This window comes from Rhodococcus sp. P4_E4 (genome assembly GCF_056401575.1).
Map to the genome: position 1 here is coordinate 56,818 of NZ_JBFUJB010000004.1, position 57,308 is coordinate 114,125.

Here is a 57,308-nt window from a genome sequence, read left to right on the forward strand (position 1 = left end):
GAACCAACGGTTGAAACAGAATTGGTTGCGTGAGCTCGAAGGCCTCGACCCCGACCTCGTGGTCAACACCGGCGACAACTTGTCGCATCAGCGCAGCGTCCCGGCAGTGGTCCAGGCGCTCGGTGATCTGTTGGCTCGGCCGGGTCTGTTCGTCTTCGGCAGCAACGACTACTTCGCTCCGAAACCGAAGAACCCACTGAGCTACATCTTCAACAAGGACAAGCGCATCACCGGGGATCCCCTCCCCTGGGGCGATCTGCGGGCCGCGTTCACCGAACGTGGATGGCTGGACATGACCCACGTGCGCCGCGAGCTCGAAGTGGCCGGAATTCGCATCGCAGCCGCCGGCGTCGACGATCCGCACCTGAAGCGTGATCGCTACGACACCGTCGCCGGAACACCCAATCCCGTCGCCCAGCTCAAGCTTGGTCTGACGCACTCGCCCGAACCTCGAGTTCTCGATCGGTTCGCCGACGACGGTTACGACCTTGTGCTCGCCGGCCACACGCACGGTGGTCAGCTATGCCTTCCGTTCTACGGCGCGTTGGTCACCAACTGCCAGATCGATCGATCCCGGGTCAAGGGGCCGTCGAAGTGGGGCGCGCACACCCAGCTGCACGTCTCCGCGGGCATCGGCACTTCGCCGTGGGCGCCGGCGCGCTTCTGCTGCCGCCCCGAGGCAACTCTGTTGACTCTGGTTCCGGCCACCAGGCGCGAACCGGAGCACGTCTCCGCACACAGTTCCGCAGAGTCTCCAGCGTCGGTTCTACGCAACTGACCTGCGGATTTAATGTCAGTCGACTCGGTAATGTAAGCTAACCGAGGTTCGACACGGGGTGTGGCGCAGCTTGGTAGCGCGCTTCGTTCGGGACGAAGAGGTCGTGGGTTCAAATCCCGCCACCCCGACAGTGAAGAACAGTAATCGAGGCCCTTCCGCTCACGCGGGAGGGCCTCGATTGCGTTGACGATAAGGTGAAGCCGTGGCATCCCAACCAGACTTTGCGCACAACGACATGGCGAGCCGTAGCCGACGCGAGAAAGCCGTCGGCCTGGCCAAGTTCGCCTGGGATCGCGATATCAGTAGCGCAGAGTTGCTCGAGATGCCCGACGATCGACTGCGCAAACTCGCACGTGCGGCCGGCGCCAATCCGCCGAGCACGCGGGAGACCTGGACCATCGCGGCCGGACTGCTCGACGAGAAAGCTGTGTGGGCAGCCGCTAACCCTGACCGTCCCGAAGCTCGGCGTGAGCATCCGGACGAGAAGATCATGTGGGTGAAGAAGCCGATCGAGCCGTGGCTGTGACAGCCGAATTGAGCGCAGCTGTGACAGCCGAGTTCAGCACAGCTGTGACAGCCGAATTCAGCACAGCTGTGACAGCCGAATTGAGCGGAGCTGTGAAGCGGTGATCGGGCAGGTTGATGAGGTGGTCGTCGACTGCTCGTCTCCTATTGCACTGGCGAAATTCTGGGCCGGAATCCTCGGCGGACAACCAGTGGAGCGAAACACCGCGTGGGCGTTTGTCGACCCTCCAGGATGGACCCGCCTCGCGTTCCAGCGCGTACCGGAATCCAAGCTGACGAAGAATCGTCTACACATCGACGTCAGCGTGGATGACGTCGTCGCTGCAACCGAGGCCGCCGAGCGCCTCGGCGCAACTCGGGTCGGTACTGTCCAGCAGGACCCGGCCGGTACCTTTCAGGTGCTGCTGGATCCAGAGGGAAACGAGTGGTGCGTCGTCCGAAGTATCGGAAGGTGATTCACACTCCCGCTACGGTTTCGCGAGCCCAACGGTAGTCAGCCTTCCCACTGGGTGAGCGGAGGATGCTGGGTACCAGCACGATCGACCGGGGGATCTTGTACCCGGCGACGTGGGTGCGGCAGTGTTCCGACAATGATTCCGTCGCAACATCTTCGAACCCCGGCCGAACCTGCACGACAGCGGCAACCTTCTCACCGAATCGTGCGTCGGGCGCGCCCGCTACCAAAGCGTCGAAAACTGCCGGGTGAGTTTTGAGCGCCTGCTCCACTTCTTCGGGGTAGACCTTCTCGCCGCCGGAGTTGATGCACATCGAACCGCGCCCGAGCAGCACGATGGTTCCGTCGGCTTCCATCGTGCCCATGTCCCCGAGTACCGCCAGACGCACCCCGTCGACGACAGGAAAAGTTGCAGCAGTCTTGGCGGGGTCGTCGAAGTAGGCCACGGGGACATGGCCGGCCCTGGCGATGAAACCGGTTGTGCCCGAGCCTGGTTCGATGCGACGAAATTCGTCGTCGACAAGAATCTTGTTGGGGTTTGATCGAATTCGCTTTGAACCGTCCTCACCGAATTCGACGACGCCGTCGTTGCCGGATTCCGAAGCACCGAAGGCATCCTTGATCACCAGTCCCGGTAATCGGGATGTCAGTTCTGCCTTCAGGTTCGGGGAGAACAATGCGCCACCCGACCCGATCAGCTTGAGAGTCGAAAGGTCGTAGCGGCCTTCGCTTGCGGCGATGGCGTCGGCGATCGGCCGAGCAATCGCGTCGCCGACGACGGTAATTCCGGTGATCTTCTCGGCCTCGACCAGTCGCAACACTTCCATCGGATCGAAGCTGCGGGTCAGTACTCGGGGCGCTCCCATGAGGAAAGCCGTGAGCAGTGAATAGATCGCGGCTCCATGCATGAGCGGCGGGATGAGTAGCAGCACAGTCGGATTGGTGTTCGCCACGGCCGCATCCACAACCTCTTCGAGACTCCGACGCGGCGGCCCGCTGAGGTTCGCTCCGGACAGGGCTGCGAAGAAGAAGTCCTCGTGCCGCCACACCACGCCCTTGGGCATTCCGGTTGTACCGCCGGTGTAGATGATGAAATGGTCGTCGTTGCTTCGCGGGGCGAAGTCGCGGGTATCAGTCTGCGCGGCAAGGGCGTTCTCATAGTCGTCGCCGACGATCAGCACGTGGGAGATCTCCGGACACTGCGGAACCACGGCCAATGCCGTCGGCGCGAATTCCTCTTCGACGAGTAATGCCACCATTTGAGAGTTGGTGTAGATGTACAGGAGTTCTGCATCGGTGTAGCGGAAGTTGACGTTGATCGGCACTGCTCTGATCTTCAAGCAAGCCAGGAGCGCTTCGACGTACTCGACGCAGTTGCGCATATGAATACCGACGTGCTGCCCAGGCTCGACGCCGACGGACTGCAGATGATGTGCGAGGCGGTTCGATCGCAGTTCGAGTTCGGCGTAGCTCAACCGCGAATCTTCCAGAATCAAGGGAACCCGATCGGGGATCGCATCGGCAACGGCCTCGAACAGATCGGCAATGTTCAGGGTCATCGAAATCCTCACTACACGCGTCTTCGCTTACCAGTACAGGTCTTTCGCGAAGCTAACACGTTGGTCGCACCCTGTAGTCCGAATTGCGTAGCGGTCCCGCTGAGCGAGACCTGACGCGCTGCTCACCTGGCATCAACGGTGCGGATACCTCTCTGACCAAGCCCGATAGCTGGAAGGTAGGGTAGCCTAATGCATTCACGCACCACTCTCCGGAGCCGCACATCGGTCCGGGTCGCCATGGTTGCCCTGGCGACTGTTTTTGCCGCTACGGCCTGCGGTTCTTCCGACGCCGGCGGCAACGCAAACGGCAACACCGATGTCGCAACCGGCGGCAAGCTGTTCAGCACCGCCGACACGGATACCGCGAAGCTCGGCAGCGATGCTGTGCCCGGCGAGTTCCCACGCACCATCACCCATGCTCTGGGCGAGACCACCCTCGAGGCCAAGCCGACCCGTGTCGTCGTCCTCGACAGCGGCGAACTCGACGAGGTCCTCTCGCTCGGGATCACCCCGGTCGGCATCGCCAGCCCGGAAAGTGCCGCCGGTCAGCCGTCGTACCTGGCTGACAAATTGGTCGGCGTCCCCGATGTCGGCACGACCAACAACCTCAACCTCGAGGCGATCACCGCACTGCAGCCAGATCTGATCCTCGGCAGCAAGCTGCGCCAGGACAAGCTTTACCCGCAGCTCTCGGCAATCGCGCCGACGGTCTTCAGCATCCGCCCCGGCTTCCCGTGGAAGGAGAACTTCCTCCTTGCCGGTGACGCACTCGGCGAGGAGACCAAGGCCGAGCAGGTTCTCAACGACTACCAGACGCACGCGGATCAGGTCCGTGAGTCGATCGACGGTTCGCCGACTATCTCGCTGGTTCGCTTCATGTCCGGGAAGCTGCGCCTGTACGGCAACCTGTCGTTCATCGGCGTCATCTTGAAGGATGTCGGCCTGCCACGCCCGGCGATCCAGGACATCAACGAGTTGGCCGTCGAGGTCAGCCCGGAAACGATCACCGAGGCAGAGGGTGAACGAATCTTCTACTCCAGCTACGGAAATCCCGCAGACACCGGTCAGACCACCGTTGTCGCCGGTCCGCTGTGGGCAAGCATGGACGCAGTCAAGGAAGGCCGCGCCACCGAGGTGAGTGACGAGACCTGGTTCCTGGGCCTCGGCCCGACAGGCGCAGGCCTGGTTCTCGACGACCTGCAGGCCAAGCTCGGCAAGTAGCCGTCACCGACACAAAAAAGCCGCCCGACTCTCCGGAGTCGGGCGGCTTTTTTGTTCAGCGGTTGTCCTGCTCGAGGTGTTCGTTCATCGTCGAGTGCAGGTCGACGAGAAATTCCTCGAATCGACTGAGCAGTTCGGGCGGGTATTTCTCCATCATGGCGTCGAGTCGCACGGCAAGTGGGCCGAAAAACTCGTCCGCGAGGTCCTGCACATGCGCACTGCTGTGCAGCGTGACCACGCGACGGTCTGCATTCTCACGGGTCCGGACGATATGTCCCGCCTTCTCCAGGCGGTTGAGCAACGCGGTGGTTGCGCCCGACGTCAGCGAGATCCGCTCTCCGAGGCGGGCGGGCGAGAGCGGCGCCCCCTTCTCCTCGGCAGCTGTGATTTCCATCAAGGCAGTCGCGTCGGTGGAATGCAGGCCGAGCCACGACGCGAATCGATGACTGAATTCGGTGAACGTCCCACCGTACGCGCGGAATTCGTCCATCAGCCGCTCCCGCTCCACGGAGATGTCGCGCGGTGCTTCCACCCCGTGATCCCACCTTTCCTGTGCCAGACGGCGGCCGGTCGAGCCCAGCGCGCACGTTGACAACTTACCGCCTCAAATATACCTTCACTGTGAAGTTACTTCACAATGGAGGTTTATTCGTGAACATCTCACCCACCACTCGCAAGTGGTTGGGCCTGATCGCCATCGCACTCGGCGTGGCACTGATCGTCGTCGACACCACTATCGTCAACGTCATAGTTCCCTCGATCATCGAAGATCTCGGAATCAACTCCGTTCAGGCTCAATGGATCCAAGAGTCCTACGCAATCGTGTTCGCGGCGCTCCTGCTATTGGTCGGCAGAGTTGCGGACCTGGTCGGCGCCCGTCGCATCTTCATCGCCGGTGTCGTCGTGTTCGGCGCAACGAGCCTACTGGCCGGACTGGCACCGAACGGCGGCCTGCTCATCCTGGCGCGATTCCTGCAGGGCGCCGGCGCGGCCATGATCCTGCCCACCTCACTGTCGCTTCTGAACGCGATGTTCACCGGCAAAGCCCGCGGCCAGGCCTTCGCAGTCTGGGGTTCCACCATCGGTGCTGCTTCCGCCCTCGGCCCACTACTCGGCGGCTGGCTTGCCGAACATGCCTCGTGGCGTTGGGCATTCGGCATCAATATTCCGCTTGCTGCGCTCATTCTGATCGGCGCAGTGCTGTTCATCGCGCCCTCACCCCGCACCGCTGGGCGCATCGACGCCACCGGAGCAGCACTGTCCATCGCCGGCCTTGGCCTGCTCGCCTTCGGCCTCGTCGAGGGACGTACGTATGGGTGGCTGACGACGAAGGAACCCTTCGATCTGTTCGGCCTGTCATGGTCCAGCGGACCGTCGCCGGTTCTGGTGGCGTTGGTTCTCGCCGTTCTGTCGCTCGGTGCGTTCGCCTACCGTCAAACCATGCTCACCCGCAGCGACGATCCGTCGCGGGCGCTGATGGACGTACGACTGTTCTCCATCTCGTCGTTCCGCAACGGCAACATCGCGACGCTGATCATCGGGCTCGGTGAGTTCGGAATCGTTGCGGTGCTTCCTCTCTGGCTTCAGTTCACGCTCGGGTACAGCGCACTCCAGGCAGGGCTCGCGCTGGTTCCCATTGCCATCGGCAGCTTCGTCGCCAGTGGTGCGAGCTTCGGAATGGCGTCGAAGGTCTCGCCGTTGGGCTTGGTCCGTATCGGTTTGGCCCTCGAAGCGCTCGGTCTCGCCGGTCTCGGATTCATCGCGGCGACAGACAGCCCCTGGTGGACTATCGCCGCAGTGCTCTTCTTCTACGGCATCGGTGTCGGTTTTGCGACTGCGCAGGTGACCAACGTCGTGCTCGAGGAGATTCCCGAGCAGAGCGCCGGTCAAGGCTCCGGCATTCAGAGTGCGTTCCGCCAACTCGGATCCGCACTGGGCATCGCTGTCCTCACCACGGTCTTCTTCAGCACTCTCAATTCCACGCTGAACAACGACCTCACCGAATCCGGTGTCGACCAAGCTCAGGCTGATCAGTTGACGCGTGCTGTCACCGACAGCGCGGGCGCCGCCATCGACTCGCTGGCCGGGTCACCGAGCACCGCTTTCGTCGCCGACGCTGCACAGTCTGCAATGACTCACGGGATCACACTCGGCGGATACCTTGCGGCCGGATTTGTCGTGGTCGGCCTGATCGCCACCGCGCTCATCCCGAACAAGCCTGCCCCGTCGACCGAGGAGGAAACAAAGGCAGCAGCCGACGCCTGACGGCCGGATCGGTGCAGTACGGTGCCGGTATGCGATTGCCCTGGTCACGGTCAGCACCGTCACGGTCAGCACGGTCACGTCAGCCTGCAACGGTGCTCAGCGCGGCCGACATCGTGGCCGTCCGTGAGCAAGCACGCGAATTGGTAGTCCCCGGGTTCGCGACGTTCGATGAAATCTGCGAAGCCGCCCGAGACTGTGTCGAGGGCGGTTTCGAGAACGATGAACTCGGCAGACAGATCGACGCAGTAGTGCGTGAGGTCTGGGACCGAAGGCTCGGGGAGCAGACCCAGTGGGCGGGTCCCGGCGACTTCGAGCGCGTATCCGCCGCCTTCGCAGAACTCGAGCGCAACGGCATCGTGGCCCGCATGAACTTCACCTGCTGCATGCAGTGCGGCACTACCGAAATCGACGACGAACGCACGCCGTCCGAACCGGACGAGAACGGGTATCCCTTTGCTCAGTGGGCGTACACGTTCTTCCACATGCAAGATGCGGAGCGTCTCGGCGACGAGCCGTCCGATCTCTACTTGTCCTACAGTGCGTTTCGTCCGGCCCACGATCTCGATCCCGCGCTGGTCTCCGCCGCGTTCGGCGGCGACGAAACCGCCAAGGCACAGATGATCGCGCACACCGATCAGACCGTCGGGCGCCAGGTAGCCGACGCACTCCGAGCCCAGGGACTGAGCGTCGACTGGAACGGTGACAACAATCAGCGCATCCGCATCTCCGACGTGCGCTGGCGCAAACCACTACCGCAGTAGGAGATTCAGCTGGGTGGCAAGACGCGGTCGATGAACGTATTGCTGAAGACGCGGTGCGGGTCGTGTTCGTCCAGAGTGGCGAGAGCGAAGTCCCAGTTCCCGTCGCCACCGGCACGGAAGGTGGCAGGCACTGTGCTGGTGAGGAATTCGTCGTCCTGGTACGCAGCTTGATCGGTGAATGCCCATCCCTTGGACCACTCCGGACGGAAAGTCGCGTAATCGCCGGAGTAGTTCGCGACCATCCACCGTTCCATCTCGCGAAGGAACGCGGGCAATCCCGCGGTGCCGGGAATCGAGACCACGTTCATCCAGATCGCCGTATCCCAGTCCTGACGATCCGCCCGGGGCCGCACCGCTGACAGATCCGGCACGCCGGCGCTGTCGACAAGGACTTCGCCACTGTCATCGACACCACAGAGACGCACTTCGAACGGCATGTTGACGGGATACTGCCCCAGCGACGCGTAGTGCGTCATTCGCTCGTTCAACCAACTCGTCATCTCGTGGACGACTCGGCCGATGTTGGACCGCTTGGTGATCACCGCGCCGCCGCCCGCTACTACGCGCAACGTCGTGTGCCGCAGGTAGAACAGAACATCTTTTGACCAGCCCCACAGATCGTCGGTGTCGGTCAGCGCCAATCCTGCTGCTACAGCTCCGAACTGAGAGGCGCCGAACAGCGGTGTCGCAGCTTGAAGGCCCTGCGCCACCATCCCCAACGGGGTGGTGACTTCTTCGGGAATCGCGTCGGAGAAGAAGTAGTTGTACGGCCCGCTCACCTCTCGGGACTCCGGTGGTTTGACCGGGGTCGGCGTCCAGACCTTGAGCCACGGTGTTTGCGTGAACGGGAACCAGATCGCCTCCACCCGTCCGGATTTCTCGACAAAACTCTCGTAGGTACGCCCTGGCGAACCGGGAGCAGCAAAGAGTTCTTGCCACGGAATGTCGGTGAAACTCTGGCACCGCAGCCGATAATTCTCCCCGGCTTGCAGCGTCACGGAGGTGACGAAGGTTCGGCCCAGGTGAGTCAGGAAAGCCGTGATCTCGTCATCTGATCGGTGAAAAGTCTTCAGCCCGTAGCGATTGCTGCCTTCGTCCCACGCCACCACCGTGATCTCGGTGATCAGGTTGCTCAGCGACCCGTACGACTGGCCAGGGGTAATCGTCTCCCCCACCGCCGGATACGTTGCCCCGTGAGCGCCGATCGCCAGTGCCCCGGCGATGGACAGCTCACCGATCGCCGGAGAGTTGGCCCACCCGAGCCCCTCGCGCTCGAGCGCTGTCAGAATCGCTTCGATACTGGCGCCGGCGCCCGCCGTGACTGTTGCGGGCGTGCCGTGCTGCACCACAACCGAATTCAAGTTCGCCATCGTATCGACCAGCAGAACTCGATCCGAAGGCGCGCCGGGCACCACCGTCAACGGACTCCACCCGTGCATCGTTCCCTTCGCACGAACTGTGTACCCGTTGTCGAACGCCCAGTTGGCGAGGGCGACGACGTCGTCGCTGTGACGCGCCGTCGCCGTCCACACACTCTCGAGCATGATTTCTCGCGACCAGTTCGCGTATGCCTGCTGTGACAACGGAATGTCCGACGGAAATCCGGGCGGTGGCGCGATGGTCGATGCCGAGCCCCAGGGAACAGCTCCCGCCGGTGCCCAGGAAATACCCGCGAGAGCAGCTGCGCCGACACTCGCTGCGAGAAATCCGCGCCGGCTCACACCGTCTTCTCTCGAGCTGTGCTCCGCCTTGCGCTCTGCTTGATGCACCACTGCTCACTCCGTCAGCCGACTCGGTTCATGTCAGGGACGAACGTAGAACAAATATGATTACGATGCCAGTGGTTCCGTAATAAAAGATTTAGATGCTCACTGCACCATCGGAGCGAAGACGGCGTAGATCGCTTCCGGGGCGCCGTCGAAAGCACTGATGATCAACCAGGCAGTCAGGACCGTCAGCGCCGGCCCGATCAGAATCTTCTCGAGGTTCCCACCTGCGCGGATGGACAGAAATGACGGCAGCCGTTGTTCCCACCACCGCTTGCCGCCGAGCGGAATCAGGGGCGCGAGAAACGGCACCCCTTCCTTGGTGATCGCATCGCCGAGACAGTGTGTGGCGCAGCCCAGTGCCACTGCAACACCTAGCCCGGTGGATCCGGCCTCACTCGGATACCACTGCCAGGTGAGAGCCGAGAGCACCAACGCAACGGCGGAGACGGCGAGCCAACCCTTCTCCTTGGCCAATTCACCCGCCAATCCTCGGATCGCCAACCCGAGGCAGAAGAACAGCGTGATGATGATGGCGGGCTTCCCGAACTGAACAACCAGCGCCGAGACCCCGGCCCCAAGACCGGCGGCAAACAGCGCGGTGTGCGTGAGCGTCCGATGTCCACCACGACGCTTGCCGTCCTTCTTGCCTTTGGTGATGCGGTAGAAGGTCACCGAAATTGCGTCGATACCTTTGGCCAGCGCTTTGCTGAGAGGACCGAATGATCGGGAAACCGTCGACTGACCGGTATCGAGGTCGGGAAGCAAGGCGGCTCCCGCGCACACACCGGCAAAGGTCAAGGTTTCAGCGGTGGATGTGGGCCCTCCCCAATCGAGAGGCAACAACTCTGCAACCACCAACCCCACGGCAGCACCGGACATCGCGTGGGTGGGGCCCATGACCATGAAACACAACACCTTTCGAAACGCGCCCCGCATCAGGCCGTACCGCACCCTCTGCAAGACACCACACACATGACGCCGTCGGCGACGGTCTCGGCATGCTCGCCGAGACCGCCCCGAACGTAGCAAGTGCTACCGACAGGGTTGACCAACCTCCGGACCCGGTTGAGTACGGCCGTACCGTTCCAGGTCAAAGCGGTTCATGCGGAGCTTTTTTCGCTCGTCAGCCCGCAGCAACCGCGCATGACAGGGCAACGCCTTCCTCCAGCGGAGCGACGCCTGCCATGTTGAGCACCTCTGCCGGAACACCCTCGATCGCCGGAGCCCATTCGACGGTCGGCAACGCCGGCACCCCTTCACGCGCAATGAATGTCGCGGCGTCGCCAGGGACTTCGATCGTGATTGCGGCTGTGCCCGCCTCCTCGGCGCGCACAACCTTGCCCTCGTCGATGAGCTTCTGCAGCTCCTCGTCGGAAATCGGCGTCGCGGCACCACACGCTACTTCCGGTGCCACACCTGCCTCTGACGGAGCGGTCGCGATCGATCGCACCGCCACCGGCGACCCGTCGGAAATCGGGTTGGAAGCCCAGGCGATTCCCGGCGCCACGGCCATACCGAGGACCGCCACCGACGCCACCACCACACCGGTCCGGCTGGCCCGCTTGCCGTTCACTTTCAATCGCGTCATCGTTGTTCTCCTTGATCGAACGTTTTCGAATTCTCGGCGCGGTCGCATCCGAGAAACCCGAGGTTATGAAGCCAACACTGCAGATCTGTTGTCGGTTTCTTAGGAGTTGATGAGAATGCGGCGGCCCTCGCTCCGAGCGAGGCCCCAGGTCGCAATCCGATGGCACCATGGCTGGAGTGAGTACACGCGAGCGCATCCTGATCGTTGACGACGACGCGAAGGTTCTGAATTCGCTCGAACGTGGACTCCGATTGTCGGGCTTCGACACGGCAACTGCCGTCGACGGACGATCTGCCTTGTCATCGGTGAACAAGCAATGCCCGGCCGCACTCGTTCTCGACGTCAACATGCCCGGCCTCGACGGCGTCGGAGTGGTAACCGCCCTGCGCGCGATCGGCAACGAGGTTCCGATCTGCGTACTCAGCGCCCGAAGTTCCGTGGGTGACCGCATCGCGGGGCTGGAGGCGGGCGCCGACGACTACCTCACCAAGCCCTTCGAATTGGCCGAGCTCGTCGCCAGACTGCGCGCATTGCTACGACGCACGACGCGAGCCACTCCGTCGGTCGACCATCCGATCACGGTGGGACCGCTGACGGTCGATCTCCGTGGCCATCGAGCACACATCGACGGTAGGCGAATCGAACTCACCAAAAGAGAATTCGACCTGTTGTCGGTACTCGCCGAGCATGCCGGTGTCGTACTCAGTCGCGCACAACTCCTGCGACTCGTCTGGGGTTACGACTTCGCGGCCGACACCAATGTCGTCGACGTCTTCGTCACCTACCTACGCAAGAAACTCGAAGTCGACGGGGCGCCCCGCGTGATCCACACGGTGCGCGGAGTGGGCTTCGTCCTGAGGGCCGAACGATGAAGCGGCCGCTGTCACTTCAGACCCGGGTAGCCATCGCGTCGGGCCTGGCCGCCGGAATCGTGATTGCCGCGATCGGAATTGCGTTCGCGGTCTTCCTGCGCGTCAACGGATCCGAACAACTCGAACGCACTCTCGATTCCGTCACCCTGGGCGTCGCAGCGAGTGCGCCGAGCCCCCTGTTCATCGAAACACCAACTGCAACCACAGAACCATTCGTGGTCAGCCCTGGATTCAACGCCACGACCGTCAGCGCCTTGGCTACCACCGATGTTCGCAGTCGGGATGTTCTCGTGCCTGGCGACAGCGGCGCCGCACTGGCCGTCAGCATCCCTGAAGACCCACTGACCCAGGCAATCCGTGAGCAGCAGTTCCAGGTGGCCGCTGCTGCAGTGGTCGCCATCCTTGCCGCGGCCGGGCTCGGCTGGTTCCTCGCAGGCCGCGCCGTCCGGCCTCTACAGCAATTGACCGAGACCACCAGTTCGATCGGCAACAACCTCGACGTCGAAGGACTCTCGCGCCGGGCACCGTCGGTGCGCGGAACGCGCGAAGCCGAAGAACTGTCGGAGGCAATCCACAGCATGCTCAGTCGCATCGAAACCGATAGAAGCCGCACCGAAGAGGCGTTGGAGTCGGCGCGCGATTTCGCTCGCGTCTCCGCCCACGAACTACGCACACCTCTCACGTCGATGCGTACCGATCTCGAAGTTCTCGCAACACTGGATCTCACGGAAAGCCAACGCCGCGAACTGTCCAGCGAGTTGTTGGAGGCGCAGCGCCAGATCGAGCGCACCCTGACCGATCTCGAGACGCTCGCCCTGGGTGAAGTGGCCGATCCGGAGGATTGTGCCGACGTCGATCTCGTGGAGGTTGCCGATCGCGCCGTCGCTGACGCCGGCCGTTTGCACCCTCAGGTCGACGTTCGTTTGAAAGCACCGGAAGAACTTTCGGTTCAGGCCTTTCCCGCGGGCATCCGTCTGGTGTTGACCAACGCCGTCACCAACTCCGTTCGGCACGGCAATGCCGACGAAGTCGAGATCACCGTCCGATCAGGGGCTGCCACCGGTTCGGCGACGGTATACGTCGACGACAACGGCACCGTGATCGCGCCGTCGGAACGCGAAGCGATGTTCGAACGATTTGTTCGTGGTACCGGCGCCGGCGACGCCGGAAGCGGTTTGGGGTTGGCCCTCGTCGCGCAGCAGGCGCGGCTGCACGGCGGTAGCGCGCGACTCGACGCGAGCCCCCTCGGCGGAACTCGATTGATTTTCTCGATCAACCCAATTCGACATGCAGAGCCTCGAGCAGTGGCTTGGCTGCCTCGTCGAAGAATCGGTCTTGGGTATCTCCACCGATCTGTACCAGCGCCACATCGGTGAACCCAGCATCGGTGTACGCCTTGACTGCCTCCACGATGACATCGAGATCAGGACCACACGGAATACTTTCCGCCACATCCTCTTTGCGCACGAACTGAGTCGCACCTGCGAAACTCGCCGGTGTGGGTAGTTCGGAGTTCACAGACCACCCTCCACCGAACCACCGGAACTGCTGATGAGCGCGAGCGATGGCCGTGTCGCGATCAGGATCCCACGAGATCGGAATCTGACCGATGGTCCGGCCTGCTGGCGCCAACCCGTACGCCCGGCCGTGAACGTGCTTCCACTGGTGCACCAGATCCGAATCCGGTTGCACGGCAATCAGGTCATCGGCCATCGGACCGAAACGCTCGACGGACTTGTCGCCGGACATGGCCAGCGCCAGGGGAACCGGGTTCTCCGGGAGATCCCAGATCCGCGCGGACTGAACGTCGAAGTACTCCCCCTTCCAGCTCACCAGATCCCCGGCAAGCAGTGCACGAATGATGCTCACTGCCTCCTGCAGCATGTCGTGCCGGGTGTCGACGGACGGCCACCCCTCGCCGACCACATGCTCGTTAAGGCTCTCGCCACTTCCCAATCCCAGTGTGAAGCGCCCGTCCGCGAGGATCTGGATCGTCGCGGCTTTCTGCGCGACCACGGCAGGGTGGTACCTGACGGTCGGACAAGTCACATACGTCATCAACCCGACTCGCTCGGTGGCATGGGCAACTGCTCCCAGCACCGACCAGGCGTAAGGCGCATGCCCCTGCTCGGTCAGCCACGGCGAGTAATGATCACTCATCACTTCGAAGTCGAAGCCGACTTCTTCGGCCCGAACTGCATGGCGGACCAGTTCTTTCGGGCCGGCCTGTTCGGTCATCAAGGTATAGCCGAATCGTGCCATCACTGATCAACTCCCGGTATCTAGGCCTGAAACGAGTTCGGAAATCACACTGCCGTCGAGGTGGTCGAGAAGGTCGCGGGCGTCGTCGTACACCGTCGCCGCACCCGCGCCTTCGAGTTCGTCGGTCGACATGCCGCCGCTGCGCACTCCCACAGCCACAACGCCCGCCGATGTCGCCGCCTTCATGTCCCAGACGGCGTCTCCGACCATGACCGCATCGCCCGCGTCGACACCTGCCTTCGCGAGCGCGATTTCGATCAGGTGCGGATCAGGCTTGGCCTCGTCGACGGATTCCGAAGAGGTCGCGGCGTAGATCATTTCGTCGATGTCGAGCGTCTGGCGCAACAACTCCAGTTCGTCGTCGGGCGCCGAGGTAGCGAGCACGACGTGCAGTCCGAGCGAGTGAACTCGGCGGATCAATTCGCGCGCTCCCGGCAGTACTCGGAGACGGTCAGCCGACTGCCGGTAGTACTTGGTGTGAAGTTCCTTGGCCCGTGGCCCGCACCCGTCGATGTCTTCGCCGAGCAACGTCTCCAGTAGTTGGTCGCCGTCCATACCGATGCTGCGGTGCACCCGCCACGCGTCAACCGGGCGACCTACCTCGAAGAAGGCTCGCGACCACGCTTCTACATGCAGATAGTTGGAATCGACGAGCGTTCCGTCGATGTCGAAGAGAACTGCACCTGTTGCCATGGGAATTGACTGCCCAACACCTCGGTTCGCGAAACTTGTGCCCCGAGCATTCTCCGCTCGAGAAGCGGATCATGGAGAGTGCGGACAGCAGAAGTGCACGTCGAACAGGGGTGTCGTCATGGAGTCAGTGGTTGTGTTCCTTCTCGCATGCTTCGTCTACTGGTTCGCACTGCTGTAGTTGGGCAGACAAAAACGGACCGCTGCCGGGAAGTGATTTCCCTTGCAGCGGTCCGCATTCGGTAAACCTAGGCGATGCTCATGTCAGCGGGTCACTGACCTGCGCGTACACCTTCTTCGACGCGCTTGCCCAAATCTGCGTCGACGTTCTTCCAGTACTCGAAGACACGCAGTAGAACTTCTTCGCTGACGCCCGCAAGGGCGTGGCCGACGATGTTGCTCACCAGGCGCTCACGAGCTGCGTCGTCGAGAACTTCACGGACCAGCGTTCCGGCCTGCGTGAAGTCGCCGTCCTCGGCGTGCTCGATGTATCCGGCGCGCACTGCCTTGCCGTCGAACGACCACAGGCCTTCGTCACCGGCAACAGACGGATCGGCGTGAGGTCCGCCGTACGAGTTGGGTGCGTACACCGGCGTCGACGGGGAATTGAAGCTGTAACGCATGGCGCCCTCCTTGGAGTAGGAGTTCACCTCGTTCTTCGGCGCGTTGACCGGCAGGTCGGCGTAGTTGGTGCCGATGCGGTAACGATGTGCGTCGGCGTAGGAGAAGACGCGGCCCAGAAGCATCTTGTCCGGGCTGAATCCGATGCCGGGCACCACGTTCGACGGCTCGAAGGATGCCTGCTCGATCTGCGCGAAGAAGTTCTCCGGGTTACGGTTCAGCGTCCACTTGCCGACCTCGATCAGCGGGTAGTCCTTCTGGGACCAGACCTTGGTGAGGTCGAACGGGTTGAAGCGGTAGCCTTCGGCCTCGTCGACCGGCATGATCTGAACCTTGAGGGTCCAGCTCGGGAAATTACCGGCCTCGATGGCGTTGTACAGATCCGCGCGGTGGTAGTCGGGATCGCTACCGGCGAGGCTGTCTGCTTCTGCCTGTGTCAGGAACTCGATGCCCTGATCGGTCTTGAAGTGGTACTTCACCCAGAAGCGTTCACCCGCAGCGTTGACCCACTGGTAGGTGTGCGATCCGAAGCCGTCCATGTTGCGCCAGGTCTTCGGGATACCGCGGTCACCCATCAACCAGGTCACCTGGTGAGCCGTTTCGGGACGCAGAGTCCAGAAGTCCCACTGCATGTCGTGGTCACGAAGACCGGAGCCTGGCAGTCGCTTCTGCGAACGGATGAAGTCGGGGAACTTGATGGCGTCCTTGATGAAGAACACCGGGGTGTTGTTGCCGACGAGGTCGTAGTTTCCCTCTTCGGTGTAGAACTTCATCGCGAAACCGCGCGGATCGCGCCAGGTGTCCGGGCTGCCCTGCTCACCGGCGACGGTGGAGAAGCGGACGAGCGACTCGGTCTTCTTACCCGGCTGCAGGAACGCGGCCTTCGTGTACTTGCTGACGTCGTGTGTGATGACGAGTTCACCGAAAGCGCCGCCGCCCTTGGCGTGGACGATGCGCTCCGGGACACGCTCGCGGTTGAACTGCGCGAGCTTCTCGATCAGGTAGTGGTCGTGAAGGAGCACCGGCCCCTGAATACCCGCGGTCAGCGATTCGTCATCACTTGCGACCGCGATACCGAAATTGTTGGTGGTGGGCTTGGTCATGGCGAAGCCTCCTAGCGTTGTGGGCTGGGCGTCAGAGGAGCGGGGCTGCATCCGAGCCGAACGCATGGGCTGCATGCGAAGGGGCTGGCTCGGAGGTTCTGGACGCATCAATTCGATTCTGCGAGACCGTGTCCGACGCGGTGTCGGATTCGGCAGAATTCTTCAGGCAATCTTCGCAACGGCCCCAGAACACGACCTCGGCTTCGTCGATTTCGAAGCCGTGATTATCGGAAGGTTCGAGGCAGGGAGCTTGGCCGACAACACAATCGACGTCGACGACCTTGCCGCAGCCGCGACAGACGAGGTGATGGTGGTTGTCACCAGTTCTCGTCTCGAACCGTGCGGGTGAACCCGCCGGCTCGATGCGTCGCAGCAATCCTGCGTTCACGCATGCCTTGAGCACGTCGTAAACGGCCTGTGTGGATACCGATCCGAGCTGCTGCCGCACGAGTGCTGCAACAGAATCGGCGTCTGAATGCGGTTGGGCTGTAACCGCATCCAGCACGGCGAGGCGCGGAGCGGTGATCCTCAACCCGACGGCGCGAAGTTGCGCTCGGGGGTCGAAGTCATGCTCTCCGTCTCGCATGTTTCCCAGTATGCCGCTTTTCTGGAATTAGTCAAGAAAAGGATTGCCTAAGTTGAATCGAGACCGGCGTCACACCCGGTGACATCACATCCAATACGTCGCACGCAGCGACTCACCCCAGGACGAACCAGATCGCCTTGACCGTCTGATCTGTCTCGTTGCGCAATCGGTGAGGAACATTCCCGACCAGGTGGATCGCTTCGCCCGACTTGAGCAGCCGACGCATTCCGTCGATGTCGATAGTCAGAGTCCCTTCCAGCACGTACCCGTAGTCGTCACCCGAGTGGGTCTGCGGTGCGTCGCCCGGCGCAGAGTCGGCGCCGGGCTCGTACTCCGTGAGGAGGAACTGGACGTGATGGTTCTCAGGAGTATTCGCCAACCGTTGCCAGCGGACACCCGATCGGAATGTGAGGCAGTCGGAAATGCGCGGCTCGTGGGTCTTCGATTCGGACTCGGATTCACGTTCCGGATCGACGCTGTTGCCGAGCAATACGTCCAACGACAGGTTGAGTTCGGTCGCGATCGCAAAAAGCGTGTTGACCGCCGCCTGACTCTGTCCCAGTTCGAACTGGGACAGGAACGACGGTGATACGCCGAGTCGCCTCGCCAGTTCGCGAACCGGGATTCCCTGTCGCGTGCGTTCGGCACGAACCGTCTTACCTACCGACGTCCCCAAACCGTTGTCCTCCGCCTTCTGTTTGCGCGCCGCCGCCTTGGTCGGCGCCGTCTTCTTCTGGGCCGTCGTCTTTTGGGGAGTCGTCTTGCGCGGTTGCGATTTCTTCGATGCAGCCGCTGTCGACTCAGCCGCCTTACGAGGTGGCTTTGCGCCGGTTGCCGTCATGTCCGAACTCGCTTCCGTAGGTCTCGGGGACCGCCTGTGCGGAGCCCAAGCCTAACGCTCGACGCAGGAGAAACTTCTGAACCTTCCCACTCTCCGTCCGAGGAAGCGACGCAACGGTCTCGACTCTCTCCGGAGCCTTCTGAACAGCAAATCCTTCGGACAGCAGGAAGATCCGCAGGTCTCGAACGCTTGGTGGTTCACCGTGCGGAACGACAAAGGCGCACGCGCGCTCCCCCAGTTCCTCGTCCGGATACCCGACCACTGCCACCTCTGCCACATTCGGATGAGCCTCGAGGACCCACTCGATGTCGGCAGCACTGAATTTCTCCCCTCCCCGGTTGATGATGTCCTTGATCCGCGAAGTGATCCGGATCTGACCTGGCCCGTCCACGGTGGCAACGTCGCCAGTCCGGAAATAGCCGTCCTCGGTAAATGATTCCGCGTTGATCGAGCTGTCGACGTAGCCGACGAACAGTTCCGGACCACGCACCAACAGCTCGTCGTCTTCGCCGAGCCGGAACTCGTTTCCGCCGATCACAGCTCCTTCGTCCTCGGCCTGCAGACCGATGTCACCGAAAGGATCACCCATCACGAGGGTCGGAAGTTCCGTCGATCCGTAGGTACGAACAACCGCTGTCCCCATCACGCGGTGGGCTCGACGTACCAGCTCGGGCGGAATCCCGGCCCCACCACACACGAATCGAGTCAGATGGGATCGTCGATATCCGTCCTCCTCGTAGGCGTCGGCAAGACCGCGGAGAAACGGTGTCGCGCTCACGGTGAACGTGCATTGTTCGCGCTCGATCAACGCAACTGCCTCCGCGGGATTCCAGCGTTGCATCAGAACCGTCGAGCAGGCTGCCGCTGCGGGAAGAACGACCGCATACGACATTCCGGTGATGTGGGGCAACGGCGAAGGCATGAAGATTCGGTCCTGCGAATCCACGCCGCAATGCGCGATCATGCTCGAACTCTCGGCCATCAGGGTCCGATGAGTGTGCAGAACGCCTTTCGGAGCCGAAGTGGTTCCCGACGTGTAGAGAACGAGGGCGACGTCGTCGGGATCCGCGCGGTGGTCGGGCCGGTTCGCCTCCATCCCGAAGTCCAGAAAGTCGTCGAACGTGGTGCGCCGCAACCCACCTTCGCCTCGAGCCTCCACCAGAAGAACCTCTCGGCCCAGATCACGGAGCACAGTCCCGAGTTGCTCGACGTGACGATATCCGCGGTATTCCTGCGGGGCGACGATCACCGACGGCTCAGCTTGCTCGATGATGAAGGACAGCTCGTGTGCGCGGTAAATCGGGACCACCGGCAGGAGAATGCCGCCGGCAAGCCACGTGCCCCAGGCCGCAACCACGGATTCCCACCAGTTCGGCAGCTGAACGAGTACCACTTCTCCAGGCTCGAATCCCGATTTATGCAGTGCGCCTGCAAAGCTCGTTGCAGCGTCCACCAATTCCTGGTAAGTCCACCGCACACTCTCGTCGACAAGGGCCAGTGCTTCGGGATCTCGACGCAGTGCGTCGAGAAGCATCTCGGGCAGCACCCCGCCACCGGTCATTGCCCGCGGACGGGTAGCGCTCAGCACGACATCACCCGCCGAACGGCTGCAACGATGTCGTCAGGTCCGACTTCCCACTCACGTTCGAGCACCGGCGCATAGGGCGCGGGCGCGTACCGTGCTCCCACCCGCACCACCGGCGCGTCCAGAGAATAGAAACCGGAATCCACCGCCATGGCTGCGATCTCGGCTCCGACACCGAAGTCCACCACCGCTTCCTGGGCGACGACCATCCTGTTGGTCCGACCGAAGGATTCGAGAATCGTCTCCCGATCGAGCGGAGCAATCGTTCGTAGATCGATGACCTCCGCATCGATCCCTTCCTCTGTCAACGTCTGCGCCGCAACCAAAGCGTGCATTGCCATACGCGACCACGAGACGATGGTGACGTCCGAACCTGGTCTCGTCACCGCTGCCTTTCCGATCGGAACCCGAAAATCCTTGCTCGGCAACGAACTTTTCTTCTCGTACAGCAGTCGATGCTCGATGAACATGACCGGGTTGTCGTCCTCGATCGCTGCCCGCAACAACCCGTATGCATCCGCGCCCGAACTCGGCATGAGCACAGTCAGTCCCGGTATGTGCGCCAACAGCGCCTCGAGACTCTGCGAATGCTGCCCACCCGACGATCTGCCGGAACCGAACTGCGTCCGCACCACCAACGGCAGACTCACTGCGCCGCCCGTCATGAACCGAAGTTTTGCCGCCTGATTCATCAACTGATCCAGGCACACCCCGAGGAAGTCGAGGTACATCAGTTCCACGACGGGCCTACGGCCCGCCATCGCGGAGCCGACGGCAAGACCCATGATTGCCGATTCGGAGATCGGCGTATCGAGCACTCGACCCGGATACTCCGCGGCCAATCCCCTGGTCAGACCGAAAACATTTCCGCCGGCAACGTCGATGCCAGCAAGAAACACATCCGGATCGGCTGCCAGAGAGTCGTCGAGCGCCGCTTTGATGATCTTGGACTGGGACACCGCCGCACCACCCGCGTCGACACTCACGTCGAGGTGGCCCGGCGGATAGACACGTCGCGGTGAATAGATGTACTCCATCACGCTCGACGCCTCCGGTTGCGGCGACGCCCGCGCGAAACGCTCCGCCTCGTCGACCACCGCCCTCACCCGCTTGTCCACCAGATCGAGGACATCGTCCCCGATGCCTCGCTCCCGGAGTCGGCCCCGCGTCACCGTCAGTGGATCGGCCGCGAGAATGTCTCGGGTCATCTCGTCCTTGTCGCGGTACACCTGCGGATCGCCCTCGTAGTGCCCGTGCACCCGCAGGGTCGTGACCTCGACGAACACCGGACCACTGCCGCCTCGCACCTGCGCGTACACCGGCCGAATACCGTCGGCGACTGCCTCGACGTCGTTGCCTGCCAGCGTGATCGATTCCATTCCGTATCCCGCTGCGCGCGCAGAGATCGGAACCGGATGCTGATCCACCGTCGAGGAGAACTCCGAGAATCCGTTGTTCTCGCACAGGAAAATGATCGGAAGTTTCCACAGCGCAGCCAAGTTCATCGCCTCGTGGAACGCGCCGGTCGCGATCGCCCCGTCACCGAAGAACGCCACCACCAGATCGCCCTCACCGCGATCCTTGGCAGCGAAGGCAGCACCGACGGCGATCGGCAACCCCGCGCCCACGATCCCGTTCGCGCCGAAGATCCCCAGGCGGGGATCGGCGACGTGCATCGAACCACCCCGGCCGTTGTTGGCCCCGGTAACCTTGCCCATCAACTCGGCCATCATCCGATCGGGCTCGAGGCCTTTGGCGAGAACGTGGCCGTGCCCGCGGTGCGTCGAGGTGATGACGTCACTGACCCGCGCATGAGTGAGAGCCCCCACCGCGCATGCCTCTTGACCTATCGAGGTGTGAACGAATCCGGGAATGATGTCGCCCTTGTAGAGCGCCGAGATGCGCTCCTCCATCACACGGATCAACAACATCTTTTCGTAGGCACACAGAACTTCTTCGCCGTTCACGAGCCGGAACACCTCCAATAATGCTGCGCTCGTTACGAATACATGCGCAGTGGGTGAGCAGGACTATACCGACGGATTTTCCTTGCTGTCCAGTGACACTTGACAAAGGCTGTGAGGTGACTCACGATTACGGGGTACTTCGGATCCGCGACGATCCGCTCGGGGCAGTTGACACGAGCGAACCGCGTCGATGCCGTAATACGCACGGCGACAAGACCGTCCGTTTTCTTTCGCACCTACTTCCATTCAGCTTTCACTCGTTACATGAGGAGTCGCGCAATGCGCCGTGAAGATGTCGAATTCTCCAGCGACGGAGTCACCGTCCGCGGTTGGCTGTACCGACCCGACACCGACGAAGACGTACCGGCCGTCGTACTGGCAGGCGGTTGGTGCTACGTCCGTGAGTTGGTCATGCCCTATTACGCCGAGGCCTTCGTAACGGCCGGTATGGCTGCGCTGGTCTTCGACTACCGCAACCTGGGCGTGTCGGACGGTGAACCCCGTCAACACCTGGACCCGAAGCAACAGATTCGTGATTATCAGAACGCGCTCAGCTTTCTCGAGCGCACTCCCGGCATCGACAACGACCGTCTCGGAGCCTGGGGCATCTCCTACTCCGGCGGCCACGTAATGATTCTCGCCGCGACCGATCCTCGGGTGAAGGCCATCGTGTCTCAGATTCCGGTGATCGACGGGTTCCGCAACATGCGTCGGATCCACGGGACCATGGGTTATCGAAAGCTGTGGGACGCGATCCTCGAAGATCGCCGACTCCGCTTCGACGATCCGGATCAGCGACTGCACATCGCTCACGCCAGTGAGAATCCCGAGGAAGAACTGTCTTCCTGGCCGTTCCCCGAGACGAAGACGACCTTCGCAGCTCTTCAAGCCACCGAAGCTCCTCTCTACCAAAACAGTTCGACTATGGAATCCGTCGATCTCCTGCTCGACTACGACGTCAACTATTTCGTGCCCAGGATCCTCGACACACCGTCGATGATGATCGTCGCCGAAGGTGACGACCTCACGTTGTGGGACTTGGAGATCGAGAGTTACAACAGCATCCCGACTCCGAAGAAAGAACTTGTCGTCCTGCCGCACACGTCGCACATGACGCTCTACAGCGACCAGTCCAAGCTCGCAGTGGCGGCCGAACACGCTTCCCGTTGGTTCACAACGCATCTGCTGGCGAAGTAGCGAAATCTCCCGTTTTCCCACATCTCGAGAAGACCTCTCGAGAACCTACTCTTGCGAGACCAAGGATGTGATCATGCCTTCGATCGAATCGAAGATCGTGGACGTCGCGCGGAACGCGACGTTCTCTCATCCACTGACCCGACGTTCCTTCTTCGCCGCAATGGGCGCAGCAGGCATCGCCCTCGGCGCAGTGGCCTGCGGAGCAGGCGGCAGTTCCACCAGTACCGCTGCCGGCGGTGGCGCCGGCGCGGGCAAAGTCCAGGAAAAGACCCTCTGCCAGGTGACAACACTCTCCAACGACTACTTCGTTGCCTTCTCGGACGGCGGCAAGCAGGCGATGGACGCGTTGGGCGTCAGCATGTCCTCGGTGGAGGATCAGGGCAACGTCAACACCGCACTGGGACAGGTAGGCAACGTCCGCGCTTCGGGCGGCAAGTCGATCTTCGGCACTCCCGCCACCGAAGCTCAGGCGGCAGCCGTCACGAAAGCCTGTCAGGCGGCCGGGATTCTGTATGCCAGCTCGTACACGGCACCCGCCTGGTACACACCGGCCGACGCGGACAAGTGGGTCCGTTTCATCACGCCGCCCTCCACCAAGATCGCCGTCGCAACCGCCAAGGCTCTTTTCGACAAGGTCGGCGGCAGCGGAACCATCATTCATGTTCCGGGACAGAAGGGTTCGTCCTCCGACGATCAACGGACAGCTGGCCTGAACGCCGCGGCCAAGGACTACCCGGGAATCAAGATCGTCACCGCCTCGCCCGGCAACTGGACTTCCGAAGACGCGAGAAAGGCATTCACGAACATCCTGCCTTCGGTGCCGGACTTCGTCGGAGTCTTCGCGCAGAACGACAGTCAAGCCGCCGGAGTCATTGCGGCACTGGACGCCGCGAAGATCACGGGCAAGATCGTGGTCGGATTCGACGGTAACAAGCAGAACGTCGAATACATCGCGCAGGGAAAGCAATACCTGACCAGTGCAACGGTCGGCGGACTCACGGCAGGAATTCTCGGTGTCACCATCTTCGATCAGCTCAACGGCGTCGACCTGTCTCTGCCGGAGCGCTTCCTTTCGCAGGGAGCACTCCTGGTGACTCCGGAGATCGCCGACGACGTACTGAAAACTGTGTACGCGCCCACACTTCCGTTCGACTGGGCAAAAATGAGCAAGGCCCTGCATCCTGACGACTGGGACCCGCAGACCGTACTCAACCCGATCGACCCGCGGGAGTACTACGCCGGTGTATCGCAGGACCAGTACACGCTGAACAGCGCCTGGAACTCTGCAGACATCACCGGAGTACGCACCGAGTACGCCTCCGCGTTCCGCTCGGGCCCGTTGCTGCAGTACAAAGATCAACTCGTGGCCTGAGAATGAGTCATACGAAGGTGAGCGACACAGCAACCATCAGCTTGCGCGGGGTCTGCAAGAGCTACGGCCCCGTTCACGCCCTCCAGGACGTTTCACTCGACGTCAGCAGAGGTGATGTTCTCGGCTTGATCGGCGAGAACGGTGCCGGAAAGTCAACGCTGATCGGTGTTTTGACGGGAACGGTACGTCCCGATGCCGGCAGCCTCGACGTAAACGGAACTCACGTCGAACTCGGCGACTCGCGCACTCTCCGCGAACTCGGAATCTCCGTGGTGGTCCAGGAGCAGTCGTTGGTCGATGCACTGCGCGTGTACGAGAACATTTATCTCGGACGTGAGGGCGAGATAGGTGGTTGGGGCCCCGGCCGGCGTCGGAGAATGCGCGACGCCGCCCAATCCCTCCTCGACACACTCGGCATCGAGGGGTTGCGCGCCGATGCCGTCGTCGCCGAATTGACGTACCCACAAAGGCAACTGGTCGAGATTGCGCGCGCCTTCTCGCGGATCACCGACGCCACCGAAGCTCCGGTGATCCTGCTCGACGAGCCGACCAGCGCGTTGACCGAGACCGAGGTGGAAATTCTCTTCGCGTTGATCGAAGGGTGGCGCGATCGGGTGTCGTTCATCTTCGTGTCCCACATCCTGCAGGACGTCTTGCGGATCAGCACACGGCTCCTCGTACTGCGCGACGGGAGGTCCATCGAAACCCTCTCCGCCGACGGCGTCACTGCGGAGCGACTGCACGAGTTGATGGTGGGTAGCGAGCGTAGCGCCGACTACTACCGAGAAGGAGAACAGACCGGAGCGTTGTCTCCGAAGCCTTTGATCGAACTCCGAGATGCAAGCAGCGCAGGCGAGTTCGAGTCGGTCGATCTGGTTGTCCGACCGGGCGAGGTAGTCGGATTGGCCGGAGTCATCGGTTCGGGGAAAGCATCGGTGGCTGCAGCAGTCGCGGGTGCGGAGTCGTTGTCGACGGGTTCGATTCACGTCGACGGTACTGCGCACGAGCACTGGTCGGTTCCCGCCGCCGTGGCAGCCGGAGTCCTGTACGTCCCACCGGAGCGTGCCCAGGACTCCCTGTTCCGCAGCGCGTCCATCAGAAACAACATCTCGATCGGCTTCCTCGATCTCCTCCGCCACCCGTGGACGCGGCTACTGCGTTTACGGACCGAAAGGGAGCGGACGACGCAGTTGGCCCGCGCGCTGCAGGTCAAAGCCCCGTCGTTGTCGACGCCTATCGGGGAACTCAGTGGCGGAAACCAACAGAAGGCGATCTTCGCTCGGTGGCAAGGTCGCGAATGCAAAGTGCTGGTCCTCAGCGATCCGACGCGTGGAATCGACGTCGGAACGCGAGAGGAGATCTACGGTTTGGTCCGATCGATGGCTGCGTCAGGGGTCGGTGTGCTGCTGTGCGCCGAATCCCTCGAAGAAGTGATCGGAATGTCCGACCGAATCGTGGTCATGAAGGACGGGGTCATCAGCGCAGAGTTGGCGGCCCCTGCAGAGCGCAAGCCCGCCGAAGTCGACGTGATCAAGCACATGATGTGAGGAATGCAGTGACCCAGACACTCTCGAAGCAATCGCCGGCCAGCGATGCCGCAGCGCCGTCAGGCGCGCGCGGTCTGCTGAGTCGACTCGATCAGCACCGCAACATAGTTGTTCCGACGGTTGCGGTGCTGATACTGATCATCTATTTCCAGTGGCGCACGGAAAGTTTCATCACTGCGACGTCCGCGCAGAACATTCTCAACCAGATGGCTTTCCTGACCGTGCTTGCGCTCGCCGGCACGTTTGTCATCCTGATCGGCGGTATCGATCTGTCGGTCGCGGCGACGGCCACTCTCGCCGGAATTCTGATCGCCACATGGATCGACAAATTCGGTGGCCCGTTGGCGATAGTCATGGTGATCGTCGCGGGGGCGGTTGTCGGACTGGTCAACGGGTTGATCACGACAATGCTCAAGGTGCCGTCGTTCCTCGTGACGCTGGGAATGATGTCCGTACTCGACGGCATTTCCAATACCGTCTCCAAAGGCGGTCCTGTTTCCTACAATTCGAATCTTCTCCAGAGCCTGGTGAACGAGTCGATGATTCCCAACGTCCCCAACGGGGCACTGATCGCAATCCTGCTGACCATCGGCGCGACGGTCCTTGCCTTCGGTACGTCATTCGGTCGCCACATGTACGCGGTCGGTGGCAACGAGCGCGCCGCAGCCCTCGTCGGTGTCCGCGTACGACGGACCAAACTTGCTGTCTTCGCCGTAGCCGGAGCCGTCGCTGCGATCGCCGGAATCATCTTCACCGGCCAGGCCAGCACCGGAGTCCCGATGGGCGCAGGTCCCAGCCTGCTCAATTCCATCGCGGCCGTGGTTGTCGGCGGCACCGCGCTGTCCGGTGGCGTCGGTGGCCCACATCGCACGATCCTCGGTGCACTCGTGATCGTGTTGCTGAGCGCCGGAATGGACCTGACGTCCGTCGACCCCTACACACAACTCGTCATCAAGGGCATCGTGGTGATTGCCGCAGTTGCACTGACCATCGACCGACGCCGATACGGAGTGATCAAGTGACCACCACAGCACGCACCACCGGAAGGGTTTCGGGCAAGGTCGCGTTCGTCACCGGCGCAGCACGCGGCCAGGGCCGGGCACATGCGATCCGCTTGGCCGAGGAAGGCGCAGACATCATCGCGCTCGACATCTGCTCCGACATCGGAGGTGTTCCGTACTCGCTGGCAAGCGAAGCCGACCTCGCCGAGACCGTCCGGTCGGTCGAGGCCGTCGGCGGGCGAATTCTGGCCGAGGTGGCCGATGTTCGCGACTTCACCGCGGTCAAGGGTGTCCTGGACCGCGGGGTCGTCCAGTTCGGTCATGTCGACATCGTCTGCGCCAACGTCGGTATCAACATCCCCTCACCTACACACGAACTCACCGAAAGCCAATGGGGCACTGTCGTCGACATCGATCTCAGCGGCACGTGGCGAACCGCCAAAGCCGCGATCCCCTACCTCATCGAACAAGGGGGCGGGGGCGCAATCATCCTGACCAGTTCGGCGGCGGGGCTCAAGGGATACGGCAACATCGCGCACTACACAGCCGCGAAACACGGCGTCAACGGATTGATGAAAACTCTCGCGCAGGAACTGGCTCCCCACCGAATCCGCGTGAATACCGTGAACCCCACCCAGGTCGACACTCCGATGATCATGAACGACGCCATGTACAGGTTGTTCTGTCCCGACATCGACGAACCGACTCGTGAGGACTTCGCCCCGCTGTCGCAAGCGATGAATGCGCTACCTATCCCGTGGGTCGAATCCGTCGACGTCAGCAATGCCGTGCTTTTCCTCGCGTCCGACGAAGCCAGGTACATCACCGGCGTCGCACTGCCCGTCGACGCAGGCGTACTCGTCAAATAGCTCTCCGATCACCCACGTACACAACAATTTCAGCAACAGGAGGATCCCCATGACCGGACGATTCGAAGGCAAGGTCGCATTCATCACGGGTGCTGCTCGCGGGCAAGGGCGTAATCACGCATTGCGGCTGGCGCAGGAGGGCGCGAACATCATCGCTCTCGACTCCGTCAAGGACAACGACACCGTGCCGTACCCCTTGGCCACGGAGGACGACGTCCAGGAAACAATCCGCCTCGTCGAAGAAGCAGGCGGCAAGATCATCTTCTCGCACGCCGACGTGCGCAACTTCGACTCGGTCAAGCTGGCCCTCGAAGCCGGGCTCGATCGCTTCGGCCACGTCGACATCGTCATCGCAAACGCGGGCATCCTCTCCTTCGGGAACGCGCACGAATTGGACGAGGAGAAGTGGGGCGAAATGATCGACGTCAACCTCAGCGGCGTGTGGCGCACCGTCAAGGCCGCGATCCCCCACATGATCGAACAGGGCACCGGCGGCGCGATCGTCCTCACCGCCTCCGTTGCCGGTCTGCGCGCGTACACGGGTGTCGGACACTATGTTTCGGCCAAGCACGGCGTCGTGGGATTGATGAAGACCCTCGCCCAGGAACTCGCTCCGCATCGCATTCGCGTCAATACCGTGAACCCGACGCAGGTCGACACCGAGATGGTGCAGAACCAGGCGATGTACAACCAATTCGTTCCCGGCACCGACAATCCGGGTCGCGACGACTTCGCCAAGGCCTCCGGCGACATGATCCTCTACCCGATCCCGTGGGTAGAAAACGACGACGTCACCAACGCCGTCAAATTCCTCGCCTCCGACGAAGCGCGTTACATCACCGGCGTCGCGCTGCCCGTGGACGGCGGCGTCCTGGTCATGTGAGTGCCCGACCAGTTCAGGGGACTCTCGTGAACCGAGTGACGAAGATGCCACCTCAGCTCTGTGGAGCGACGAGCGTCGCAAACACCCACGAATGCCAGGTTCGACGCGCCAAACGCTCGCGAAATCGTGGATCGTACGCGGACGACCTCGTCGACTTCGCAATCCTGTGGCGACCGTGGAACGGTGCCACTGCCGAGGACATCTTCGTCACTTTCGGTCTGTCGCCGCGGACGTATTACAACCGATTGCGATCAGCTCTGAGTGGGCCGGCGGGATCGGATCTGTGTGTGGGACTGAAAAAGGAACTCGCCCATCTCGGCCCTGCCTGAACTCGTCGGCCCTGCTGGAATTCGCTGCACACCCTGTCGGAAACTACTTGGCGATCCCCGGGAACAAATCCGGGGAGACCACCGTTGAACACCCTGTCGGCGTCCGAACAAGCCCCGGGCCCCACCCCTTTTGTCGCTGCGAGCGACCACCCGCCGAGAGGCGCCTGTGGGACGTCGACACCTAACTTTTTACACAACACGAGCAAGGCCGCCCAATCACCGACTGGGCGGCCTTGCTCGTTCTTTCGCAGGTCAACCCCCCCGCTATCGGTGCTTGGCTGCTCCCGTAGTCATTTTTCCGCCCAGAATCACGACGCCGTGATGAGTGCCCGATGCCAACCAGTTCGGCAGTGTCGGCCCCTCTGCCTCGACGCTCACGCGCGCATATCGGAACGACCCCGTCAGTCTGGCCGACGCGATCGCCAGACCTCCACCGGATTCCGGCTGCGCAAATCCCAACGCCCCGGCAATCGGCAGACGCGGCCCGAGCATCCGCGTGTCCGAACGCACCCGCCATCCGTCGCCGGTTGCAGTGAATTTCTGCTGCACGTCTCCGTCGAACTCGGCCAGGACCTTGGGTAGTTGCCAGTGGAACCGTCCGCCGTGCACCGACGGTTCCGAATCCACCGCGATGAAAGGGACCGCCATCCGCGGCATCGGCCCGATCCGTTTCCCTGGCGCATGCAAGACCGGACTGGCGAGGATCTCGCGATACGGGCCGACCGGCGAATCGAGGTAGTCCACCATCATGGCCACCGTCACCGGAATCGTTCGATCGTCGGGCCCGAGTTCCCGCGCCGCCGGCGTACTGCGGTGCCACCACAGTGTTGCGCGAACGGAAGCAGGCCACGGCGGCGGATCGCTCACCGGCCAGTCGACGCGGTCACTTGTCGATTCAGGCACGCTCCACATCGGACACCTTCTCAGCTCGAACGGTCAGGGGAAGCCGCAAAGCACCTGGTGCATGCGTCGGCACCACCGGGTTGGACGGCAACGTCGGATCGATACGTACGTATGGTTCGCCGGTCTTCGGGCGGGCGTCTGCGGCACCTTTGTTCGGCCACATCGCGCACGCTCGTTCCGCCTGCGCAGTGATGGTCAGGGAAGGATTCACGCCGAGATTCGCGCTCACCACCGAACCGTCCATGACGTGCAGGCCGGCATGTCCGTAAGCACGGAGATACGGATCCACGACGCCACTCGCCGCGCTGTCACCGATTGCGCAGCCACCCAGAAAGTGCGCCGTCATCGGGATATTCACGATCTCGGCGATGGAACCGCCCGGGTCGCCGTCGATCTTCTCGGCGACCTTGCGAATAGCTGTATGGCCCTGCGGAATCCAATGGGGAGGTGGATCACCCGGTCCCGGCCTACTGGTGAGGGAACGCCCGAATCGTTTGGTGTTCTTGGAAAGCTTGAGGGAGTTGTCGTCGGTCTGCATCACCAGCGCGATGACGGTTCGCTCGGACCAGTTCCGTACCGACAAGGACCGGAAGAACGCACCTGGGTGCCGTGCCGCGACCGCCAGAGTCTTCAGCACCCGGGGAGTTCGCCCGCCGCCGTCACTCAGGACGGTCTGCAGAAGTCCTATTGCATTGCTGCCCTTGCCGTATCGCACCGGCTCGATGTGCGTGTGATCATCCGGGTGAAAGGACGATGTGATCGCTACGCCCTGCGTGAAGTTCCGTCGACGCGACTTCGACGTTGCGGCCAGTACGGCTTCGGAATTGGTACGTACAACGGTGCCCAGAGTGTCCGACAGGTCAGGCAGTGCACCGGATTCCTTCATCCCGAGCAGCAGTCTCGCCGTTCCATAGGTTCCGGCGGCTACCACCACCTGATCGGCGGTGAACCGAACTTCTCGCCGGCGGACGCCGTCCGTTCGCCTCGCGAGCAGGTGATAACCACCGCTTGCGCTCGGCCGAAGTTCGGTGACGGTCGTGAGCGGATGAACCCTGGCGCCCGCTTGCTCGGCGAGATGGAGGTAGTTCTTGACCAGCGTGTTCTTCGCCCCGACTCGGCACCCGGTCATGCATCCCCCGCATTCGGTGCAGCCGGTGCGTTCGGGCCCTTTTCCGCCGAAGAACGGGTCCGGCACGGAAACTCCTGCCTCCCCGAAGAAAACACCGACGGGGGTGGACGTGAAGGTCTCCCCCACGCCCATCTCTTCGGCTACGTCTTTCATCACCGCATCGGCCGGAGTGAAGGACGGATTGGTGCGAACACCCAACATCCGTTTGGCCTGGTCGTAGTACGGCGCCAGTTCGTCGTGCCAGTCCGTGATGTGCGCCCACTGACGGTCTTCGAAGAACCGCTTGGGTGGCTGATACAACGTGTTGGCGTAGTTCAACGATCCGCCCCCGACGCCGGCTCCCGCCATCACGAGTACGTCCGGAAGAAGGTGGATACGCTGAACCCCATAACATCCGATCCACGGCGCCCACAGGTACTTTCGCATCCGCCAACTGGTTTCGGGCAACTCGTCGTCGGCAAACCGTCGACCGGCTTCGAGCACCCCGACACGGTAGCCCTTCTCCGTCAGGCGAAGAGCGGCGACACTGCCACCGAATCCCGATCCGATTACCACCACGTCGTAGTGCGTCGTGGTCATGCCTGGACGCTTTCGATCTTGCGAGCGGAGTAGTTCTCACGATCGAAATGCTCCAGCAGCGAACGGAATTTGAATGTGAACGTCGGCCACTGCACCGAGTTGCGCCCCTCCGGATCGATGTACCAACTCGAGCATCCGCCCTTGTTCCACACCGTGTGCTGCAACTCGTGCTGAATTCCCTTGTTGTAGTGCACCTGTACCGACTCGTTGACATCAAGAGCGTCCAGTCGCTCACGTTTCATGGTGTTCAACGCGTCGTTGACGTACTCGGCCTGGGACTCGAGCATGTACACGATCGAACTGTGTCCGAGGTTGGTGTTCGGACCGTACATGAGGAACAGATTCGGGAACCCGCTGACCGCAGTGCCCTTGTAGGCATTGGGGCTACCGTTCCAATGCGCGGCCAGCGTTTCGCCACGTTTTCCGGTGATCAGATGCGCCACAGGCGGTTCCGTCGGCGTGAACCCCGTGGCGAAGATGATGGTGTCGACCTTGTGCTCGACTCCGTGCCCGTCGACCACCCCGCCCTCGGTGACCGAGACGAGCCCGCTGTCGACCAGGCTCACGTCCGCGCGGTCGAGGGTGCGCAACCAGTCGTTGGACAGAAGCATGCGCTTGCAACCGATCGTGAAATCGGGAGTCAGTTTCCGGCGCAACTCCGGATCTTTCACCTGTCTGCGCAGATGGAGGCGCGCGGCCGCCTCGAAGGCCGGCAGGACCCACGTCGCATGTGACATCGCGGCACCGAGCAACTCGCGAAAACCGTAAACCGCTCCGCGAACAACTTTCTGCGTAGCGGGAATCCGCGAATAGACGGCCTTCTGCGCCGCAGGCAGGGTGCGATCCATTCGCGGAATCACCCAGGCCGGAGTTCTCTGGAACACGGTGACATGGGCAGCAGGGTCGGCAATTTCGGGAACGAACTGGACTGCCGACGCTCCCGTTCCGATCACTGCTACGCGCTCACCACGCAGGTCGTGTTCGTGGTTCCACGTCGCCGAATGGAAAGTGGTACCGGAGAACTGGTCGAGACCGGGAAAGTCGGGAATCTTTGGAGTCGACAACGCCCCGGTCGCAGCGACCAGCGTCTTGGCCGTCAATGCCCCTCGGGATGTCCGAACACGCCACAGCGCCGCATCCTCGTCCCACACAGCAGCTTCGAGTTCGCAGTTCAGGACTACGCGATCCACGATGCCGGTGTCTGCCGCCACGTTCTTCAGATAGTCGTAGATCTCGGGCTGACGAGCGAAGGTATGACTCCAATCGGCGCTCGGCGCAAAAGAATACGAGTACAGCGCCGTCGGCACGTCACAGGCGCACCCTGGGTAGGTGTTGTCGCGCCAAGTGCCGCCGATGTCAGCTCCGCGCTCGATCAACACGACGTCCGCCGCGCGATTGTCGCGAAGCATTCTGGCTGCCAAGCCCATACCGGCGAATCCGGCACCGACGATCAGCGTTTCGACATGTTCGGGAAGCTTCACTTCTTCTCCACTCGGGATTGCCAGGCCGGCAACAGTCGCGCTCTGAGCGCGTCGTCGGCTTCGGGTGTACGGAAAAGGGCTGAGACTGCAAGACCGCGGACGAGTTCGATGGTGAGTTCGACCGACTCGGAATCGAATCGATCGCCGAACAACTCGGCGCTACCGAACTCGAGTGCCTCACTGACCTTGCGTTCGAGGGGCACCGTCGCCGCATGCAGAACAGGATCGGTTCGCGCCGCGACCCACAATTCGAGCGCAGCGTAGAACAGCGGCCCGGAGAACGCGTCCGCCAGGACCTCGAGACCTCGGCCGCGATCCACTTCAGCGGTGAGGATTTCTTCCAGTCGCTTGTCGACCAGATACTCGACGGCGGCAACGACCAGCGATTCCTTGGTCGGAAAATGATGCAGTTGCGTACCTCGCGAGACGCCTGCGCGACGGGCGATCTCCTGGGTGCTGGTCCGGGCGTAGCCCAGTTCGACAAGCGATTCGACAGCGGCGTCGAGCAGGCGCCCACGCATCGCGGCAGTTCGTTCGGCCTGCGTACGGCTTACTTTCGCATCGGAAGTGGTCTCGGTCACAAGACAACTGTAGAGCCGAAACGTAAAACAGTCCAGGCTGACTTCAAATCTTGATACGTAACATACCGATCAGTCAGCTCTGCCTGATAACGTCCTCGCATCGAGCGGAGGGAAACAATCGCTATGCCAGAGCAAACTGCATTTCCACACCGCCGTGTCGGACTGGTGGAAGACCACGAGTCGGTGGCTATCGGCTTGTCCGTGATGCTGAAGGACGAGCCAGATATCGAGTTGGTGTGCATCGCGACCACTGTGTCCGAGATGCTCGCTCAGAACGTCAGCTTGGATCTGGCAATTCTCGACCTCCGACTGGCCGACGGTTCATCGCCCAAGAGCAACGTCGAGGAACTGCGGGCCGCGGGGCTCGAGACATTGATCTTCACCGGGGCGGAAAACCCGTTCCTCGTTCGCTCGGCTGCCCGTGCCGGTGTACTGGGCGTCGTGCGCAAGTCCGAACCGACTGCCGTCGTGATTGATGCAATACGCGCCGCCGCGTCGGGAAGGCAGGTGGTGACGACGGAGTGGGCTGCCGCAATCGACGGGGATCCAGGTCTCGACGAGGTGGGTCTGAGCCCTCGACAACTCGAGGTCCTCGAACTTTACGCATCCGGAGAGAAGGCAGATCGCGTTGCGCGACTCACCGGTTTGGCGCCGCAGACGGTCAACGATTACCTCCAACGCATCAGGCAGAAATATGCGGCTGCCGGACGGCCGGCCCCCACAAAGACAGATCTGTACAAACGCGCGGTCGAGGACGGGGTGTTACCGATTCCGGAACGCAGGAATCTCGGTAGAAATCTGACCTTGACTAACAATGACCTTCAGTAATGAAAAAGTTCGGTAACGATTGATTTCGCTGAGGCTGCCCCTGGAAATATGGGCAGAGGAATTGATGTCTGGGAAAAATGGCCAACTTCGACTTACATTCACCTGGTAAGAAGACGGCGCTGTCGGGGAGTCTGTCATTCCGCTAGACGAAAGAAAGACGAAACTCATGACCGTCACTGTGGAAAACTGCATGACACAAGACCCTGTCGGACCGCACCTTTCGGAGCGCGAAGTCGAGGTTCTCAGGGAATGGCTACTGAGTGATTCGAAATCACGCGTCGCTCAAAACCTCTACATAAGCGTGGGAACGGTGGGAACCCACCTGTCCCGGATTCGCGAGAAGTATGCCGACGTTGGAAGGAACGCACCGACGAAATGCGAACTACTCGTGCGAGCGATACAAGATCAGATAGTGACGATCGACGAACTCTGATCGACAAAGTTGCTTTCGACAAAACAGCCACTGCTTCTGACGAAATTCTCAGGCTCTTCGGCCGTTTCATCGGCGCAGGCTATGTCTGCTATCTGATATTGCTCGCCCCTGCCATTGCCGAAGCCACTGCGATGTCCGCGTCTTGGTGGACCCCGCTGGCAGTGGTCGCAACTTTCGGTAGTGGACTGGTATTGGGAGCATCGACGTTTCACGCAGACACCCGGTGGGTGAAACGAGCCGCGAGTGCAAATGCGCTCCTCTACGTCGTGGTCATCCTCCTGTGGTGGCCGGCTTGGAATGGTGAGCACGTCACGGATTTCACCTTGTGGATTTCCAATTTCCCCGGCGTCGCCAGCCTTGCGGCAGCTGCGGCTTGGCGACCGGCCGCTGCCGTCGTGCACCTTTTCGTGGCGGCAACACTCGCACAGTTGACCAATCACATAATCCGGACGAGTCCCACGACGCACCTGCTTGTTCCCGACCTCGCCTTCGCCTGGACATTTTGCGCGGTATTCGTCGCAGCGGCCGTCATGGCCTTGCGTACCGGTCGAGTGCTGGATGCAACTATCGCCACCACTCATGCCGCTGCGGCAGGCGCCGCCGCGGCCGAGGCCAAGTCCGTCGAACGCGAGAGATTCGACGCACTCATCCACGACACCGTGATGTCCACCCTGCTCGCTGCTTCGAGAAACGATGCCGATCCCTCGGTCATCGCTCAGGCACGAAGGACTGTCGAGAGGCTTGACGAACTCCGCTCCGGAACCGATCACGAGACGAGTTTCGACTTCGACGGAATCCTCGCTCAGTTGCGTTCAGCCGCTTCGGAAGTGGACGAAAACATCACGTTCGAGACCGCCCTGTCAGTCGGGTCCGATCCGAGCGGATACGCGCCCGACTCGATTCGTGCGATGGCCGGTGCGATGGCCGAGGCGCTGCGCAACAGCGTCAAGCACGCCGGAAGCAGTGCACGGCGTTCGGTCACGGTCACGGCAACCACCACCCACCTCGAAGTAGTCGTCGCGGACGACGGCGTCGGCTTCGATCCGAGCTCCGTCGAGACGCATCGCCTCGGAATCACTGTCAGCATCCGCGGCAGAATGCGCCAACTCGACGGCGGATCGGCAACCATTCGATCGTCACCCGGCCGCGGCACTTCGGTGACTCTGACCCTGAGCTTGCCCGCAGCGGTGATGAGATGACCAGACCGGACGGACGAGATGTCCGCGATCTCCTCGGCATGCACAGCCGTGCTGCTCGATTCATGGCTGCATGCTTCGCGCTCACCTGCGTGATCTCGGTCGCGTACACCTCCTCCGACGTCCGCGCAGTCTGGCCGATGGTCTTGGCAATTATCGTGTGCTCGACTGCGGCTTTCACACTCGTTCTGAGCCGAGGCGACCCGATGCCGCTGGGGCAGAGCGTTCTGGTGTCTCTGACTGGCGCCGTCACGAGTGGCCTTGTGTTGTCAGTGGTTCCAGTGCCCGTCAACGACATGACTCAATTGTGGATGTTCGGGATGTCTACGGCCGTTTTCACCTTCATGTGCGTTCGTGGGCGTACAGCACTCGCGTGGCTCGGGCTTGGGCTCATGGTGTTGGTGACCGCCATCTGGTCCTCCACTACCGGCCAGGGGGCCATGTACGGAGTGTCGTTGACGGTCATCAACGCGGGCCCTGTTCTGATGTCGACCTTCTTCGCGTACACCATCCGTCCTCAAGCCAGGGTTATCTACGAACTTCGGGAGCAGTCCACCCAACGAATTGCCTCTGCATCCGCTAGCGCTGCGATTCTCGAGGAACGCGACGCGCAACTCGACAGGCTCGATCTACTTGCGCGCCCACTCCTCGAACGGGTCGCTTCCGGGATTCCGCTGACAACCGCCGAGCGGCAAGAATGCGAACTCCTCGAGGCGCAACTCCGAGATTCGCTGAGGGCGCCTGGCTTACAACAGACAGATGTCATCGATGCTGTGCATGCCACTCGAAACCGCGGCGTCGAGGTAGTCCTGCTCGACGACCACGGAATGGATGGCGCTGACCCCGCCGTGCGCGACCGAATCCACGCGAGCATCGTCCGGGAACTCACCGCGATCACGCGAGGCAAAGTGACCATTCGGATCCTTCCACCTCGGCGCACCGCTATGGCCACGATGCTGGTCGACACTGAAGACGTTCGACGAATCGAGTTCGATCACAACGGAATGCAGCTGTTACGGCAGGAAGATCAGAGGGAACTCGGCGCCTCGTCCATGTCCGTCGATCCGACTACAGACAGCGCCGTCTATCCCGAATAGCTTTCGAGGAGAGTGAGATTCACCGCGTCGATCACCAGGAGAAATGAATGATCTTCGAACTGCGTCCAGCACATGTTGCACGCGCCCTTGCCGCACTGTGTGCCCTTCCGATTCTGTGGACCTTCGCAGTCGAGGGAATCACCACGACAACGGAATACGACTACAGCACGGGCGAAGTATCCTCATCGAGCGACCTGGGCTCTCAGATCGGAAGCGTAGCGATCTGGATCGTCCTCGCGATCGCATGTGCCGCCGGTGCATGGTATCTGGAGAAACAGCGCATCGGTTGGCCGCCGGCGGCACACGAGCAGCTGGTCAAACTGCAGCTGGCATCACCCAACCGAGAAGAGTAAAGGTCCCTATCGCTTCCGATCGCCGGCGCGGAGAAGATTACTGGGAACCGTATGGCCCACTATCTCCTCTGCAACGGCAGCGGCACGAATGCTCGCATCCAGGTCGATACCTGTCGCAATGCCCATGTCTTCGAGCATGTAGACCAGTTCCTCAGTCGCGATATTGCCACTGGCACCAGGAGCAAACGGGCAACCGCCCAGGCCACCGGTGGACGCATCCAGGTTTCGAACTCCGTGCTGCACAGCCGCCAACGCACTGGCAAGACCAGCGCCACGCGTGTTGTGGAAGTGCACACCCAAGCCGAAGTCACCCACTCTTTCGCCGACAGCGTCGATCAACCGTCCGACGCGTCCCGGTGTGGCAGTGCCGATGGTATCCGCGATCGAGAACTGATCAGCGCCGAACTCTTTGGCCTGCTCCGCAATCCGCAGAACACGGTCCGGATCGGTTGGACCGTCGAACGGACAGTCCCAGGCCGTGGCCACGATGACCTCCACCCGTCCACCAGCCTCGTGGACGATCCGGACGACCTCTCCGATACGTTCGGTCGCTTGCTCCGTCGTCGACCGAGTATTGGCCTCGCTGTGGCTATTCGATGCCGACACCACATATTCGACGGTTTTCATTCCTGCAGCAACGGCCCGTTTCGCTCCACCGATTCCGGCGACCAATGCCGAGAACTCGATGCCTGGCCACTGGTGCAACTCTGCGGCCAACAACTCCGCGTCGGCCAGTGCCGGCACCGCACGCGGTGACACGAACGACGTCGCCTCGATGCGCGAAACACCTGTCGCAGCCAGAGCTTCGACAAGACGAAGTTTCTCCGCCAGCGAGACCGGGTCTTCGATCTGCAACCCATCCCGTGGCCCGACTTCACGAATGCTGACCGCGGGAACACCTGCTTCAGGTACCGACACGTCAGATCACGCCCTTCTTCTTCAGTTCTGTCTGCTCGTCGCCCGAGAGTCCGAGGAGCCCACCCCAGACCGAAGCGTTGTCGTACCCCGGCGACGCTGCTCCCGCGTTGCGAACGGATCCGGGTGTCTCACTGAATGTAGGCACGACGCCCAGGCCGAGGACGTTTTCCCCGATCCGCTCGTCGTAGTGGTCGACGAGCATCCCCCGTTCGATCAGCTGCGGATCCTTGACCACATCTTCAACCGTATTGATCGGCCCGGCAACAACTCCCACTTCGGTGAGGCGTTCCACGAGACTGGTGGGATCTTGGAGCGCAACCCAGGCGCTGATCAATTCGTCGAGCTCGTCCTGATGTTTGCCACGCGCAACATGATTGGAGAATCGGTCGTCTTGCGCTAGTTCCGGTCGACCCATGATGGTGCACAGACGCACGAAGAGCGTGTCCTGATTGGCCGCGATCACCACCCAGTTTCCTTCAGAGGTCTGGTAGATGTTGGACGGTGCGATACCCTCCAACCTCGTTCCCGAGGGCTGCCGGATGATCCCGCCCCGATCGTAGTCCGGGATCGTGGATTCCTGCACCGCCAGACAGGATTCCGTGAGGGCAACGTCGACCACCTGACCACGGCCGGTCCGCTCTCGCGAGAGCAACGCCGCCAGCACTCCCTGAACGGCGAACATCCCACCGAGAGAATCTCCGAGTGAAAGGGCAATACGCGGGGGTGCCTGCCCTGGATAACCGTTCAGATGCCGAAATCCGCTGACTGCTTCGGCAACCGAGGCGTAGCCGGCGCTCTTGGCTTGCGGTCCGCTCTGCCCGTAGCCGGATACCCTGGCCAACACCAACTTCGGATTGCGCGCGCTCAGCACGTCGAATCCCAGACCCCACTTCTCGAGGGTGCCCGGCCGGAAGTTCTCGACCACCACGTCGGCATGTTCGATCAGATTCAGAAACAGGTCGCGGCCCGCGTCGACGCGAAGGTCCAACGTCACACACCGCTTGTTGCGGGCGTGAACCGTCCAGAAGAATCGATGACCGTCCTGCTCTGCCTGACCCCAGGTACGAAGCGGGTCTGGACGGTCCGGTGATTCGATCTTGATCACGTCGGCTCCCATGTCGCCGAGCAATTTCCCGGCGAAGGGCCCGGCGATCAAGGTTCCGAGTTCAATCACCCGATATCCGTCCAGGGGCCCGGTGGGCGCACCTTCCGACACAGCTGCCTCCTCTGGGAACTTTTCTCCCTTTGAAGGCTACGTCACCACCCGGTATCGCAACATCATGTCGTGGTCTTCGTGATCGAGCATGTGGCAGTGCCAGACGTACCCCTGCAAGTCCCCCATGCCAGCTTCTCCGTGCGCCGAGTGATCTGCCATGGAACCTCTCGCGAAAGTTGCATCCGGATCGAAGCCCAACTCGTCGGCCGTCGGAAAGCGCACGATCACGCGGGTGATCGAGTTGGCATCCACGATGACCGTGTCCTTCTCCCCCGTTTCCCACACTTCGGGAGGCCGCAGCGAAGAGGTCACGAATTCCTCCGCCGACGGCGTCCACCGGACCCCCAAGTCAGGCACCGGATACCGCTGCATCAGTGCTGCAGTGTCGAGGCTCTGGCGTCCCACAACGCGGAACGCCACCAGGTGCAGATGAATCGGATGTGGTTCCGTGGTGATGTTGATCAGATTCCATTGCTCGACGGCCCCCTGACGTGGCAGTTCGATATCCGAATCGGTGAACCTCAAATTGTTGAGCGACATAGTGATCGACGGGTAATCCGACGGACGCGACAGCTGCATGATCGTGAGATTTCGCACCACATCCGGGGACGCCGGTTCGGCGGCAACGGAATTCAGCTGCTGCGGGATCGAGCCGGTGAATCCCTTTGCGCTGCCCACGTCGAACCGACAGAACACCGGCATCACCTGCGTGCCGCGTTGAGCCACCGCAAGGGGTACCGGTTCGTCGTTGCGCAATTCCACCGTTGTGCCCGGCTCGAGCATACTGAAGTCGACCAGCAGATCAGCGCGTTCACCCGGACTCAACCGGACGTGATCCGTCGGCGCCGGAGCGGCCAGTAAACCGCCTTCGGACCCGATCACCCAGAACCGCATACGATTTGCGAAATGCAGATTCCACACCGAATAGGTTGCGGCGTTGAGCAGTCGCAATCGATACAGGCCGCGGGCAACCTCCACTTTCGGCCACACGACGCCGTTCACCACGCCAACGTCACCGGGGGTCGCCGGATCCCATGAACCTTGCGGAGTGAGCCACGTGGAACGGACACTCTGCTGACCGTCGGAAGTGAATACCTTGTCCTGCAGAATCATCGGGAGTTCGAACTCACCGGTCGGCAGGCCGAGAGAATTCCCGGCGGCGCCCGTGTCAACGTCGTCACGGAGAAAATACATCCCGACCAATCCGGCGTAGACGTTGAGGCGCGTCATTCCCATGGCGTGATCGTGGTACCAGAGATTGCCGGCGGCACGACCATTCGTGTATTCGTGGACCAAACCTTCGCCCGGACGCTGGATCAACTCCGGATGTCCGTCGAACTGTGGTGCAGTAACTCCTCCGTGCAGGTGAAGCGAGGTGGGGACCTGTGTGCGGTCGAGGTCGCTGACGCCGTGCAGACCCGGATCGACATCCGCGGCAAGCGGATACGCAGAAATGTCATTGGCATATCGGACTGTGACGAGCTGATCGACGTGAGCTTCGATGGTGGGGCCCAGATAATCCATTCCGCCGTAACCCAGCGACGGCGACGACGGTAGGTCCGGATGGAAACGGTGCATCGACGAAGCCGCGCGAAGCTCCAGGTTGCCACCCGAAATGCCCGGCAGAACAGGAAGGGTCTCCCGAAACGGTTCCAGCCGGGGTGACGGAAGTTGGAATGGGCGTAGCGGATCGATGTCAGGGGGTCGAGCTGTCGCTGATCCAGCGGACAATGCACTCAGGCCGGCCAGCAAGCCAAGCCCTTGAACAAACGATCGTCGACGGATCTTGTGTGACTCGTCCACTCACGGCCCCCTCACGCTGACGGCATCCGGAGCGGGTTACCCGTGTGCTCGCACGGTCAAACACCGACCACCTTCTCCAACCAAGGTTTGAGAATGGGCAGAACATGAGCCGGTTGCATTGCCTGCGTGTGATCCAGACCGTCTAGTACCTCGATATCCCACCCTGCCGACCGAGCGGCGTCGAGGTCGAGATCGGCCGGCGCGACCCGTACCCCACCCCATCGGTCACCGTATTCGATGACGTCTTGCGAACCGACGAAACACATTCGCGGACAAAGGATGCGCCCTTGTATTGTTCGATCGTCGAATTCACCAAGTGCGCGGTACAGCGTCACGAACTGCCGGGTCTGCGCTCCGGTCAACGCAATGTCTATGGAGTTCCAATCGAACTCGTCTGATGATGCCGTGGGTTGTGATGTGCGCTGGGGCGGTTCACTCGTCATGCGGTGTGTAGCTTCGGTAACCTGGAGCATCGCCTTGTACGGCCCATCCACCGGCGGGAAACCACCCATGACCAGTGCGGTCAGACGATCGGTGCGCAGCGCCAACTGCAATCCGCGCAGAGCCAGCCAGGAGTATCCGTAGTAGGCGAACTGGTCGATCCCAGCCGAATTCGCCACAGCCAGAATGTCGGACGTGATGTTGTCGGGAGTGAGCGTGTCCGGAGCGGGCGACGCCATCCGGTGCCCTTCGTAGTCGAAGGCAACCACAGTGAAGTTCGACGCCAACCCTTCCATGAACGTTCGACCGAGCGAGGGGTCAACGCCCCAGGCGCGCAGTTCGTCAGCCTTGATGCCGGCAGCCGAAATCGGATTCACGGGCATCAGCACGGCGGGGCCATGTCCGAGAACCTCGACATCGATAGTTGTCCCGTCGTGAAGTCTTGCCTCAACCATGCCCACTCCCAAATCTTTACACTGTAAAGTAATTAAGAATAGCGCGACTCCACGAAAGCGACAAGATGAACAAACAGGCAGGCCGACGCGATATCGCACGCACGATTTCACTTCTGTGGCGTCAACCCGAGACGCCTTCCGGCCGCCGAGGACCGAAGCCCGCGCTGTCCACGGACTCAGTCGTTGACGCCGCGATCGAAGTCGCCGACGCCAACCCCACGACACCGTTGTCGATGCGCATGATCGGCGACCACCTCGGCCGCACTGCGATGTCTCTGTACACCTACATACCGGGAAAGGACGAACTACTGGACCTGATGTACGACCGGGTGCATGCCGAGCTACCGCCGATCGCAGACACCGGCGACTGGCGCATGGCACTGTCCGACTGGGCCGCCGCACTCTTCGCCCTACATACACGCCATCCGTGGACATTGGATGTCTCGTTGGCGCGCCCCGTCCTGGGTCCGCACGAGCAGGCAGGACTCGAATCACTCCTGTCCATTCTCTACTCCACGGGTCTCGATGCTCCGACCATCCGCAGATCGGTGAGCATGCTTTTCCATTTCATCCGGGGGTCCGCGCGGACCTTAGCTGAGATCCGGAGCGCCTCGACCATCGGAGATTCCGAATCTCATTGGTGGGCAGAGTCTTCTGCTGCACTGGCCGATGCTGCACCGGATTTCGCGGACGACTTCCCCCACACGGTGCAGTTGGGTCGGGAGGCACCACCGATACCGGGCGGCGACTTCTATCTCGAACGAGAAACCGAAGAGTCATTTACTCAGGGCCTACAGATCCTCCTTGACGGGATCGAATCGAGGATTCGAAAACACTCTTGACTCGAACGCATGTTCGAGTATTCTTGTGTGTAGGGGATCGGGGGATTCAATGAGTGTTCTGTTGTCGGATGTGGTGTCGGGTTCTGCGGTGGGGTTGCGCGGACGCCTGTGGCGGTTGCCTGCTTCTGAGTTGCGTGCTGCTGCGGTGTCGGCGAGCGCGGAGATTCTTCGTCTCGAGGCTGTTCGGGTGGCGGTGGTCGACGAACTCTCAATGCGCCCGGATGATCAGGTGATTGCCAGCCGCGGAGTGGGGTCCTGGTTGGCGGCGAACACGATGCTGCAGATCCGGGACGGGAAGAAGATCGCCGCCCTCGGTGCGGCGCTGCGGCCGTTTCCCGCGGTGGCTGCTCGGTTCGATGTCGGGGACTGCTCGTTCGAGCATGCCGTGTTGATCGTGGCGTTCTGCGAATCACCACCGAAGGGGATGCCGGAGGAAGCGCTACCGAAGTGCATCGATTTGTTGTTGGCTGCTGCGTCGGGCGTGGAGTCGACGACCACGAAAGTCCGGAGTGTTATCGCGACCTTGGAGCGAATCTTCGAATCCGATGAGATTCCACCCGCCGAAGACATCGACCGCAACGAGTTGCGGATCGCATCGACACTGAACGGTCGAGTGGTGGTGCGCGGTGATTTCGATGCTCTCACCGGTGAAATGCTGCTATCGGCCCTGTCGAATCTGACGATGCCCACCCCGGCACCCGATGGAACCCCGGATTCCCGGTCGGCGGCGAAGCGGACCGCGGACGGGTTCACCGAACTGATCCGCCGCTATCTGGAATGCGCCAAAACCGGCACCGATGGTGGTCAGCGGCCGCACGTGAACGTGCACATCAACGCACGTGATCTCGCGGAGCATCGGGACTGCGCCGCCGCACCCGCTGCTTCTGGTGACGGAGTGGCTGTGTCGGATCTTGATGTCGGACATATGCCGTGGCTCGGACCACTGTCCGTCTCGCAGACAAGGCTTCTCGGGTGCGATTGTTTCCTCTCGACTGTGCTGCTCGACGGTCACGGCGCGCCGCTCGATGCGAAACCCGGGAAACGGTTGGTCACCGCGGAGCAGCGAGTGGCGCTGATCGCGAGAGACAAAGGCTGCTCCTTCCCCGGCTGCACATGTGTGCCCGCGTGGACCGATGCACACCACATCCGGCACTGGGCCAACGGTGGCCCCACGGTGATGAACAACCTTGTCCTACTGTGCCGTTCACATCATCGGTTGATGCACCGCAAAGCCGGGTTCGTCGGGAAGTGGGTGATCCGCATCGGCGTCGACAACAAACCGTGGTTCATCCCACCACCCTCGATCGACCCGCAGCAGCACCCGCGGCCGGCGAACACCACATTCAAAACCTGAGGTAGTACTCCTCAGGCACAACAGAACACGTGCCAGCACCGCATCGAGCAGATCTCGATGCGGTGCCGAAAGCCGTGAATTCCGTCAGACCGCCTGCGGAACTTTGGTGGCGCGTGGGAATCGCTCCCGAATCTCCGCCGGGGTGACAACTCTCGGGTCGAGGGGTTGCTCGTCACGCAGGTGGCGCTCCAACACCTTGCCAGTCATCGGCGCGATGACCTTCAGAGCAGTGGTCATGTTCTTCGGTGAACTGCCGACCCGGACCGCAGTTCGCACCGCGGGCGCAATTGCCCTGTCCAACAAAGCGGGTTGATCGAAGCCGCCCATGGTTCGCATCCAGCCCGGCAATGTTGCAATAGTGGCCGGCGCGACCAATCGGCTGAACGCCGCGAACTTCGTCTTCCCCTGCGCCCTTGGCGTTCTCAACAAGTAGTGCATCGCCCGGTTGGCACGCTCGGAGGTACACAATCTGGGCCTGACTTCAGCGAAGTACTCCCGTACCTCGTCTCGCGAGCGCGGAACGTCGGACGCTTTGCATGTCTGCAGTTCGGCAGCGATCACGCATTCTTCCCAGTACCGCTGCTCTTCGACGGCGGAGAGTGGGCCCGGCCCGTACATCTCGTAGCACTTGAGCACCGAATGCCAACCGGTCACGTGGATCCACAGTTGTGACGCCGGATTGTTTGCACTGTAACGAGTTCCGGTGATCGGTTCGATACCCGTGGCCTGAGCGTGAACCGTCATGAGATGGTCGGACAACGCCAGTGCCGTCCGCCCGTCGGCAGTGGCGACGGTCAGGAAGTACGCCAAGGTTCGGTCGAGTCGCCCGGCGGGATCGCTGTAGATCCCGCTCATATCTGCCACCGCGGCAGCAAGGAAGGGGTCGAAGTGCTCGAGCACCACTGACCGCTGGAAACCGATCAATGCTGTCGGAGCCGCCCAGATCTTCCAACTGGGTGATCCTGGGCCGAAGAAGCCGTAATCCTCACGCGGTCGATTCATCGTCAGTTCAGACATTTCATTCCTCCCCGTTCGTTGACCCTGCACAGTTCATTTCGTAGGCACCAGACAAGGCGACTACTTGCTGCCAGACGTACTCGAATCGCTCGGCCGCGAACGCGGGGCGCCGAATAGATGCGAGAGCCAACCGCTGCTGATCTTCACTGGCGCTGGGTTTTCCGTACAACTCCACCGCTGCAGCACTGAAGTCGCGGACCAGGACGTCGAAGATCTGATCCAGCACCCCATCGCTCCGCTGCCCCTCGTCCAATCCCAAGATCTCGGCTTGTTCGAGGATCAACTGACCGTAGACGACGAGGGTGAAGAGTTCGGTGATCGCCAGGCCGAAGTCCAAGTCGACCTGCTGCGCCGCATCCGGTGCAGCTTCGGCAAGGAGGGTCACGAGAGCTTCGGCCTGCTCCACGAACAGTGCGACGTTGGGAACATCCGCAAACTTCGCGTACACCGCTCGCCAGTCGTCGAATCGAACCTTGGACAACCCCCGTGCCGGGCCCTGACGGAACAGGAACTCGTCGTCGGCTGCGTCGTTACGCGTCGGAACCGCCGGAAATGACTCGGGGGCAAAGAGGTACGCCGGCATGAACTTGGCGATCAGGGCGAGATTGACGGCGACGGTCCCCTCGAGCTTGGGCAGCCCGTCGACATCCATCTTGGCCACCGCGAGGTAGCTGTCCTTCTCGAAGCCCTTTGCCGCAGCGATGTCGGAGAGCAGTCCGATCACCTTCTGTGCCTCGGTTGTCACCTTCATCTTGGTGACGGGATTGAACAAGAGGTAGCGGCGGTCCTCGGGCGATGCGGTGCGGAAGTAGTCCACCGCACGATCCGAGAAGAGCCTCATCGCCAGCAGGCGCGCGTACGCGTCGACGAATTCACGTCGTACGTGTGGGAACGCCGTGACGGGATTGCCGAACAGGATTCGATTGTGCGCGTGGGTAATCGTCTCGTACAAGGCATGAGTCGACATACCGATTCCGCCGAAACACAGGTTGAATTTTCCGATGTTCACGGTGTTGAGCGCGGCACTGAATGCTGCCTCGCCGGTATGCAGGATATCCTCTGCCACAACGGGATATTCGGCGAGTGAGAACTCCGCTACGTACATCTGGGCCGGAACGATGTTCTTCACCACGGTGAATGCCGGATGGTCCGAGTCGGCGTAGAAGAAGACGTACTGATCGGCGCCCTCCACTCCGTCGACACGACCGAAGACAGAGACCGTGTTGGCGCAGTTGCCATTTCCGATGTAGTACTTCGAACCGCTGGCCAGGTACCCGCCGCTGCCGTTCGACGTCAAGACCATGTCGGTGGAGTAGACGTCGGCGCCGTGCTCTTTCTCGGACAATCCGAATGCCGCAACGCCTCCGGAAGCCAAAGCGGAAGCTGCTCGCGCCCTTGCAGTCTCGTTGTCGCTCTGCCACACCGGCCCGAGGCCGAGAATGGTCACCTGCCACGGGTACCAGTAGTTGAGTCCGTAGAAGCCGAGGATCTCGGACAGCGCGGCGATACGGCTGGTATCCCAGCGCTTGTCGGAGTCACCGCCGCTGTCGCGGGCGGGGGTCAGGAAAGTCGCGAACAGGCCTTCCTTTGCCGCGAAGTCGAGGAAGTCGGAGTAAAAGGTCTTGTCGTGATAGTCGGCCAGAAGTCGATTCTTTCCACGCGCCTCGAACCAGTCGACGGTCGCGCCCAGCAGTCTCCGCGTGGTCGCGTCGAATTCCGGCCGATCGTAAGTGGAGGGATGGAGCAACAGATCATTCGGCACCAAAGAGGTCGACGCTGTCATCGCGGTTGTTCTCCTAGAGATCTCGGCAGAGGCGCCTCACTGACCGCCTCTTCGAATACAACGCCACCGTAACAATTGATGACGACGAATACAACGGTTGCGTATGATTCACGAAGAATTGGCAGGCAGATTAGGGTGGGAGCGGAGGTGAGGCACACGATGACCAGGTCACAAGCTGACGCAACGGATACACCGCGACGCAAATACGCCCCTCGCATGGCGCCCGAGCAACGACGCGAACAGCTGCTCGACGCAGCATTCGAGGTCACCGGCCGCGTAGGCCTGCACAACCTCAGCATGGAATCCGTCGCTGCCGAAGCCGGCGTCGGCAAGCCCGTCCTCTACACGATTTTCGATACCAGGACCGATCTCGTCGCTGCACTCCTGCGCCGCGAGCACGAGCGAGCCATCGCTCAGGTGCTCGAAACCATGCCGACGGATCTGAGCGAACTCGGCCCAGCGGCGTCATACACCGGAACCGTTGGCGCCTTCGTCGACGCCGTACTGGAGAACCCGACGCGCTGGCGCCTGATTCTGACGTCTGTCGAGAACGCCCCCAGCGAGTATCACGGCTTGCTGAAGCTCTCTCGCGGAGCTGTCTTCGCCCGCGCCGAAGAACTGGCGCGTGCCGGGATTGCCCTCGAACCGAAGCTCGAAGGCCTTGATCCGGTTCTCCTCGCACACACCATGATGTCGTTTGCCGAAATGCTCGGACGACTGGCCGTCAGCGACCCCGAAACCTATACCCGAGAAAGACTTTCCAGTTTTGCCGTTGCGCTCGCTCAGTCGGTCGGGCGTTAGCAGACCACTGAAACCTGTCGGTCGGATCTGCTTCAATACACGCATGACATCACCATCGATCGAACCGCTACAGCTTTTCGAAACGTCTCCGGGCAACTGGTCACTGATGCTCACCGACCAGCATTTCGGCAAGGTAGCAGCGGTATTCGAGCAGGTAGAGGGTTTCGAAGGCTCCGGCTACGACTGGGCGTCGGTCGCCCACGCAGTGGTAGGCCGCGATGCACCGCATCTGGAGGGCCGCTTCGGCACCGATCCCGAAGCGGGCATGTTTGTCGCGTACGGCAGCGACAACGAAGCTCTTGGTGAACTCGGAGTGCTTCTCGCCAAAGCGTATTCGGATGCCGAGTACCTCGGCGGCCTGGTCGCCATTTCCGAACTCGACTAGAGCTCCTGCTGAAACGACACCGGCCCCACACCTAGGTGCGGGGCCGGTACCGAAGGAAAGATCTAGCCGACCAACAGCTCGGCAATCTGAATCGTGTTGAGAGCGGCACCCTTACGGAGGTTGTCACCCGAAACGAAGAGCGCGAGTCCGCGTCCCTCCGGGACACCCGGATCCTGACGGATACGACCGACCAGCGACGCGTTGCCGCCGGCAGCGGCCAGCGGCGTCGGAACCTCGACCAACTCCACTCCGGGAGCGTCGGCGAGGATTTCCTTCGCACGAGCGACCGAGAGCGGGTTCGCGAACTCTGCGTTGATCGCGAGCGAGTGTCCGGTCACGACGGGAACGCGCACGCAGGTGCCCGAAACCAGCAGATCAGGAAGTCCGAGGATCTTGCGGCTCTCGTTACGGAGCTTCTGATCCTCGTCGGTCTCGCCGCTTCCGTCGTCGACCAGCGAACCTGCCAGCGGCAGGACGTTGAACGCGATGGGGGCGACGTAGTTGTTCGGAGCCGGGAAGTCGACGGCGCTGCCGTCGTGAACCAGCTTCTCGGCGTCACCGACAACGGCGCGCACCTGGCCGAGGAGTTCCTCGACGCCGGCGATGCCGCTACCGGACACAGCCTGGTAGCTGGAAACGATCAGACGCTGCAGACCGGCTTCGTCGTGCAGAACCTTGAGCACCGGCATCGCTGCCATGGTGGTGCAGTTGGGGTTCGCGATGATGCCCTTGACCAGGTTCTTCGTGTCCTGCGGGTTGACCTCGCTGACCACGAGGGGAACCTCGGGATCCTTGCGCCATGCGGAAGAGTTGTCGACAACCGTCGCACCGGCCGCGGCAAAGCGCGGAGCCTGCGCACGAGACAGCGTCGCACCGGCGGAGAAGAGGGCGATGTCGATGCCCTTCAGATCCTCGTCGGACGTTGCTTCGGCATCCTCGACAACGATCTCTTCGCCGCGGAACGTCAGCTTCTTACCGGCGGAGCGTGCCGATGCAAAGAACCGCACCTTGTCCGCGGGGAAGTTACGTTCTTCGAGCAGAGTGCGCATGACGATGCCGACCTGACCGGTCGCACCGACAACAGCGATTGTTGTCATCAGAAATTACCGTCCTGTTCCTGCGTGTACTACAGCTTCTTCGTCGCCGCCGAGACCGAAAGCGGCGTGGATAACGCGCACGGCGTCGTCGAGTTCGGTGTCCTTGACCAGCACGGAGATGCGGATCTCGGAGGTCGAGATGAGATCGATGTTGATGTCGGCCTTGGCCAGTGCCTCACAGAACGTGGCCGTGACGCCCGGGTGGCTCCGCATTCCGGCACCGACCAGGGAAACCTTGCCGATGTGGTCGTCGAACAAGATCTGTGTGAAGCCGATGTCTTCCTGACGCTTGGTCAGGATCTCGACGGCGCGGGGGCCGTCGGCGGTCGGCAGCGTGAAGGTGATGTCCGTCTTGTTGGTCTCCACCTTGGAGATGTTCTGCAGCACCATGTCGATGTTGATCTCGGCATCGGAGACAGCGCGGAACACCTTGGCAGCATGTCCCGGTGTGTCCGGCAATCCGACAACGGTGATCTTGGCTTCGCCGCGATCGTGCGCGACTCCGGTGATCAGGGCCTCTTCCACAGGAATGTCCTCCATCGATCCGGACACGATTGTTCCGGGCTTGGTGGTGTATGACGAACGGACGTGCACAGGCACGTTGTAACGACGGGCGTACTCGACACACCGGAGCATGAGCACCTTGGCACCACACGCTGCGAGTTCGAGCATTTCCTCGAAGGAAACCGTCTCGAGGCGGTGAGCGTCAGGGACGATGCGCGGATCGGCGGAGAAGACGCCGTCGACGTCGGTGTAGATCTCGCAGACGTCAGCGTTGAGTGCAGCTGCCAACGCCACGGCGGTGGTGTCGGAGCCACCGCGTCCGAGCGTCGTGATGTCCTTGCTGTCCTGGCTGACGCCTTGGAATCCGGCGACCAGAACGATCGAGCCTTCGTCGAGGGCGGTGCGAACACGGCCCGGCGTGACGTCGATGATCTTGGCGTTTCCGTGGCTGCCGGTCGTGATGACTCCGGCTTGTGAGCCCGAGAACGAACGAGCTTCGGCGCCGAGGGAGTGAATTGCCATCGCTACCAAGGAGTTGGAGATGCGCTCACCCGAGGTCAGCAGCATGTCCATTTCACGGGCCGGCGGGGAAGGGCACACCTGCTGAGCCAGGTCGAGCAGCTCATCGGTGGTATCGCCCATCGCTGACACCACGACGACGACATCATTGCCGGCCTTCTTGGTCTCGACGATCCGTTCAGCGACTCGTCGGATGCGCTCGGCGGTTGCCACCGAGGATCCGCCGTACTTCTGGACGACGAGAGCCACGCGTTTCTACCTCCAGGTCGAAATTGTTTACAGATACCAGAGGTCGAGCTTACCGAGGTGGTCCTGGGACTTCCCGATGCGTACTGCTGTTCGCCTCAGATCCGCGCGGGATCAGTTGCGAGATCCGCGCTCGCATCAACGTCGCAGAACGCGAACCACCGGCAACGTAACCGACCACCGCGACGGCAACTCCGCAGGCGAGAAGCACGCGGATACTGCTGACCAGGGAAACTGCCAGCGCGTCGTACACCGCCACAGCCGCCTCGGACGACGGTATGTCTGAATTCTGTAAATAGACCCGGCGCACGACGGCCAGCGCCACCAGCAGGGCGATCATCGCCACCGCCGTCGCCAGCCCGACCAGGGACAGCGCGCGCATTCGCCCCGGTGCAACTGCGACGACCGCAATCGCGCAGGCCACCGACGCCCACGGCAACCAGGCTGCTGCTCGGTCGAGAGTGTTCGAGAAATCCTGGGCCCGCACCAACTCGTCGGATTGCAGGATCTCGAACTGCGGATCGAGCGCCGGGAGGCGATCGATCACGGTGAATCCGCGATCGCGCAGGTTCGTCCTCAGTTCCGTCATGACCGGTTCGAGGGAGACGGTGACCGTTCCGCTTTCGTCGGCCCGAACTATGCCGTCGGCGGCTCGGCCGGTCACCATCGCGGCAAGTTGCGCGTGCGCTCGACGGTTGGCCGCGGTCCAGAGCGTCGCAAACTGGTCGCTCGAGACCAACGACTGAGCGGCCTCACGAACAAGTCTCTCGGCCTGTCTCGTCACCACCTGCGGAAACTCGTCCAACCGCTGCGTCAATTCCTCGGTCAGCCGATCAACGACCGCCGATTGGACAGCGGGGTCGGCAGCCAGCGGGGCAACGGACTCGACATAGCTGTCGGTGTCGTTCACCTGGGTGTGGACGAACAGCGCGAGCACCGAGCCGGCAAAACCGAGACCAGCGAGAACGATCAGTAGTGAACAGACGATCCAGCGGATCGAGCGCATCACGTGTGCTTGGCGCGCGCCGGTCGAATCTTCGCGGTGATGTGGTGAATGCGGTGATCGTCAGCGGGTATCCGGAAGGTCTCGGTAACCCGAACGGTCATCAGGTTGCGCCCGAACAACCCGGCGTCAAGGAGGTAGTCAGCCGTCAGGTCGTCCCCGTCGACCGTCCACTCCACCTCACGAATGTCGCGGATCACGCGATACTGAGGACCTCCGGAAAGGCTGCGCCGCAGATGATTCCCCGAAAATCCGGTCTTCAACCCGACCTCGTGACGTACCGCGTCCGGAGCCAGCGGTACGGAACTGCCATCGTGACTACGGAGCGCGTCGAGGTACGTGCTCGCCACGGCGATTCGGGGATCCATGGACGACAGTCCACCATTTTCGAGGCCGAAACGGCAGCACAATTCGGCGACAAATTGGACATGAGGGCGAACCCCACCGATTTCTCGCGAAATCCAGGAGTAGAGTGCTGTGCATGCAGCGCGCACTCCTTCTTGGTTGCCGCGACGGGGTCTGATCCAGACTGGCCTCCCGCCGCGGGGTTTTTGTGCGCCGGTCGACCAAGCCTTCCGGACTCATGGTCTTGACCAACAGGTCATCAGGCCAGGTCCACAATCCTGGAGATCACACCAATGTCCCCCGCTGACGCATTCACCACCGGCACTCGCACCATTACCCCGCCCACGAAGCCGGCACCTTCCGACCAGCCTGCGTGGAACACGCAGAAGAACTCGTCGATGCCGACGTTCCGCTACCGCCCGTTCGCCGAAGAGGTCGAGACGGTCACGCTGCCCGACCGCACCTGGCCGGACAAGATCATCGACCGAGCACCCCAGTGGTGTGCCGTTGACCTGCGCGACGGCAACCAGGCGCTGATCGATCCGATGAGCCCGGCGCGCAAGCGTCGCATGTTCGATCTCCTGGTCCGTATGGGCTACAAGGAGATCGAGGTCGGATTCCCGTCCGCGAGCCAGACCGACTTCGACTTCGTTCGCGAGATCATCGAGGACGGCGCGATCCCGTCCGATGTCACCATCCAGGTGCTGACGCAGTCGCGTCCTGAACTGATCAAGCGCACATTCGAGGCGTGCGAAGGTGCCGAGAACGCGATCGTGCACTTCTACAACTCCACCTCGATCCTGCAGCGCCGCGTCGTGTTCCGCGCCGACAAGGACACGATCAAGAAGATCGCCACCGACGCCGCCGAACTGGTCCTGGCCGAGTCGAAGAAGTACCCGGACACCAACTGGCGCTGGGAATACTCGCCCGAGTCCTACACCGGCACCGAGCTCGAGTACGCCAAGGAAGTATGTGACGCCGTCACCGAAACCCTGGGTGCGACGCCTGCCAACCCGGTCATCCTGAACCTGCCCGCCACCGTCGAGATGGCGACACCCAACGTGTACGCCGACTCCATCGAGTGGATGCACCGCAACCTGGCCCGCCGCGATTCGGTCATCCTGTCGCTGCACCCCCACAACGACCGCGGCACCGGCGTCGCTGCAGCCGAGCTGGGCTACCAGGCCGGCGCAGACCGCATCGAAGGCTGCCTGTTCGGTAACGGTGAGCGCACCGGCAACGTCTGCCTGGTCACCCTCGCGCTGAACATGTTCACGCGCGGCGTCGACCCGCAGATCGATTTCTCGAACATCGACGAGATCCGTCGCACGGTCGAGTACTGCAACCAACTGCCCGTCCACGAGCGTCATCCGTACGGCGGCGACCTGGTCTACACCGCGTTCTCCGGCAGCCACCAGGACGCGATCAACAAGGGCCTCGACGCCATGAAGGTCGACGCCGACAACCAGGACTCGGACGTCGACGACATTCTCTGGCAGGTCCCCTACCTGCCGATCGACCCCAAGGACGTCGGCCGCAGCTACGAGGCCGTCATCCGCGTGAATTCGCAGTCCGGCAAGGGCGGCGTCGCGTACATCATGAAGGCCGATCACGGTCTGGTGCTGCCGCGTCGTCTGCAGGTCGAGTTCTCGCAGTCGGTCCAGAAGATCACCGACGGCGAAGGCGGCGAGGTCTCGCCGAAGGAAATGTGGGACGTCTTCCACGAGGAGTACCTCGCCCCCGTCACCCCGCTCGAGCGCATGAAGCAGAAGGTCACCGCCTCCGAGGAGGACGGCGGCACCGACGCCATCACCGCCATCGTCAAGGTGAACGGCAAGGAGCAGGAGATCTCGGGAACCGGTAACGGCCCGCTCGCTGCCTTCGTCGACGCGCTGGGAAGCATCAACTTCGACGTTCGTGTCCTCGACTACTCCGAGCACGCAATGTCCGCCGGCGACGACGCCCAAGCGGCGGCCTACGTCGAGTGCGCCGTGACGGGCCCGGACGGTCAGAGCACCGTCGTCTGGGGTGTGGGTATCGCCACGTCAATCACGACGGCGTCGCTGCGCGCCGTGGTTTCGGCAGTGAACCGCGCGAGCTGACACTCACGCAATACGAACCCGGCTCTTCAACAAACCCTGGTCTCACCCGATTTTCGGGTGAGACCAGGGTTGTTTTCACGGCACAGAAGTTCTTCGGTCCGTGTTTTCGGTTCGGCATGACATAGGTCCCGAAAGAGTCGCTTAGCGAAGTTAACAAACAGGATTCACCCATCGAGGATGATGCAGCCGACCCCGGCACGTGAGATAGTCACCTCAGACAAATCCGACTTGTGAAATGGGGCTCGACAATGGATTCCTTTTGGGACTTCCTCTGGCTGATCATCATCAGCTTCGCGTTCATCGCGTACCTGATCCTGCTCTTCTCGATCATCACCGACCTATTCCGCGATCACAAGACTTCCGGCTGGGTAAAGGCAATCTGGATCGTCTTCCTGTTCTTCATTCCGCTGCTCACCTCGCTCGTCTATCTGATCGTCCGAAGCGACGGAATGGCCCAGCGCTCCATGGAGGCTGCTCAGCAGGTCAAGAATGCACAGGACAGCTACATCCGTGAGGTTGCCGGAAAGTCCCCGGCCGAGTCCATCGCAGATGCAAAGGCGCTTCTCGACGCCGGCACCATCAGCGAAGAAGAATTCGCAGCGCTCAAGGCCAAGGCCCTCGCCTGATTCAGGCCCTCACTAATCAGTGAGGATTGCACTACCGAAACGGGAGCGACACTAATCGTGTCGCTCCCGTTTCGTATTCATTCACCATCCGCCGTTCATGCACCGACAGCCGTTCATTCACCGACAGCTCGCGCGACGTCGCGAAAAGCGTCGAGAACCACTCCGATAGCCGGGCTGCGGTCGATGTGTAATCGAGTTGCCAATTCATAAACGCGAGCAGCGCGCACGCCTGCCACCGGTTTCCTCGACACTCCAGGATGTGTGATCGCGTAACGCGGCATCAAAGCCACACCGTGGCCCGCCGCCACCAACTCTTCGATAACTCGGAAATCGTTTATCCGATGAGCGACTCGAGGTTGGACCCCGGTGACGGATGCAACGGACAACAGAACGTCGTCGACCGGAAACCCGCCGCGCACGCTGATCCAGTTCTCGTCGGCCAATTGTTCCAACCGGACCGAATCCTGCTCGGCGAGTGGATGATCAGGCCGCAGCACCAGATCGATCGGTTCACGCATCAGCGGTTGCACGCTGACCCGGGGAAACGAGGTCTCGGCGCCGCGTTCGTCACGGTGAGTGAGGATCACGTCGTGATCGGCCAACAGTCCAGGGACGGCCGACGCCGGTTTGTCGACGTCGTGTGCGTCGATGTCCACGTCCGAGTTCTTCAGCGCCGTCAGAACGCCGGGCAGCAGGAGAGCTGCTCCGGAGGGAAAGAACGCGACTCGCACCTTGCCGCGCGGCGAGCCTCGGTACGACGCCATCTCGTCCGCTGCCCGGTCGAGCGCCGCCACCACGTCGTCGGCGCGGAGCACCAGCGCTCGACCAGCGTCGGTGAGGCGCAGCGTGCGCCCGTCCGGTTCGAGGAGCGAGACCCCCGCCTCTCGGCCGAGGATCTTGAGTTGTTGCGAGACGGCGGACGGTGTCATCGAGAGAGCGAGAGCAGTAGCGCCGACGGTTCTTCGGTCGGCGAGCTCACGGAGGATCCGCAAGCGCGTGGCATCCATACGGTGACGAATATCCATGTAGCAAAACTACATGGATAGTGCATCTATATTCGCTTGTTCTGATGCTTCGTACGGCTCACGATTAACGTCATGACTCCCCGCGACCGTCTCCTCGGCCTGACCGTGATCGTCTTGTGGGGTCTGAACTTCCTGGCCATTCGCGTCGGCCTGGATCATTTCCCGCCGTTCTTCTTCGCGGCGCTGCGGTTCCTGATCATCGCGATTCCGGTGGTCATCTTCGTGCCGCGTCCGCAGGTACCGCTCCGTTGGTTGCTGCTCTACGGATTCGGTTTCGGATTCGGCCAGTTCGTCTTCCTCTTCTGGGCGATGCATTCGGGGATGCCGACGGGTCTCGCATCACTGGTCCTGCAGTCGTCCGCGCCGTTCACCGTCCTACTCGGCGCGTTCCTGCTCCGCGAGAAGCTCAGCGTCTGGCAGGTCTCCGGGATCGCCGTCGCCGTAGCCGGTATGTCGTTGATCGGCTGGGACCGTTCACACCACGCGGCACTGCTGCCCGTGATCCTCACGCTCCTCGGCGGTCTGTCCTGGGCGTTCGGCAATCTCGGCAGCCGCTTGGCCGCGGCGAACACCGTCGGCGAGCCCGCACCGATGCGCTTGATGCTGTGGATGTGCGTCATCCCGCCGTTGCCGATGCTCGCCCTGTCAGCGGTGGTCGAAGGCCCGACCGTCGGATGGCACGCGCTCGGCACCGCGTTCAGCGCCGACGCCTGGCCGTCACTGGTCGGGCTGGCCTACATCATTCTGCTCGGCACCATCGCCGGATCCGGGCTCTGGACGATGCTCATGGGCCGCTATCCCGCCGGCATGGTGGCGCCGCTCTCCTTGCTGGTACCGGTAGTGGGAATCGGCGCGTCCTGGCTGTTCCTGCACGAGGATCCGAGCCCGTTGTCCCTGGTCGGGGCAGTCATCGTGATCGCCGGAGCGAGTGCCGCACAGATGAGGCGCAAGCCCGCGAACACTGTTTTCTCGGACACACCTGCAGCCTCACCACCGGCGCGACTCGGCGTCTGACGATGCCCTGTGCCAAACTCGGGCCGTGGGAACTGGACTATCGATCACAGTGCGCGGAAAGCTCGCCATGCGAGCTGCCGCAGCAGCATCTTGGGCATCGCAGAAGGCCGGTCGCGGCAAGGGTTCGATGATCGGCGGGTTGATCGCCCTCAAGATCGACCCGACGCTCATGACTCAGCTCGGACGCGGCAAGCGCACCGTCGTGGTCACGGGCACCAACGGCAAGTCGACGACCACGCGTATGACCGCCGCAGCGCTCGCGACACTCGGTGACGTCGCCACGCAGGCCGACGGCGCCAACATGGATGCCGGGATCGTGGCCGCTCTGGCCGCGCGTACGGACGCAACGCTGGCAGCACTCGAGGTCGACGAACTGCACGTCCCCCACGTAGCCGACGCCGTGAACCCGGAAGTGATCGTGCTGCTCAATCTCAGCCGCGATCAGCTCGACCGGGTCGGCGAGATCAACATGATCGAGCGGAAGCTCCGCGCGTGCGTCAATGCGCATCCGAACGCGGTGATCGTCGCCAACTGCGATGACGTACTGGTCACCTCCGTGGCATACGACGCCGCCAACGTCGTGTGGG

The 57,308-nt window shown here is 62.0% G+C and carries 55 protein-coding genes and 1 tRNA gene (2 of these 56 only partly in view); 29 read left to right on the forward strand and 27 right to left on the reverse strand.

The features are described 5' to 3' along the window. From AC1DVN_RS06370 to AC1DVN_RS06385, 4 genes are all read left to right on the forward strand, one after another. Positions 1–778: the 3' portion of a metallophosphoesterase gene (locus AC1DVN_RS06370; RefSeq protein ID WP_003943461.1), read on the forward strand. It extends 191 nt beyond the left edge of the window; 778 of the gene's 969 nt are visible here — the last part of the coding sequence; its start codon lies beyond the left edge, outside the window; the stop codon is at positions 776–778. Between the two features lie 54 nt (positions 779–832). Then, positions 833–906: transfer RNA gene (locus AC1DVN_RS06375), tRNA-Pro, on the forward strand. Between the two features lie 74 nt (positions 907–980). Next, positions 981–1,304, forward strand: coding sequence for a hypothetical protein (locus AC1DVN_RS06380; protein WP_019746603.1), 324 nt, complete (start codon positions 981–983; stop codon positions 1,302–1,304). A gap of 100 nt (positions 1,305–1,404) precedes the next feature. Continuing rightward, on the forward strand, positions 1,405–1,758 hold the full coding sequence (locus tag AC1DVN_RS06385) for a VOC family protein (RefSeq protein WP_029254326.1): 354 nt from the start codon (positions 1,405–1,407) through the stop codon (positions 1,756–1,758). A 1-nt stretch (position 1,759) separates the two neighbouring features. Here the strand turns inward: AC1DVN_RS06385 and AC1DVN_RS06390 are convergent, their stop codons facing one another. Then, positions 1,760–3,316 (reverse strand): acyl-CoA synthetase, encoded by a 1,557-nt coding sequence (locus AC1DVN_RS06390; protein WP_477993626.1) that lies wholly within the window; start codon positions 3,314–3,316, stop codon positions 1,760–1,762. Positions 3,317–3,505: 189 nt separating this feature from the next. On the opposite strand from AC1DVN_RS06390, the gene AC1DVN_RS06395 reads away from it, so the two are divergent. Beyond that, the gene (locus AC1DVN_RS06395; RefSeq protein ID WP_046377836.1) at positions 3,506–4,537 is read left to right on the forward strand and encodes an ABC transporter substrate-binding protein; all 1,032 of its coding nucleotides are present in this window, start codon (positions 3,506–3,508) and stop codon (positions 4,535–4,537) included. Between the two features lie 55 nt (positions 4,538–4,592). Here AC1DVN_RS06395 and AC1DVN_RS06400 read toward each other — a convergent pair whose 3' ends face one another. Further along, the gene (locus AC1DVN_RS06400; RefSeq protein ID WP_020905958.1) at positions 4,593–5,069 is read right to left on the reverse strand and encodes a MarR family winged helix-turn-helix transcriptional regulator; all 477 of its coding nucleotides are present in this window, start codon (positions 5,067–5,069) and stop codon (positions 4,593–4,595) included. A 119-nt stretch (positions 5,070–5,188) separates the two neighbouring features. Between AC1DVN_RS06400 and AC1DVN_RS06405 the strand changes: the two genes are divergently transcribed. After that, a complete protein-coding gene (locus AC1DVN_RS06405; RefSeq protein WP_029254323.1) occupies positions 5,189–6,802 on the forward strand; it encodes a DHA2 family efflux MFS transporter permease subunit in 1,614 nt (537 codons plus the stop codon). A gap of 92 nt (positions 6,803–6,894) precedes the next feature. After that, positions 6,895–7,563, forward strand: a complete 669-nt coding sequence (locus AC1DVN_RS06410; RefSeq protein ID WP_046377835.1) for a DUF6891 domain-containing protein — start codon at positions 6,895–6,897, stop codon at positions 7,561–7,563. A gap of 5 nt (positions 7,564–7,568) precedes the next feature. On the opposite strand, the gene AC1DVN_RS06415 is transcribed toward AC1DVN_RS06410, so the two are convergent. From AC1DVN_RS06415 to AC1DVN_RS06425, 3 genes are all read right to left on the reverse strand, one after another. After that, on the reverse strand, positions 7,569–9,335 hold the full coding sequence (locus tag AC1DVN_RS06415; protein ID WP_113683530.1) for a cholesterol oxidase substrate-binding domain-containing protein: 1,767 nt from the start codon (positions 9,333–9,335) through the stop codon (positions 7,569–7,571). A gap of 96 nt (positions 9,336–9,431) precedes the next feature. Next, a complete protein-coding gene (locus tag AC1DVN_RS06420) occupies positions 9,432–10,235 on the reverse strand; it encodes a metal-dependent hydrolase (RefSeq protein ID WP_007732353.1) in 804 nt (267 codons plus the stop codon). Between the two features lie 220 nt (positions 10,236–10,455). Next, positions 10,456–10,920: a hypothetical protein gene (locus AC1DVN_RS06425; RefSeq protein ID WP_019746594.1), complete on the reverse strand. Its 465-nt coding sequence runs from the start codon at positions 10,918–10,920 to the stop codon at positions 10,456–10,458. A 167-nt stretch (positions 10,921–11,087) separates the two neighbouring features. Between AC1DVN_RS06425 and AC1DVN_RS06430 the strand changes: the two genes are divergently transcribed. After that, positions 11,088–11,792 carry a response regulator transcription factor gene (locus tag AC1DVN_RS06430; RefSeq protein WP_003943475.1) on the forward strand — a complete coding sequence of 235 codons (705 nt, stop codon included), beginning with the start codon at positions 11,088–11,090 and terminating at the stop codon, positions 11,790–11,792. Continuing rightward, positions 11,789–13,168, forward strand: coding sequence for a sensor histidine kinase (locus AC1DVN_RS06435; RefSeq protein ID WP_020968245.1), 1,380 nt, complete (start codon positions 11,789–11,791; stop codon positions 13,166–13,168). The genes AC1DVN_RS06430 and AC1DVN_RS06435 overlap by 4 nt, the downstream gene beginning before the upstream one ends. Here AC1DVN_RS06435 and AC1DVN_RS06440 read toward each other — a convergent pair. From AC1DVN_RS06440 to AC1DVN_RS06470, 7 genes are all read right to left on the reverse strand, one after another. Then, positions 13,065–14,054, reverse strand: a complete 990-nt coding sequence (locus AC1DVN_RS06440) for an LLM class F420-dependent oxidoreductase (protein ID WP_020723628.1) — start codon at positions 14,052–14,054, stop codon at positions 13,065–13,067. The two genes, AC1DVN_RS06435 and AC1DVN_RS06440, sit on opposite strands and share 104 nt — an antisense overlap. Before the next feature lie 6 nt (positions 14,055–14,060). Further along, a complete protein-coding gene (locus tag AC1DVN_RS06445; protein WP_020905950.1) occupies positions 14,061–14,747 on the reverse strand; it encodes an HAD family hydrolase in 687 nt (228 codons plus the stop codon). Between the two features lie 269 nt (positions 14,748–15,016). Next, positions 15,017–16,468: a catalase gene (locus AC1DVN_RS06450; protein WP_019746589.1), complete on the reverse strand. Its 1,452-nt coding sequence runs from the start codon at positions 16,466–16,468 to the stop codon at positions 15,017–15,019. A gap of 31 nt (positions 16,469–16,499) precedes the next feature. After that, positions 16,500–17,054, reverse strand: a complete 555-nt coding sequence (locus AC1DVN_RS06455) for a Fur family transcriptional regulator (protein ID WP_019746588.1) — start codon at positions 17,052–17,054, stop codon at positions 16,500–16,502. 112 nt (positions 17,055–17,166) lie between these two features. After that, complete coding sequence (locus AC1DVN_RS06460; RefSeq protein WP_029254317.1) at positions 17,167–17,895, reverse strand: helix-turn-helix domain-containing protein; 729 nt, start codon at positions 17,893–17,895, stop codon at positions 17,167–17,169. Then, a complete protein-coding gene (locus AC1DVN_RS06465) occupies positions 17,864–19,483 on the reverse strand; it encodes an AMP-binding protein (protein WP_020905947.1) in 1,620 nt (539 codons plus the stop codon). Before AC1DVN_RS06465 ends, AC1DVN_RS06460 begins: the two co-directional genes overlap by 32 nt. Further along, on the reverse strand, positions 19,477–21,447 hold the full coding sequence (locus AC1DVN_RS06470; RefSeq protein ID WP_029254315.1) for an alpha-ketoacid dehydrogenase subunit alpha/beta: 1,971 nt from the start codon (positions 21,445–21,447) through the stop codon (positions 19,477–19,479). The genes AC1DVN_RS06465 and AC1DVN_RS06470 overlap by 7 nt, the downstream gene beginning before the upstream one ends. A 279-nt stretch (positions 21,448–21,726) precedes the next feature. Between AC1DVN_RS06470 and AC1DVN_RS06475 the strand changes: the two genes are divergently transcribed. From AC1DVN_RS06475 to AC1DVN_RS06505, 7 genes are all read left to right on the forward strand, one after another. Beyond that, positions 21,727–22,644 carry an alpha/beta hydrolase gene (locus AC1DVN_RS06475; protein ID WP_020905944.1) on the forward strand — a complete coding sequence of 306 codons (918 nt, stop codon included), beginning with the start codon at positions 21,727–21,729 and terminating at the stop codon, positions 22,642–22,644. A 73-nt stretch (positions 22,645–22,717) separates the two neighbouring features. After that, the gene (locus AC1DVN_RS06480; RefSeq protein ID WP_127159959.1) at positions 22,718–24,016 is read left to right on the forward strand and encodes a sugar ABC transporter substrate-binding protein; all 1,299 of its coding nucleotides are present in this window, start codon (positions 22,718–22,720) and stop codon (positions 24,014–24,016) included. Positions 24,017–24,033: 17 nt separating this feature from the next. Then, entirely contained in the window at positions 24,034–25,563 is a 1,530-nt protein-coding gene (locus AC1DVN_RS06485) for a sugar ABC transporter ATP-binding protein (protein ID WP_024488271.1), read from the forward strand. Between the two features lie 8 nt (positions 25,564–25,571). Then, positions 25,572–26,585 carry an ABC transporter permease gene (locus AC1DVN_RS06490; protein WP_169801348.1) on the forward strand — a complete coding sequence of 338 codons (1,014 nt, stop codon included), beginning with the start codon at positions 25,572–25,574 and terminating at the stop codon, positions 26,583–26,585. After that, entirely contained in the window at positions 26,582–27,433 is an 852-nt protein-coding gene (locus AC1DVN_RS06495) for a mycofactocin-coupled SDR family oxidoreductase (RefSeq protein ID WP_020905940.1), read from the forward strand. Before AC1DVN_RS06490 ends, AC1DVN_RS06495 begins: the two co-directional genes overlap by 4 nt. A gap of 49 nt (positions 27,434–27,482) precedes the next feature. Continuing rightward, positions 27,483–28,316: a mycofactocin-coupled SDR family oxidoreductase gene (locus AC1DVN_RS06500; RefSeq protein WP_020905939.1), complete on the forward strand. Its 834-nt coding sequence runs from the start codon at positions 27,483–27,485 to the stop codon at positions 28,314–28,316. A gap of 26 nt (positions 28,317–28,342) precedes the next feature. Beyond that, on the forward strand, positions 28,343–28,645 hold the full coding sequence (locus tag AC1DVN_RS06505) for a hypothetical protein (RefSeq protein ID WP_042950475.1): 303 nt from the start codon (positions 28,343–28,345) through the stop codon (positions 28,643–28,645). Between the two features lie 264 nt (positions 28,646–28,909). Here the strand turns inward: AC1DVN_RS06505 and AC1DVN_RS06510 are convergent, their stop codons facing one another. From AC1DVN_RS06510 to AC1DVN_RS06525, 4 genes are read right to left on the reverse strand one after another with little or no spacing between them, the layout of a single operon-like run. Next, complete coding sequence (locus tag AC1DVN_RS06510) at positions 28,910–29,557, reverse strand: acetoacetate decarboxylase family protein (RefSeq protein WP_042950474.1); 648 nt, start codon at positions 29,555–29,557, stop codon at positions 28,910–28,912. Then, on the reverse strand, positions 29,541–31,256 hold the full coding sequence (locus tag AC1DVN_RS06515; RefSeq protein WP_477993627.1) for a GMC oxidoreductase: 1,716 nt from the start codon (positions 31,254–31,256) through the stop codon (positions 29,541–29,543). Before AC1DVN_RS06515 ends, AC1DVN_RS06510 begins: the two co-directional genes overlap by 17 nt. Continuing rightward, on the reverse strand, positions 31,253–32,737 hold the full coding sequence (locus AC1DVN_RS06520; RefSeq protein WP_477993628.1) for a flavin-containing monooxygenase: 1,485 nt from the start codon (positions 32,735–32,737) through the stop codon (positions 31,253–31,255). Before AC1DVN_RS06520 ends, AC1DVN_RS06515 begins: the two co-directional genes overlap by 4 nt. Then, entirely contained in the window at positions 32,734–33,258 is a 525-nt protein-coding gene (locus AC1DVN_RS06525; RefSeq protein ID WP_020968240.1) for a TetR/AcrR family transcriptional regulator, read from the reverse strand. Before AC1DVN_RS06525 ends, AC1DVN_RS06520 begins: the two co-directional genes overlap by 4 nt. Positions 33,259–33,441: 183 nt before the next feature. On the opposite strand from AC1DVN_RS06525, the gene AC1DVN_RS06530 reads away from it, so the two are divergent. From AC1DVN_RS06530 to AC1DVN_RS06550, 5 genes are all read left to right on the forward strand, one after another. After that, entirely contained in the window at positions 33,442–34,146 is a 705-nt protein-coding gene (locus AC1DVN_RS06530; RefSeq protein WP_019746583.1) for a response regulator transcription factor, read from the forward strand. A 190-nt stretch (positions 34,147–34,336) separates the two neighbouring features. Further along, positions 34,337–34,579, forward strand: a complete 243-nt coding sequence (locus AC1DVN_RS06535) for a LuxR C-terminal-related transcriptional regulator (protein WP_042950493.1) — start codon at positions 34,337–34,339, stop codon at positions 34,577–34,579. Between the two features lie 131 nt (positions 34,580–34,710). Beyond that, positions 34,711–35,778, forward strand: coding sequence for a sensor histidine kinase (locus AC1DVN_RS06540; RefSeq protein ID WP_046379749.1), 1,068 nt, complete (start codon positions 34,711–34,713; stop codon positions 35,776–35,778). Continuing rightward, positions 35,775–36,872, forward strand: a complete 1,098-nt coding sequence (locus tag AC1DVN_RS06545) for a hypothetical protein (protein ID WP_046377828.1) — start codon at positions 35,775–35,777, stop codon at positions 36,870–36,872. Before AC1DVN_RS06540 ends, AC1DVN_RS06545 begins: the two co-directional genes overlap by 4 nt. A 47-nt stretch (positions 36,873–36,919) precedes the next feature. After that, the gene (locus AC1DVN_RS06550) at positions 36,920–37,225 is read left to right on the forward strand and encodes a hypothetical protein (RefSeq protein WP_019746579.1); all 306 of its coding nucleotides are present in this window, start codon (positions 36,920–36,922) and stop codon (positions 37,223–37,225) included. A gap of 6 nt (positions 37,226–37,231) precedes the next feature. Here the strand turns inward: AC1DVN_RS06550 and AC1DVN_RS06555 are convergent, their stop codons facing one another. Genes AC1DVN_RS06555 through AC1DVN_RS06570 form a run of 4 tightly spaced genes read right to left on the reverse strand, consistent with a single transcriptional unit; the run spans position 37,232 to position 42,058 of the window. Next, complete coding sequence (locus AC1DVN_RS06555; protein ID WP_019746578.1) at positions 37,232–38,143, reverse strand: hydroxymethylglutaryl-CoA lyase; 912 nt, start codon at positions 38,141–38,143, stop codon at positions 37,232–37,234. A 1-nt stretch (position 38,144) separates the two neighbouring features. After that, the gene (locus AC1DVN_RS06560; RefSeq protein WP_019746577.1) at positions 38,145–39,359 is read right to left on the reverse strand and encodes a CaiB/BaiF CoA transferase family protein; all 1,215 of its coding nucleotides are present in this window, start codon (positions 39,357–39,359) and stop codon (positions 38,145–38,147) included. A gap of 36 nt (positions 39,360–39,395) precedes the next feature. Continuing rightward, entirely contained in the window at positions 39,396–41,162 is a 1,767-nt protein-coding gene (locus AC1DVN_RS06565) for a multicopper oxidase family protein (RefSeq protein ID WP_020905930.1), read from the reverse strand. 56 nt (positions 41,163–41,218) lie between these two features. Then, the gene (locus tag AC1DVN_RS06570) at positions 41,219–42,058 is read right to left on the reverse strand and encodes an alpha/beta fold hydrolase (protein ID WP_046377827.1); all 840 of its coding nucleotides are present in this window, start codon (positions 42,056–42,058) and stop codon (positions 41,219–41,221) included. Between the two features lie 65 nt (positions 42,059–42,123). On the opposite strand from AC1DVN_RS06570, the gene AC1DVN_RS06575 reads away from it, so the two are divergent. Then, complete coding sequence (locus tag AC1DVN_RS06575; protein ID WP_355335713.1) at positions 42,124–42,900, forward strand: TetR/AcrR family transcriptional regulator; 777 nt, start codon at positions 42,124–42,126, stop codon at positions 42,898–42,900. Positions 42,901–42,949: 49 nt separating this feature from the next. Beyond that, a complete protein-coding gene (locus tag AC1DVN_RS06580) occupies positions 42,950–44,254 on the forward strand; it encodes an HNH endonuclease signature motif containing protein (RefSeq protein WP_477993629.1) in 1,305 nt (434 codons plus the stop codon). An 84-nt stretch (positions 44,255–44,338) separates the two neighbouring features. Here AC1DVN_RS06580 and AC1DVN_RS06585 read toward each other — a convergent pair whose 3' ends face one another. Together AC1DVN_RS06585 and AC1DVN_RS06590 are read right to left on the reverse strand one after the other, a co-directional pair. Continuing rightward, positions 44,339–45,271, reverse strand: a complete 933-nt coding sequence (locus tag AC1DVN_RS06585) for an oxygenase MpaB family protein (RefSeq protein ID WP_019746572.1) — start codon at positions 45,269–45,271, stop codon at positions 44,339–44,341. Position 45,272: 1 nt separating this feature from the next. Then, entirely contained in the window at positions 45,273–47,054 is a 1,782-nt protein-coding gene (locus AC1DVN_RS06590) for an acyl-CoA dehydrogenase family protein (RefSeq protein WP_029254305.1), read from the reverse strand. 159 nt (positions 47,055–47,213) lie between these two features. On the opposite strand from AC1DVN_RS06590, the gene AC1DVN_RS06595 reads away from it, so the two are divergent. Beyond that, positions 47,214–47,855 (forward strand): TetR/AcrR family transcriptional regulator, encoded by a 642-nt coding sequence (locus tag AC1DVN_RS06595; RefSeq protein ID WP_020905924.1) that lies wholly within the window; start codon positions 47,214–47,216, stop codon positions 47,853–47,855. A gap of 43 nt (positions 47,856–47,898) precedes the next feature. Next, complete coding sequence (locus tag AC1DVN_RS06600) at positions 47,899–48,240, forward strand: Imm51 family immunity protein (protein WP_021332919.1); 342 nt, start codon at positions 47,899–47,901, stop codon at positions 48,238–48,240. A 62-nt stretch (positions 48,241–48,302) separates the two neighbouring features. On the opposite strand, the gene AC1DVN_RS06605 is transcribed toward AC1DVN_RS06600, so the two are convergent. Genes AC1DVN_RS06605 through AC1DVN_RS06620 form a run of 4 tightly spaced genes read right to left on the reverse strand, consistent with a single transcriptional unit; the run spans position 48,303 to position 51,977 of the window. Then, entirely contained in the window at positions 48,303–49,337 is a 1,035-nt protein-coding gene (locus AC1DVN_RS06605) for an aspartate-semialdehyde dehydrogenase (protein WP_019746568.1), read from the reverse strand. A gap of 6 nt (positions 49,338–49,343) precedes the next feature. Beyond that, positions 49,344–50,609: an aspartate kinase gene (locus AC1DVN_RS06610; protein ID WP_019746567.1), complete on the reverse strand. Its 1,266-nt coding sequence runs from the start codon at positions 50,607–50,609 to the stop codon at positions 49,344–49,346. A gap of 49 nt (positions 50,610–50,658) precedes the next feature. Further along, a complete protein-coding gene (locus tag AC1DVN_RS06615; protein ID WP_477846651.1) occupies positions 50,659–51,612 on the reverse strand; it encodes a hypothetical protein in 954 nt (317 codons plus the stop codon). Next, positions 51,612–51,977, reverse strand: a complete 366-nt coding sequence (locus AC1DVN_RS06620) for a DUF8021 domain-containing protein (RefSeq protein ID WP_003943492.1) — start codon at positions 51,975–51,977, stop codon at positions 51,612–51,614. Before AC1DVN_RS06620 ends, AC1DVN_RS06615 begins: the two co-directional genes overlap by 1 nt. A gap of 270 nt (positions 51,978–52,247) precedes the next feature. On the opposite strand from AC1DVN_RS06620, the gene leuA reads away from it, so the two are divergent. Continuing rightward, positions 52,248–54,056: a 2-isopropylmalate synthase gene (gene leuA / locus AC1DVN_RS06625; protein WP_019746565.1), complete on the forward strand. Its 1,809-nt coding sequence runs from the start codon at positions 52,248–52,250 to the stop codon at positions 54,054–54,056. 248 nt (positions 54,057–54,304) lie between these two features. Continuing rightward, positions 54,305–54,682 carry a PLDc N-terminal domain-containing protein gene (locus tag AC1DVN_RS06630; protein ID WP_020968226.1) on the forward strand — a complete coding sequence of 126 codons (378 nt, stop codon included), beginning with the start codon at positions 54,305–54,307 and terminating at the stop codon, positions 54,680–54,682. Positions 54,683–54,795: 113 nt separating this feature from the next. Here the strand turns inward: AC1DVN_RS06630 and AC1DVN_RS06635 are convergent, their stop codons facing one another. Further along, a complete protein-coding gene (locus tag AC1DVN_RS06635; RefSeq protein ID WP_069147130.1) occupies positions 54,796–55,689 on the reverse strand; it encodes a LysR family transcriptional regulator in 894 nt (297 codons plus the stop codon). A gap of 90 nt (positions 55,690–55,779) precedes the next feature. Here AC1DVN_RS06635 and AC1DVN_RS06640 point away from each other — a divergent pair, with 90 nt between their 5' ends. Both AC1DVN_RS06640 and AC1DVN_RS06645 read left to right on the forward strand, forming a co-directional pair. Next, positions 55,780–56,721 (forward strand): EamA family transporter, encoded by a 942-nt coding sequence (locus AC1DVN_RS06640; protein WP_058038234.1) that lies wholly within the window; start codon positions 55,780–55,782, stop codon positions 56,719–56,721. Positions 56,722–56,746: 25 nt separating this feature from the next. Further along, positions 56,747–57,308, forward strand: partial view of a DUF1727 domain-containing protein gene (locus AC1DVN_RS06645; protein ID WP_477993630.1) — the 5' end (the start) only. The gene runs 692 nt beyond the window's last position; 562 of the gene's 1,254 nt are visible here — the first part of the coding sequence; it begins with the start codon at positions 56,747–56,749; its stop codon lies beyond the right edge, outside the window.

Coding starts and splice junctions, on each gene's coding strand:
- AC1DVN_RS06440 (WP_020723628.1), bottom strand. CDS start 14,054: ATGGCACGATTCGGCTATACCTTGATGACCGAACAGGCCGGCCCGAAA.
- AC1DVN_RS06640 (WP_058038234.1), top strand. CDS start 55,780: ATGACTCCCCGCGACCGTCTCCTCGGCCTGACCGTGATCGTCTTGTGG.
- AC1DVN_RS06460 (WP_029254317.1), bottom strand. CDS start 17,895: ATGACGGCAACCGGCGCAAAGCCACCTCGTAAGGCGGCTGAGTCGACA.
- AC1DVN_RS06635 (WP_069147130.1), bottom strand. CDS start 55,689: ATGGATGCCACGCGCTTGCGGATCCTCCGTGAGCTCGCCGACCGAAGA.
- AC1DVN_RS06585 (WP_019746572.1), bottom strand. CDS start 45,271: ATGTCTGAACTGACGATGAATCGACCGCGTGAGGATTACGGCTTCTTC.
- AC1DVN_RS06620 (WP_003943492.1), bottom strand. CDS start 51,977: ATGGATCCCCGAATCGCCGTGGCGAGCACGTACCTCGACGCGCTCCGT.
- AC1DVN_RS06395 (WP_046377836.1), top strand. CDS start 3,506: ATGCATTCACGCACCACTCTCCGGAGCCGCACATCGGTCCGGGTCGCC.
- AC1DVN_RS06575 (WP_355335713.1), top strand. CDS start 42,124: ATGAACAAACAGGCAGGCCGACGCGATATCGCACGCACGATTTCACTT.
- AC1DVN_RS06425 (WP_019746594.1), bottom strand. CDS start 10,920: ATGACGCGATTGAAAGTGAACGGCAAGCGGGCCAGCCGGACCGGTGTG.
- AC1DVN_RS06445 (WP_020905950.1), bottom strand. CDS start 14,747: ATGGCAACAGGTGCAGTTCTCTTCGACATCGACGGAACGCTCGTCGAT.
- leuA (WP_019746565.1), top strand. CDS start 52,248: ATGTCCCCCGCTGACGCATTCACCACCGGCACTCGCACCATTACCCCG.
- AC1DVN_RS06595 (WP_020905924.1), top strand. CDS start 47,214: ATGACCAGGTCACAAGCTGACGCAACGGATACACCGCGACGCAAATAC.
- AC1DVN_RS06480 (WP_127159959.1), top strand. CDS start 22,718: ATGCCTTCGATCGAATCGAAGATCGTGGACGTCGCGCGGAACGCGACG.
- AC1DVN_RS06630 (WP_020968226.1), top strand. CDS start 54,305: ATGGATTCCTTTTGGGACTTCCTCTGGCTGATCATCATCAGCTTCGCG.
- AC1DVN_RS06475 (WP_020905944.1), top strand. CDS start 21,727: ATGCGCCGTGAAGATGTCGAATTCTCCAGCGACGGAGTCACCGTCCGC.
- AC1DVN_RS06545 (WP_046377828.1), top strand. CDS start 35,775: ATGACCAGACCGGACGGACGAGATGTCCGCGATCTCCTCGGCATGCAC.
- AC1DVN_RS06500 (WP_020905939.1), top strand. CDS start 27,483: ATGACCGGACGATTCGAAGGCAAGGTCGCATTCATCACGGGTGCTGCT.
- AC1DVN_RS06540 (WP_046379749.1), top strand. CDS start 34,711: ATGTCCGCGTCTTGGTGGACCCCGCTGGCAGTGGTCGCAACTTTCGGT.
- AC1DVN_RS06615 (WP_477846651.1), bottom strand. CDS start 51,612: ATGCGCTCGATCCGCTGGATCGTCTGTTCACTACTGATCGTTCTCGCT.
- AC1DVN_RS06435 (WP_020968245.1), top strand. CDS start 11,789: ATGAAGCGGCCGCTGTCACTTCAGACCCGGGTAGCCATCGCGTCGGGC.
- AC1DVN_RS06600 (WP_021332919.1), top strand. CDS start 47,899: ATGACATCACCATCGATCGAACCGCTACAGCTTTTCGAAACGTCTCCG.
- AC1DVN_RS06510 (WP_042950474.1), bottom strand. CDS start 29,557: ATGTGGAGCGTGCCTGAATCGACAAGTGACCGCGTCGACTGGCCGGTG.
- AC1DVN_RS06535 (WP_042950493.1), top strand. CDS start 34,337: ATGACACAAGACCCTGTCGGACCGCACCTTTCGGAGCGCGAAGTCGAG.
- AC1DVN_RS06390 (WP_477993626.1), bottom strand. CDS start 3,316: ATGACCCTGAACATTGCCGATCTGTTCGAGGCCGTTGCCGATGCGATC.
- AC1DVN_RS06580 (WP_477993629.1), top strand. CDS start 42,950: ATGAGTGTTCTGTTGTCGGATGTGGTGTCGGGTTCTGCGGTGGGGTTG.
- AC1DVN_RS06590 (WP_029254305.1), bottom strand. CDS start 47,054: ATGACAGCGTCGACCTCTTTGGTGCCGAATGATCTGTTGCTCCATCCC.
- AC1DVN_RS06420 (WP_007732353.1), bottom strand. CDS start 10,235: ATGGTCATGGGCCCCACCCACGCGATGTCCGGTGCTGCCGTGGGGTTG.
- AC1DVN_RS06530 (WP_019746583.1), top strand. CDS start 33,442: ATGCCAGAGCAAACTGCATTTCCACACCGCCGTGTCGGACTGGTGGAA.
- AC1DVN_RS06605 (WP_019746568.1), bottom strand. CDS start 49,337: ATGACAACAATCGCTGTTGTCGGTGCGACCGGTCAGGTCGGCATCGTC.
- AC1DVN_RS06455 (WP_019746588.1), bottom strand. CDS start 17,054: ATGCGAGACGGAGAGCATGACTTCGACCCCCGAGCGCAACTTCGCGCC.
- AC1DVN_RS06550 (WP_019746579.1), top strand. CDS start 36,920: ATGATCTTCGAACTGCGTCCAGCACATGTTGCACGCGCCCTTGCCGCA.
- AC1DVN_RS06515 (WP_477993627.1), bottom strand. CDS start 31,256: ATGACCACGACGCACTACGACGTGGTGGTAATCGGATCGGGATTCGGT.
- AC1DVN_RS06570 (WP_046377827.1), bottom strand. CDS start 42,058: ATGGTTGAGGCAAGACTTCACGACGGGACAACTATCGATGTCGAGGTT.
- AC1DVN_RS06525 (WP_020968240.1), bottom strand. CDS start 33,258: ATGCGTGGGCGCCTGCTCGACGCCGCTGTCGAATCGCTTGTCGAACTG.
- AC1DVN_RS06450 (WP_019746589.1), bottom strand. CDS start 16,468: ATGACCAAGCCCACCACCAACAATTTCGGTATCGCGGTCGCAAGTGAT.
- AC1DVN_RS06430 (WP_003943475.1), top strand. CDS start 11,088: ATGGCTGGAGTGAGTACACGCGAGCGCATCCTGATCGTTGACGACGAC.